The following is a 57,671-nucleotide window of genomic DNA, read 5'->3' on the forward strand; positions in this document are numbered from 1 at the left end:
TTCTACACTGCCAAACTCAACCTAAAAATAAACAAGAAAATACATGCCACCATCTCCCGAACCAAAGCACAGATGTATTGCACCATATCCAAGGCCTCATCTAACCATAAAACAAGATTTATTTTGTTTCACAGCAATACACCTACAGCTTAAAATCAAAAAAAGCACCAAAGGCCAAACGAGGTAATATTGATGCAGTTCATAAAAATAACCTTGTTATATTATGAATCTTTAAATACAGTCCTTGTTTCATCTATAACTTCACATTACGAAACTTTAACTTAAACTTTTATTAAAATTAGTTTGGTTTATTAACACATTATTATGACTTTTGCGAATAGCTAATTCAAATAACTTTAAAAATGAGAACAAAATTAAATGGATTGTTAACGCTATTTTTGGCGTTAATTGTGCAGATTACCTTTGCACAAGAGAAAACGGTATCCGGGACGGTTACCGACCAAGATGGGCTGCCTTTGCCCGGGGTAAACATTGTTGTTGAAGGAACAACCAATGGTACCCAAACTGATTTTGATGGTAATTACGCCATCACTGCAGCAACAGGGCAAACACTTCTATTTACCTACATTGGCCAAAAAGCTGTAAGACAAACGGTCGGAGCAGGCAACACGGTAAATGTGCAAATGGAAGAGGATGCACAAGCATTGGAAGAGGTGGTTGTCACCGCACAAGGTATCAAGCGAGAGAAAAAAGCGCTTGGATATGCCACCACATCAGTTGGAGCAGATCAACTTGAAGGCAGAACCGAGGGTGATGTCGCAAGGGTTTTATCCGGTAAAGCTGCTGGGGTACAAATTGTTGCCGCTGGTGGATCTTCCGGTTCGGCTACCAATATTACCGTAAGGGGTCTAAGTTCCTTTAGTGGTACAAACCAAGCGTTGTTCATAGTGGATGGTATTCCATTCTCTAACGACACGAACAATCCTGGGGATTTCATTGGTGGTAACCCAAGTTCTTCTAGATTCTTGGATTTAGATCCGAACAACATCGAAAACATTGAAGTATTGAAAGGTCTTGCCGCTGCCACACTTTATGGTAGCCAAGGGCGTAACGGTGTTATTTTGATTACTACCAAAGCCGGGGCAGCAAACACTGGCCCTAAGAAAACAGAGATTACGGTAAGTCAATCGTACAACACCATTGAAATGGCATCGATACCTGACTACCAAGACTCATTTGGTAACGGTTTTGACCAGAACTTTGGATGGTTCTTTAGTAACTGGGGTCCAAGTTTTGACGAAGGTGGTGTAGCCGGTTGGGGCAGACAGCCATTAATCGATGCTAACGGAACATTGGAACATCCTTATTCAACAACGGCAGTAGCTTCAACGAGAAACGCCTTTCCAGAGTTACAGGGAGCACGTTACGATTGGAAGCCTTATAATTCTATGGAAGAGTTGTTTAAGCCAGGTAATGCTCAGAATACCTCTGTAAACATATCTGGAGGTTCCGCAGACGGCAGTACTAGTTTCAACGCCAACTTAGGATATCTGAATGAAGATAACTTTATACCAGGTAACGGATTGAATAGAACAACAGTTTCTGTTGGTGGTGTTTCTAAATTAACCAACAAGTTTACTGTTCGTGGAACCATGAACTTTGCTAGAACGGATTTTACAAGTCCACCGGTAGCGGCAAGTAGAGGTAATGGTACAGATGGTCTTTCTGTATTTGGTAATGTATTCTTTACCCCAAGGAGTGTTGATTTAATGGGCTTGCCTTTCGAGAACCCAATCGATGGTTCCAGTGTATACTACCGTAACGGTAACGACATTATTAACCCACGATGGACTGCGAAAAACGTAACGTACAGACAATTGACCAACAGGTTCAACTGGAATCTTTCTTTGGACTATGCAATAAATGACAACCTTAACGTTACTTGGAGATCAGGTTTGGATTTTTACAATGAACGTAACATTAACGGTTCTAACAAAGGAGGGGTAGAATTCTCGGATGCAATATTTGGTTTCTATGATACCTTTGATAACAACAACACAATCTGGGATCACTTCCTATCCTTGAATGGCAATTACGACCTATCGGAGAAATTGGGAATGACTTTTACAGTAGGTGCAAACTCACGACAGGATAACTTTGACCGTTCTGGTGTAGCCAGTACAGGCCAGCTTGTTTTCGGTGTGAAAAGACACTTCAACTACGAAAACCAATTACCGATCCAATTTTCTAGAAATAGAAACATCGTAGGTCTATTGGGCCAGGCTACTTTGGATTATGACAACATGTTATTCTTAACTGTTTCGGCAAGATCTGACTGGGTTTCCAACTTCGCACGTGCGAACCGGAACCAGACCTATCCTGGGGCTAGTTTATCCTTCTTACCGACAGCTGCGTGGAGCGGTATAAAATCGGAGAACGGTTTGAACTTCCTAAAACTGAGAGCTAGTTACGGTACTTCTGCAAACTTTGATACGCAGTTTTCCTACCCTACCGTAAACGTAGTGGAGCAAAATCCTCAGCGATTCGTGGATCCATTTGATGGTGCTTCGTTAACTACCAATCAGGTAGATAACTTTAGAGCGAATCCAAACCTACGTCCTGAGCTTTTAGAGGAATATGAAATTGGTTTAGAGTCTAAATTCTGGAAAAACAGAGTATCCTTAGATTTAACGTACTATGATCGTAGAACCAACGATCTTATCGTTACGGAGCCGTTATCACCGTCTACAGGTTTTAGCTTTACGCAAAGTAACATTGGAGAAATCAGCAATAAAGGAGTCGAGGCCGTACTAGGCATTGATGTCATTAGAAGCGATAATTTCTCTTGGAACTCAAGTGTTAACTTCTTTGCCAACGACGAAGTTGTTGTTGAACAGGAACAGGATTTTATTGCCTATGCAGGTTCGCTTGCCGTAGGTGGCGGTCTGTTTAGAGGATCTAATGCAGCAATCGAAGGTGAATCCTTACGTACCATCGTAGGTACACAAATTGCAAGGGATGCTGACGGTAACTTCTTGATTAACGATGCTGGTAACTATGTGGTAGCAGAACAAGATCTTAATGGTGATGTTCCTATTATAGGAGATGCTGTTCCAGATTATCAAATGAACTTTATAAACAACATCCGATATAAGAACTGGAACCTTAATTTTCAAGTGAACCACACGAAAGGTGGTGATATACTTTCCAGTACGACAGCTACCTTATTAGGTAGGGGACTTATAACGGAGACAGAGAATAGATTAGACACGTACATCCTACCAGGCGTACGCCAGAGTACAGGACAACCAAATGATCTACAGATCAATAACTCAACGTATTACTTTTCGAACGTATTATTCGGCCCTACTGAAATGCGTATTTATGATGCATCTGTTATTCGTTTACAGGAAGTATCCTTGAGCTACAATTTCCCTGCTAAATACTTGGATAGGACACCTTTTGGAAGTCTTTCTATAACAGCACAGGGTTTCAACCTTTGGTACGATGCCTACAACACTCCTGAAGGAGCTAATTTTGACCCTAACGTAGCAGGTGTTGGTATTGGTAACGGATTCGGGTTTGACTTTATCAACGGACCTTCTGCAAGAAGATACGGTATAACACTTAAAGCAAGTTTCTAATAAAATTGTTAATGAATCATACAATGAAAAAAATAATTAAAAACGTAACGATAGCGCTCCTTGTAGGTGGATTTATTACCTCATGTGAGACGACGGATTTAGATCAGCGCGTAAGTCCAAACGACTTATCTACCGATCAAGCAGATCCAAATTTGCTGCTGAACAGTATACAATTGGCCTTTGCCACAAATCAGCAAACATTTAGCGATAACGCCGCTAACTTAACTAGGATAGATGTTTTTGGAAATCGCGACTATTTCAATGGACTTCCCGGTACCGTTCTTAACGGTAACTGGTCCAGAACGTATAGTTCGGGTGGAAACGGCGTTGGTGATGCTGTTTCTATAGGTATCTTAACCAACTTGCAAGCGCTGGAAGAAATTGATGCCAATACGGATGTAGACTATTCCTTCCATGTAGGTGTTACAAAGACACTCTATGCATATTCCCTATTTCAACTAGTGGATTTTCTTGGTGCCGCCGCTTTTAGCGAAGCAGGCCAACCCTTGGAGTTTCCAGCCCCTAATCTAGATAGTGGTGAAGCTGTATATGCGGCTGCCTTCCAATTATTGGATGAAGCGGAAGCATTGCTTGCGGCTGGTCCTGAATCACAAGGCGCTGTGGATTTATATTACAACGAAGACACCACAAAATGGGTGAAGTTAATTAATTCCATACGCCTGCGTTCCTACAAGAATACGGGCAACGTTTCTGCCTTTAACGCTGTAATAGCGGCAGACAACTACATATCTGACAGTGACGATGATTTTCAACTACAATATGGCACAAGTGAACTGCAGCCAGATTCTAGACATCCGGACTATGCTACAGATTATACGCCTTCTGGAAATAATATTTACCATTCCAACTATTTGATGGAGTTAATGCTGGAGAACAATGATCCAAGGATACGGTATTATTTCTATCGTCAATCCAACGGTACTCCAGGGGCATTGGATGTAAATGGCGTTCCCGTACCACCAAACGAAGAGGATTTGGCTTGTTCTTTGGTAGTTCCGCCACAGCATTATCTTGATGGAGGCTTTACCTACTGTAGTGTAAATAACGGCTACTGGGGTAGATCTCATGGTAATGACGAAGGTGCTCCGCCAGATAACTTCAAGAAAACAGCCGCAGGGGTTTACCCAGCAGGTGGTTTATTTGACAGTAGCGACTTTGATCCTGACAGTGGTCTTACAGATGGTGTAGGTCTTGGAAAAGGTGGTGGAGGTGCCGGTATTGAACCGATACTATTATCTTCGTACGTAGATTTCTGGAGAGGCGAAATGGGTTCCGATGCCGACAAAGCAACATTCCTACGTTCTGGATTGGAAAAATCTATTGCCAAAGTACAGAGTTTTGGTTCCTTGGACGGATCGGCGGATTTATCGCTTGCGCCAACTGACGCAGAGGTTACTGCCTACATCGATGGTATTGTTGCAGAATTTAATGCCGCAACTGGGGATGAGAAGCAAAACGTATTTGCAGAGCAGTACTTCACCACGCTATTTGGTGGTGCAACGGAAGCCTATAACTTCTACAGGAAAACAGGTTACCCAACTACGTTGACTCCAAATTGGGAGCTAAACCCTGGGCCATTCCCTAGAACTTTCTTGCTTCCTCAGAACGAAGTAATTACCAATCCTAATCTAACGCAAAGGACAGATCTGACAACACAGGTATTCTGGGATACCAACCCTGCAGGTCCTGCCTTCCCACCCGCTAACTAATTTAAAACTAAAGAAAAATGAAAAAATCATTATATAATTCTTTTAAAATTGCTTTTGCAACTAGCGCGTTGGTCTTGGCGTCCTGTGCAGAAGCAGACAAACCCATTGATGGCATCTTTACAGGTGTGGAACGTGGTGCAGTTTTACGAACTGTTGACATACTGGAAAGTGAAATTCTGTTCAATGTTGCAACAAGCACATTAGCAGGAGGTAACTTTACGGTTATCCTAGAAGCACAGGATGAAGAGGGCGGTGCCCTGTTATCAGAAGTAGAAGTTTACTTTGGCTTTAGAGATAATACGGATGAAGCCGGAGCGGACAACGACCGTGACGAAGTATTGGTTGAGACTATACCAGCATCCGCATTCGCACCAGGTCCTTTTGACTTACCAAGATATCAATACACTACAAGTGCAGATGCCATTCAGGCGGCATTAAGTCTACCTGGTAGTGAAATCTTTGGTGGAGATCAATTTACCATTCGTTTTGAAATGGTACTTACTGATGGTAGAAGGTATTCCTTTGCCAACAATACAGGTACTCTAACTGGAGCTTTCTTCAATGCTCGTTTTTTGCACACTGCTGATATCGTTTGTGCGCCATCCGTTCCTACGGCTGGTACGTGGACTGTAAACACTACAGATACATTTGGTGATGGCTGGAACGGGGCAAGTTTAGACGTAAGTATAGACGGCGGTCCTGTAAACTCTATCGCTAATGTAGATGATGGAACTAGACCATTTGCATCGAACGACCAAGATTTCACCTTTGAAGTTCCTGCTGGTGCACAAGAAATTTCTATTGTTTTTGTCTCTGGAGACTTCGACGAAGAAATTTTATTCACAATCACTTCAGCTAATGGCAATGTGGTTGCAGAAGGAGATGATCCTAGTGCTGGTCAAACTTTAAATTTCTGTCCTAACAATCTTTAAAGTAAACCCATTTAAATAGTTAATAAAACGGCCCTTATTAAAGGGTCGTTTTTTGTTTTAATAACTTGTTCCTATTTTTGTTTAGTATTATCACTGCATACTTCTTACTTAAAGAAATGAAACCCATGCGATTATCCATTACAATGTTAGGTTTAGCACTATTACTACTAGTAGCCTGTAAAACCGACAACAAGAAAGATAAGTCACAAACATCCACCCCAGACTCAACTGCCTCTCAAAAAACTAGTACTACTATTTTCGAAAAGATCGACCCAAGCTCTAGTGGTGTTACTTTCGCAAATCATATTAAAGAAGATCTAAGCACCTTAAGTAATCTCTTCGACTTTGATTATTTCTATAATGGAGCCGGTGTGGGCCTTGAAGATATAAACAACGATGGTCTACTTGATATCTTTTTTTGCGGCAATCAAGTAGAGAACCGCCTTTACTTAAATAAAGGAAATCTTATTTTTGAAGATATCACTGCTTCATCTGGTATCAATCAAGGAAAAATCTGGTCCAACGGTATTACCTTCGCCGACATTAATAATGACGGTTGGATGGATATGTATATATCGCAAGGTGGGCCCAATACGAGATATTCCAGAAAAAATTTATTATACATCAACCAACAAGACAACACCTTCCTGGAGCAAGCTGAACTATATGGTCTAGACGACATGGGAATAAGTACGCAATCCGTATTTTTTGATTATGATAAAGACGGTGATCTTGACTGCTTGGTGATGAATGAAAATGAATACTATGGTCTAGACCCTGCCAGCTTATCAGCGCTTGTAGCGAAGAATGAAGAGTCAAAATTTTTTAATTCTTCCCACTTATATCAGAACGAGAAGGGCAAATTCAATGATATCACAAAAGAAGCCGGTTTAGAACGCCCTATTTTTGGGTTAGGTATAGCCATTAGCGATATAAACAATGATGACTGGCCAGATATTTACATCGCGAGTGACTATTATATTCCAGACGCCCTATTCATTAATAAGAAAGACGGAACTTTCGAAGATCAGATTAAAGAACGTACCAACCAAGTATCCTTCTATGGAATGGGCATAGACATTGCAGATATGAACAATGACAGTCATGAAGATATTTTTGTTCTCGATATGTCGTCCAATGACCATAAACGATCCAAAACACTTATGGCATCTATGGATACAAAACGGTTTGACTATTTAACCAAGACCCAAGGATATCAACACCAATATATGTACAACAGTTTGCAACTAAATACTGGAGACGGTTATTATAACAATATTGCGCAGCTAACCCATACCGCGAGTACAGATTGGAGCTGGTCCGTTCTTATGTCGGACCTGGATCTGGACACGGACAAAGATATCTACGTAACAAACGGGTATCGTAGATATGCCTTAGACAATGACTCACAAAATAATGTTACTAAAGCTAAACAACAATATGGAAAATCTGTTCCTTTAAAAGTTAAACAAGAACTTTATTACAACCTGCCCACAGAGAAACTTCCTAACTTGTTATTTGAGCAAACAGCAAACTTAACTTTCGAAAGCAATGCTAAAAACTGGGGACTTGCAGACTTTACTTTTAGCAACGGAGCTAGCTTAGGAGATTTGGATAATGACGGAGATTTAGATCTTGTGATTAACAATATGGATGAAACCGCAATGTTGTATAAAAATAGTTCGGTTGAACTCAAAAAAGGGAATTATTTAAAAGTTAAATTACAAGGTATACATTCAGAGCAGACCGCTAAAGTGCAAATAGTCTATAATGATGAAAGCCAATTAATTGTACCAAGGCGCGTGCGGGGTTATCGTTCAGCTCAAGAGAATACAGCTCTTTTTGGTCTTGGAAAACATACTTTTATTGATACACTGCGAGTTACGTGGGATAATGGAACCATAGAAGAACGATATCGTGTTGCAGCGAATAGCACCGAATTATTTGTTGTCTCTGACGCTAAACCTAAATCCAAACAACCAAGCACCTTAACCTATTTTACTCCCACTTCCAACAGGCTAATTGACTATCGGCATGTAGAAAATGACTATGACGACTTTGCAACGGAAATCCTATTACCTTATAAACAATCAACTTTAGGCCCATTTATGAGCACTGGCGATGTGAACAAGGATGGGTTCGACGATTTATTTATAGGAGCAAGTTCTGGCTCTGCCAGTCAACTGTTCCTATCAAACGGTAATCGCTTTATCAAAACAAAGCAACCGGCTTTTGAATTGGACAAAATCCATGAAGATATGGAGTCCGTTTTCTTTGACCTGGATGGTGACAACGATCTGGATTTATATGTTGTAAGCGGAGGGAACGAGTACGAAGAGAACCATCCTTTCTATTTAGATAGGATTTACATTAACGACGGAGCTGGCAATTTCGTCAAAAAAGACATAACAGCCCTACAGCCTTTTCCTAAAAATGGTAAAACGGTCGCTGCAATAGATTTCGATAATGATGGTGACCAAGATTTATTGGTTGGTAATAGAGTGGTACCGAAGAACTACCCAAAACATCATAAATCTAGTCTTTACGAAAACAGAAATGGCGAGTTAATCGATGTTACAGACGAAAAAGCAAAAGAGCTACAATCGTTTGGAATCATCAATGCAATAAAAGTGATTGATTTTGACAATGATGGTTGGGAAGATTTCATTGCCGTAGGAGAATGGACCACCATAGGTATGTTCAAAAATGAGAAAGGGTCGTTTAAAAATGCATCGTCGAGCATGTTCGACTCCAAGGTTTCAAATAAAGGTTGGTGGTATGAGATTGGCGAAACTGATGTAAATAATGATGGCTTGAAGGATTATTTAATAGGTAACGTTGGTCGAAACCTAAAATTCAGTGCAAGCGAGGAAAAACCCTTTAAAATATACGCCAGAGATTTCGATGGTAATGGTAGCAACGATATTGTATTGAGTAAAAAATACGAAGGCGAATATGTTCCAGTCCGTGGAAAAGAGTGCTCATCACAACAAATGCCCTTTATTAATTCTAAATTTGGAACTTATGCAGAATTTGCTAACGCAAGTCTACAGGATATTTATGGGGAAAATCTTAAAGACGCTTATTATCGTGAGGTAACCGAATTTAATTCCATACTGCTATTGAATAAAGGTAACGGAAAATTTGAGCAACACAATTTACCGATTGAAACACAATCAATTCCTAACTTATCCTATTCATTTTTTGATCTTAATCAAGATGGGTTCGAAGATGTTATCGTAGGGGGTAATATATATAACACGGAAGTAGAAACTCCTCGCTTAGATTCATTTTCTGGCATCGTACTGGTATCTAATAAAAAAGATGGATATGATGTTGTTTCTACGACTAAAACCGGTCTTAGAATTAATGGAAACATCAAAGATTTGAAACTCATAAAAAATAAAAATACTAATACGCTATTTGCCACAGAAAACAACGGACTATTACAATCCTTTTATCTGAACAAATGAACATATTAAGACTCAAATTGCGCTACAGTACATAATGTTAAATAATTGTTAATCCGGTATTAAAAGCAAATATTAACAGATAGAATTTCGAATTTCGGGAATTGTAATGTATACTAGTTACTTAACGGTTTAATTTGATAAAATGAAAAGAATTATATTTGGTTTAATAACCCTAGTCCATTTTGGAATGCAGTCCCAATATACGGGACAAGTACTAAGTTCAAGTTCTGCAGGCGGTAACGCTAACAGTCTTGGACAGTTAGAAACACTTATGGGGCCAATTTCAGAAAGATCGTCTCGCGATGGAGACCTTATCCCAAACATGTCGGGTTCACCGTACACGACAAACAAATTCCAACAAGGAAGTGTTTATTACGATAAAGAAAACACCGGAAAAGTATACTACAGATATAATTCTTACAACCAAGAGATAGAAATCAAGCAAAGCAACCTCGAAAACGAACCTATTAGAGGATTAGGTCGGGACAAGAAAATATCCCTGGTTAGTAACGACGGTAAGGTACTACGTTTTAGTACGTTCATTGATAAAAAAGGACTAACTCAAAATGGATATTTAACTCTTTTAGTAGAGGGCGATTATACCCTTTATCTAAGAAACACCGCGAAATTTACAGAAGGACAAAAATCGCCTAATTCATTTGTTAAGGCTACCCCTCCAAAATTCACCCAGTTCTCTGAATATTATTTAGAAGTTAAGGGACGAGACCGGGTAGACGAAGTAGAATTTAAGAACAAAAAGTTCTTAAAACTGTTACCAGATAATGTTCGTGCTAGTACTGAAGCTTATTTAAAGAAAGAAAAAATTAAAATTAAAGAATTAGATGATTTAAAAGAGGTTTTACAACATCTAAATGCTGAATAGTAGTACCTTAAAAATTAAAAATAACCCGCTAGCAGTCCTAGCGGGTTTTTTATTTACTTTTGCGCTATGGAAAAAATTACCCAAATCTATGGTATACGCGCCATTATAGAAGCCGTTCACGCAAACAAGGAAATAGATAAGGTCTTTATACAGAAAGGGCTAAAAGGAGATTTAATAAAGGATTTGGAACGACTATTGCGCCAAAACGATATCACTGCGGCTTATGTACCTATTGAAAAGCTAAACAGACTTACCAAGAATAACCACCAAGGAGCAGTGGCCAATATCTCCCCTATTTCATTTATGTCGTTAGAAGCGTTGGTTGAGAGTACTATCGCCAAAACAACGCCCGCTTTGTTTTTATTGTTGGATCAGCTTTCGGACGTTCGCAACTTTGGCGCGATTATTAGAACAGCAGAATGTACGGGCGTAGATGGCATTATTATTCAAAAAAAAGGAGCTGCTCCCGTAACTGCGGATACAATCAAGACATCGGCCGGTGCAGCATTTAAAGTACCTATTGCCAAAGTGGACCATTTAAAGGATGCCGTTTTTTACCTGCAAGCCTCGGGAATTAAAATTGTATCTGCAACAGAAAAAACGAATCAATCTGTTTATGACATCTCCTTTACCCAACCTATAGCAATCGTCATGGGCTCTGAGGACCGTGGTATTACGCCTTCGATTATTAAAGCTTCCGATTATAGCGCCAAAATACCGTTGCAGGGAGAAATTGCTTCTTTAAATGTTTCGGTTGCATGTGCTGTTTTCCTTTATGAGGCTGTTAGACAACGTTTAGGAAACTAAGAATTGTTACTTCTTATCTTTTTTATACTCGTAATTGACTTGAATAGAATTTACCTCCGTATCTTCTTCCTGTAATTCAATAAAATTACCATCGGCATCAAATTGTCTCAGAAAACTATCTGCTTCTTCATCATAATCCTCCCTTTCCCAATCAAATTTACTTGGTAGTGGAATCTTTGCCCGAACAACGGTAGCTAAGAACAAGCCTGTTACAAAACCGCCCAAATGGCCTTCCCATGAAATCCCATCCTTAACTGGGAAAATATACCATAACAAGCTTCCATAAATAAAAACAACTACTAAGGACAGAGCAATTAATCGATAATGTTTTACGAAGACCCCCTTAAAGAAAGTGAAACTAACCAATACATAAATTAAGCCACTTGCTCCAATATGGTAGGATGGCCTACCGATACACCAAGTCAAAAAACCAGATATTAAAATACCCCAAAAGACAATCTTCCAAGCAATTTTATAATAGAAATAGAAAAGCGCCGCCAAAAGCACCGCCAAGGGTATCGTGTTATTATATAGATGTTCTAAAGACCCATGAATAAATGGACTGAAAACAACCCCCTTTAATCCAGTTAGCGTTTGCGGGTAAATCCCATAACTATTAAAGTTTAGTCCTTGCGTCAATTCCACCCAATATACACTCCAAATAGCAATAACCGCCAGAAGGGGAACTACTAAGACGGAATTAGAAAATTTAAAATAGGTAGGATTAGACATTTAATAAAACTTTACTGCTATATGGCAAATTTTTGGCCAAAGTGAAAAACCAGAACTTTTGTCATCTCTATTTTAAACAGAACATTTAAGCTGTTATTGTGTTTTTGATCAATTCCCGTTGAATAACTTTAGTTATTTTTATACTATGAACGAACCTTTAGCCGAACGTGTACGCCCGAAATCATTAGAAGACTATATAAGTCAACATCATCTAGTGGGCGAAAAAGGATCATTGACAAATCAGATTAAAAAAGGAATTATTCCTTCTTTAATTCTTTGGGGGCCACCAGGAACGGGTAAAACAACCTTGGCAACCATAATTGCAGAAGAGAGTGAACGCCCTTTCTATATGCTTAGCGCCATCAACAGTGGCGTGAAGGACATTAGGGAGGTCATAGACAAGGCAAAACAGTCCGGAGGACTATTTACGACCAAAAACCCCATTCTGTTTATTGACGAAATTCATCGTTTTAGCAAGTCGCAACAGGACAGCTTACTAGGTGCCGTTGAGAAAGGCTGGGTAACACTAATTGGTGCTACTACTGAAAATCCTAGTTTCGAGGTAATACCAGCATTATTATCACGATGCCAGGTGTACATATTACATGCATTTGGTAAAGAAGATTTAATTACGATATTAAAAAGAGCTCTGAAATTGGACAAATATTTAAAGTCCAAAACAATTCACCTAAAAGAGACAGAAGCACTGCTCCGCTTGTCTGGTGGAGATGGTAGGAAGCTACTTAATATTTTTGAATTGATTATTAATTCAGAAGATTCGGAGACGGTAGAAATTACGGATGACCTTGTTCTTCAAAAAATACAAAAGAATACAGTTTTATATGACAAGACCGGCGAGCAGCATTATGATATTGTGTCCGCTTTCATAAAGTCTATTAGGGGTAGTGACCCCAATGGCGCGGTATACTGGCTGGCACGGATGATAGAAGGCGGCGAGGACGTTAAATTTATTGCCCGCAGAATGTTAATTGCCGCATCGGAGGATATCGGTCTAGCCAACCCCACGGCCTTAGTGATAGCAAATACTACCTTCCAAGCCGTAACTACCATAGGGTACCCTGAGTCTCGAATTATACTAAGTCAGTGTGCCATATATTTGGCTACATCGGCAAAAAGTAACGCAAGTTATATGGCGATAAGGAAAGCGCAGCAGACGGTTAAGCAAACCGGCAACTTATCAGTACCATTAGCACTTAGAAACGCACCCACCAAATTAATGAAAGATTTGGGCTATGGGGAAGATTATAAATATGCACACGATTATGAAAATAATTTTGTAATCTCAGAATTCCTTCCAGATGATATTTCCGGAAGCACATTCTACAAACCGGGCAAAAATCCAAGAGAAAAAAACTTAAGTGATTTTTTAAAGCACCGGTGGAAGGACAAATATGATTTTTAGAATTTAATTTTAAGTTCTTCTTGCACCAGGTCGGCTCCCAAGTAATACTCAAAAATCCAAATACCTTCTTTTAGAAACACCATACCACTTTTATCATTGGCTTGACCAATGAACATATTCTCCGTTGAACTATTCAATAGTTTCATGGTTACATTTGAGCTACTGTCCAAAAGTTCGTAACCATTTGCAATAGGCTGTGCGTACAAGATCATCTCTCTAGTACCAACGGGGCTAGAAGCGGATTCCACTGCCCTATTAGGAGGGGCCTGTTTAATATTGGAAGCTACAGGTTCCATACTTTTAAAGCTTTGATCTTCCAGGGTACTTGTTTGCTTTATTACTTTACTTTTGTTTTCAGATTTTAAGTCGTTTACTTCGTTTGATACCTCTGAATCAAGATTTTTTATGTCATTCTTAAAACTGATGGTAATTGGTTCCTGGTCTATCTTCTTTTCTCGATAGCTATAGTTCAAGTCTTTATAGGAAGACATTGCTTTAATTATGGCCTTTTTGTAAGCTTCCTTATATTCTTTTATCTTATTTGTTCCCTCTATAGAACTGAACACTTCTTGCTTTCTACAATTCTGAAGGGCTATCTTAACCTTGGTTCCGAACATCGAAGAATTGTCCTTTAGTATAGCGGTTAGTCCTAAACAACGATCCATATATAAATCTTCTGGCAATGCATCGTCATATACCGCTACAAATCCATTTTTAATAAATTCATGCTTAAGCAAAGTACTTGTTAGGTATTGATTTTGTTCTTTAAAATCACCTAGTGTTTTAGGGACTATAATGTACTTATAATCGTTTAAATCAACTTGACCAATACCTGTATATCCGATAAGGACCAAAACAATAAATAGTATATTTTTCAAAATAGCGGGTTTATGTATTTGTAGTTATAAATGAAATAAGCGTGCCAAACTGAGGTAAATTCGCTTCTTATTTTATTTATCGCTTACCGCCCCAAGATATGATATTTAATCCTAACTGAAAAGATGCGTAATTACTGTCGGCAATATTTTGGTAAGACAGCAAGTTATCTCCGATCACATAGAAATTTAAAGGCCCTGCCTGAAAACTAACTCCCAATCCTAGATTGGTATTTGTGAATTTATCCACCGTATAAGTACCCTTTACTGCCATAAAACGCCCAAAGCGCCTCAAATAGAATCCTGTTAACGCAACTTGTGGGCCTCTAGGCCTATTGATAGCATACAATTGTACCCCTGTGGCATTCCTATATTTCGTGTTCCTACTTAGTGAACCAACGATACTACAGTCACAATCTTCATCTGAACCAATTGGTTTGCCAAAATTATGGCGAATAGACGCGTTTATCTGAGTTGGCCTAAATGTTACATACGCGCTGTTCGTTGTTTCGAAAGGAACAAGTTCCTCTACGTCGTCTACTAATTCTTGCCAAAAATCACGATTGAGATTCGCAAGCTCGCGTAGCACATTAATCTGTATCCCTTCTACAGAAGCACTTCCTTTTAAACTATACTTGTAAACATCGCCACTATGATAGATAAAACCTAAATCCAATACACTACCGGTGATAGCCGTACGTTCGTTTAAACGATATGTAAAGCCAAAGTCTATTCCTAAACCCAAATCCCCTCCAAAAACAGCCCTTTTAATAAATGTACTTGCCAGCGTACCTTGGTTTTCTGCAGTATTTAACTCACCAAAACCTGAATTACGCAATTGCATATCTGTGCTCAAGGTTGTAGCTATGGTATTGTTTTGTCCTTGAGTATTTACCAAGTAACCTGTGTTTTTGGTCGAATTATAATCAGCAATGCCCGAATATAATTTGCCCCTAACGCCCGCAGTAAGCTTCTTGTTTATTGTTTTATTGATTCCAAAATGATAGACAGCGACTAAGGACCCCCTAGTTTTTAAATCTCCTAGATCAAAACGGCGATTTAATTGATCTGCATTGCCTTCAAAGGCGAGAAATGCATAATCCTGGGGCCAATACAGAATATTATCCATTTCTAGGTATGCGCCAAATGAATAGAAAAGACCAGAATAAGCACTACGGTAGCCTCCGCTAAACAAATCTATCTGCAAGCCCTGGTTAAATTGGTCTCTCCTTGTGAGCCCAGAGACCATAAGATTGCGTACCTTATCATTTATGTCCAGCCCGTCATCTGCAAAAATATCATTAACCGTGACCCCGTTTGTACCGGCAAAACCAGAAACACCGGAAAGGAGGGGAATGCCGGCAAACCACTGAAAATCTGTTTCCAGACCTGGATTTAGAAGTAAAGATTGTGGAATTTCATCAAAATCATACAATACTTGTTTGTTTTGTCCGCTTAAAAGAGCTGAAACCAAAACTATAAAAAGAGAAACATGAGTTCGTATTCTCATTTTATCCTAAGCATAAATTGAGCACTGGATTGCAGCACTATTGATGCCCCGGGAATACCCGAAGTACTTACATTATCACCAAAATTAGATGCATTAAGTCTTATGTTGGTTGTATTTCGAAGAATATCCAGACTTTTTCCAGTAGTACCGTAAGCGACCTCGCGAATTAAGGTTGCCGTAGGTGCCGCGGGCATTATAAATAACTCTGAATCTAAGAGCATATTATCTGCATCCAAAAATTCCAATTCAATCTCAATAGGCTTGTCCGTTGTATTCTCCAACTCATAGGTAATTACACCTTCTAATACCCGTTCCGAGAAAAACGCTTCTTCAAAAGCATCAAAATTAAAATCTTGGGTAAAAAAACTAACGTTGGCTACTCTATTAATAAGACTCTCCTGTACTTTGACGAAAAAGATACTAGTCTCCAAGGTCGGAGTAATACTCAAATCATCATACTGTGTAAAATCCTGCTTTTCCGTACAGGAAAAAAGCAGAAATATCAGAGCTGTTATTAAAAGATGATTTCGCATACGGTTTATATTGGTTCTACTGGTATACCATAACCCAATTCCAATAGTTAGGCTATACTAGTAGTAACTCTATAAATATGTTTTTATTTCCCGTAACTCTGTAATCATTGGACTATGCTTATGTTCAGCTTCTCCGTGTGCATTGAAATGCAAGGCATGAAGACCTACTGCTCTAGCCCCGAGAATATCAGCTTCTAGGCTGTCTCCTATCATCAAAGACGATTCTGGTCTAACCTTGGCCTTTTCTAAAGCCAAATTAAAAATTAACGGGTCTGGTTTCTTTACCCCGGCCATCTCAGAATCTATTATTTGTTCAAAATAAAGGTGAATTCCTGAGTTTCGTAATTTTTTCTCTTGTATTTCCTGAAATCCGTTAGTAATAATATGTAGCCGATAGTTTGGTTTTAAATATTCCAACACGTCTATTGCATTTGGAAATAAAAAAGTATGGGAGGATAGCTGTTTAATATAGTCCTCTGCAATACTATGAATAGTAGTATCGGATACGGAATACTCCAAGGTATCAAAAACAGATTTCAGTCTTTGGTAGCGTAGTTGCGCTTTCGTAATTCTTTCTTCCCGATACATTTTCCAAAACACCAAGTTTGCCGGCACATACACCTCTAAAAAAGTAGCTAAGGGTATGGCTATACCATGTACCGGCAATATACTCTCAAAGGTTAGTGCCGAATTTTTTTCAAAATCCCAAAGGGTGTGATCAAGGTCAAAAAAAATATCTGTTATTATATCTTTAAACATTGTAGGTACTTATAACGTTCTTATATATTTTTTTCCAATCAAATTTCTCATCGCCTCCAAGCAGCTCATTTGAAAAGACAGTTACAAAAGATCCTTCTACCTTTTTAACTTCATTGTGGATAGCTTTTATTTTTTCTACTATCTGTTCCTCGCTTTTAGCGTTTAACAAAGAGTAATCATGCAGGGCAAAGGGTTGAATCTTAATGGGTTGCTTAACTTCTAACGGAATATCATAAAATTGAAACGGTGTACATGTACCGGCTCTAAAACCCATTTCATGGGTATACCCCATGGTAAAATCATTGGTAAACTCGGCCGTCACCAAATTTCTATAGGATTCCGGAACATCTACCCTATTGTAGCGCATTCTAGAATAATTAACCGGTCTGTTGATTACATTTTCCAAATTATTCTTTTCTTTTTTAGCAGCTCTATATCCCTAAAGGAACTATAAGAGGCGCCAAGTGCAACTTTTGCATAATCGGCTATATATTTAATAAGCGATTTAAAACGATTACTATTTGTTGATACATTCTTATCGTACTTGGAATAATCCGCAAACTGAAAAAAGAAGATACTTTTTACATCATAGCTTTGATGCCATGCAATCAATTGTTCAAAATTATCATAAGGATCTTTTCTCCGTTTGATCCCCACCATTATGCGCTCCCATACCCGTTTGAACTTCAACGTACCCAGATCCAATAAAAATCCCGCCAATCCCCTAAAAAGTCCTCTATTGGCGTAGGAGTGGGATGTGGTAACATCCAAGACAGAAAGATAGGTATACCTTCGTTCCTTATATTTCAGTTTAGGAAATTTATCCCTTAGGAGTTCCAACAGCTTTAGTGCCCATATATCCACAATTGGCTGTTTTAAAAAATCGTGTTGGTAAGCTATGCTGTCCTTTGGAGAAAATCTACCGTGTATATCCTTAACATGTGGTAAGTACTCCTCGTACCTGCTCAACAAATAAAAGCTAGCAGCGAAAATATCAAAAGGGACATTGCTTCGTTCTCCAGCGGAAAAAAAACTAGGCGTTCCATCCCATTCATGAATCTGTATTTGAATGTCGTTGATGCCTTGCTCAAAGAGAAGATCGTTGCTACGGATAAAGAATTCGTTCTGTAGCGGCTGTTTGGTGTAGGTTATTTTTTCATCGGTATGTTTTATAAAATCCTCTATCTTGGTAGTAAAACCAATTTCTATACCCAAAATCCTGGTAAAGACCTGTTTCATGGTATAGGTAAACCTTGGGGTAATCTTATGGGTATATATGAGTAACATTTATAATACTTGATTGTCAGCGAAACTAAAATAGTCTTTCTGCGTGATGATGAGATGGTCTAATACCTTTATATCCAAAGATTCTGACGCTTTCTTAATTTTTTGGGTTATTTGCTTATCTGCAGCACTGGGTTTCAAGGTGCCACTCGGATGATTGTGTGCTAAAATGAGCCCTACGGCACCTAGCTCCAATGATTGTTTCATAAGAATACGTACATCTACCAATGTACCTGTAATACCGCCTTTACTCAACTGGGTCTTATGCAGGATTTTGTTGGAATTATTAAGATATAGTACCCAAAATTCCTCATGTTCCAATTCTCCTATGATGGGCTGTAATACTTCAAAAGCATCTTTACTACTTCCAATCATTGTCAACTGTAATGCTTCCTCCCCCCTTCTTCGCCTCCCAATTTCCAATGCTGCCGCAATGGTTACGGCCTTTGCTTCTCCTATACCCTTAAAAGCCGTGAGTTGTTTAATAGATAACCTCCCCAACTCGTTAAGGTTATTATCTGCGGAGGCAAGGATGCGTTTAGACAGTTCCACGGCGCTTTCGAACCTACTACCAGAACCTATAAGTATGGCTATAAGCTCGGCATCCGACAGGGCAGACCTCCCTTTAGTAAGAAGTTTTTCCCTTGGCTTATCGTCGTCAGACCAGTGCTTTATTGAAAAAGAGGTGGGCTTTTCTTGCATTGGCTAAAGATAGCGAACTAATTATTTTATTGTAAATTTCGCTATCAATTTAAAGTTGAATACTATGAAATCTTTACTTACCTCAGAAACTCATAAAGAAATTACCGACCGTTTATCAAAACTTACAGAAAACTCCGAGGGAAAATGGGGAAAGATGACAGTAGGCCAAATGGCATGGCATTGCCAGTATCCATTAAAACTTGCCATAGAGAACAAAGAGAATTCCTCCAAAGGTAACTGGTTCATTAAAACCTTTTTTAAAAAGTCGCTTTATAATGACAAACCTTGGCGGAAAAACCTACCTACAGCGCCGCAACTAAAGGCAACCGTACCAAAGGATTTTGTGCATGAAGTAGCTATTCTTAAAACATTGATAAATGAATTTTCAACACTTCGCAATAGGGACAAGTGGTATCCTCATCCTGCTTTTGGACCTTTTACCAAGGAACAATGGGGGCAATTGCAATACAAACATTTAGACCATCATCTAAAGCAGTTTGGAGTGTAATGCAAGGTTAATCCATCAAATGCTGAACACTGTTTAAATTTAATCCTCCATAATTACCCGAGCTCATTAATAGTAAGGTTGTATTCGTGTAGTCGACCCCTTTCACATAGGCATGAAAGGCACTGGCGTCGGTAAATATTTTCAAATCTTTTCTTTGAAAAGCTTCTGTAATCTGATCTGGTGTTACCGCATCCAATTTTTTTATGGCTACGGATTCCGGAAGAAAGAAAATTACAGGCTCATCGGCCGCATCCAATGCTCCCTTATACTCTTTTAGAAACTCCGGGTTAAAACTACTGTAGGTATGTAGTTCCAAACAAGCTACCAATTTGCGATTTGGATATTGCTCCTTTACGGCTATGGTAGTTGCGGCTACTTTGCTCGGCGAATGCGCGAAATCCTTATACGCTACGCTAGTTTTTCCTTCTGCTATTTTCTCCAAGCGTTTAGATGCTCCTTTAAAAGTTGCAATTGCCTCGTAAAAATCATCTTCATCAATTCCCATATTCTGGCAAATCCATTTAGCACCGGCAAGATTACTAAGATTATGTTTGCCGAAAATTTCAATGGGCATAGGACCTTCTGGTGTAGTTAACAAGGTTTGACCTTCAACCACTTCATAATCAGGTGTTTTGTACCCTAATTTTCGAATGGCATTATCAGAAGCTTCTACCACCTTTTTAACTTCCAAATCTTCTATGTTATATGTAATACTTCCTCCATTAACGATACTATCCACAAAAATCTGAAATTGTTCTACGTAATTCTTAAAGGTTGGAAATACATTAATATGATCCCAAGCAATACCACTTAATAATGCAATATTGGGTTTATATAAATGGAATTTTGGTCTGCGGTCTATAGGTGAGGAAAGATACTCGTCTCCCTCTAGCACTATAAAATCATTATCGTCTGTTAAATGTACCATACGGTCAAAACCGTCTAATTGGGCACCTACCATATAATCTACTTCACGGCCGTGGAAATCAAGCACATGAAGAATCATGGAAGTAATAGTTGTTTTACCATGACTACCTCCTATGACCACTCGGGTTTTGTTCTTGGACTGCTCATAAAGGAACTCAGGATACGAATAAATCGTTAATCCCAATTTCTGGGCTTTTTGCAGCTCTGGATTGTCCTCTTTTGCGTGCATCCCTAAAACAATAGCATCTAATCCTGAGTGTATTTTCTCTGGAAACCATCCAAACGTTTCCGGTAAAAGTCCCACTTTTTCTAATCTACTTTTTGAAGGTTCAAAAATTACATCGTCGCTCCCTGATATTTGATATCCTTTATGTTCCAGTGCCAAAGCAAGGTTGTGCATGGCACTACCACCAATAGCAATAAAATGAATTTGCATGAAGTTGATTTAGTTGACAAAGATAGGAATTGCATTTAGCATCAAAACTGCTACTTTATAATTATCTTAGACTTTAAAATCTGTTTTATGTCATTAAACCTTTCTACAATACCTTCAAAAGAAATTATGTCAGGTTACCACGGTAAACTGGTACATACGGAAAAGATGTCCCTCGTTTTTTGGGATGTTGAAAAAAATGCAGTCGTACCAGAGCACCACCACGTTCACGAGCAAATTATGCATGTCATGGAAGGGGAATTCGAGTTTACATTAAACGGCAAAACCAAGGTCTACCGTGCTGGTGATATTGTACCCATAGCCTCAGGTATTCCCCATAGCGGAAAAGCAATAACAGCCTGTAAATTGATGGATGTTTTCAGTCCTGCTAGGGAGGAGTATAAATAAGCCTGTTAGTTCCCAAAGGGGAACCAAAAAATAAAGTATGGAAATAAATCTTATAGGAAAAAATGCATTGGTTGGTGGTAGTAGCAGCGGCATAGGTAGAGCGATCGCAGAGCAATTGGCAAAAAGTGGCGCAAGCGTTACGATAATGGCAAGAAATGAAGAAAAGCTAAATACCACCTTAAAAAGCTTATCCATATCAGAAGGTCAACAACACCAATATTTAGTGGTCGATTTTTCTAATTATAAAGCGTATAGCAAAGTCATCACAAAGTATTTTGAATCGAACAGTGTTGATATTTTAGTTAACAATACCCAAGGCCCATCTGCCGGAAATACCCTAGAAAAAAAAGTAAACGACTACCAAGTAGCTTTTGACCTCCTATTTAAAACCGTTATTTTCACTACCGAACTGGCCTTACCGAAGATGATACAAAACCAATGGGGACGCATCATTAATGTAGCCTCTGTATCAGTGAAAGAACCTTTGTCCTACCTCGCGTTGTCCAATTCTATTCGCGCAAGTTTGGTCACTTGGGCAAAGTCTTTAGCTACCGACGTAGGTGACAAACAAATTACGGTAAACAGTATTCTTACCGGCTATTTTGATACGGAGCGTATTGCACAGCTGAATGCAACCAAGGCACGTCAATTGGGGATTTCAGAAGATACAGTTTTAGCGGACATGAAATCCAAAGTACCGTTAAAACGTATTGGTGACCCAAAAGAGTATGGCTATTTAGCTGCTTTTTTAGCTTCAGAAAAGGCCGCTTATATTACGGGAACCCAAATTCCGATTGATGGAGGATTGCTAAAATCCTTATAAGCCCAGTTTACGAACCCAAAATACCCATTCCATAATTTTTCATTGTTTACAGAGGTTTTTGGAGACATCTTTGTACGTAACTTTGAAATGATATACGCTACTAAACGCTAAGCCGTTCTAGTTAAAGCGCATAGCCTAATCACACCATAATGAAACATATTATAACTCTTATAACGATACTCCTCTTCTCTCAAATGGCATCATCGCAAAAAAATAATGAATCTTTTGTAGCACTCTGGCAACAGGTCGAAAAGCTGGAAAGGGATGCATTAACAAAGTCTGCCTTAAAGGTGGTAACCATAATTTCTGAAAAAGCTAAGAAGGAAAAGAATTCACCACAACGTACAAAAGCTTTACTGTATGCATCTAAATACGCCATGACCTTAGAGGAAGATGCCCAGCTCAAAATCGTAAATGATTTTAAATTAGAGATACAGAACGCGGAATCTCCTACCAAAAATATTTTAGAAAGCTATTTAGGCACCCTATATTGGCAATACTATCAACAAAATAGATATCAGTTCTATAACCGAACAAAAACGGAAGAAAAAGTAGATTCTGTTGATTTTAGGACTTGGGATTTGACTACCCTTTTTAAGGAAATTACAGTCCATTTTGAGGCATCGCTAAAAAACGAGACCAAATTGCAACAAACAGCAGTTTCGGATTTTGAGCCTATTCTAAACCAGCAGAAGGGCTCTGAGGAATACCGGCCTACCCTGTTTGACATTCTTGCACAAAATGCGTTGGTGTTTTACAGTACGAATGAAAACAGTATTACAAGGCCTGTGGATAAATTTGAAATTGATAATCCTGAACTCCTATGTGATGGCTATGCGTTCACACAAGTAAACATTACAACAACGGATGACACCTCTTTACAAGCTAGGGCATTATGTATTTATCAAAAACTTTTAACGCTCCATTTACCATCAAAAAAGCCTTATGCATTTGCAGAAGTTGATATACAGAGACTCCAGTTCGTTTACCAAAATGCCGTTTTTGAGAATAAAGATCAGTACTATTTAGATGTACTTAGAAACACAGCAGCAATTAAACCTAAAAGTATAGCATCTGGGTTATACAATTATGAGATTGCCGCTCTTTTAAATCAACAAGGAAATACCTACCAGCCCGCCAAAAATGAAGAACATCGTTGGAAAATCAAGGAAGCACTTGAGCTATGTGAGAAGGTCACCAAAGAAATTTCTGGAAGTCGTGGAGCGGAAAAATGTACGGCTCTAAAGACACAGATTCTTTCCCATAGTTTACAATTGACAACGGAAAGACACATACCGGTCAATAAAGTATCTAGAGTATTGGTTACTTACAAAAACTACGAAGGCCTACAACTAACCGCCCGCAGTATAACCGCTAAACAATGGAATACCCTGGAGGATTTATATCCGAAGGAAAAGAAAATTGCCTTCATAAAAGAATTAGCTGTTTCCCAATCATGGGATATTGCGATTAAAAACGAAAACGACTACCAATCGCATCGTACCGAAATAGCGATACCTCCCCTAACTAACGGTCAATACCTCATCCTTGCCGAACCTAAAGACAAAACAGATAAGACTTTTGCATACGCACAGGTGCAAGCCACAGATTTGGCCTTAGTAGAAACGCAAACCGAAACCCATCAATATTTTCAAGTGGTGGATCGAAATAACGGAAAACCAATTGTTGGAGCAAAATTGACGCTTAAATATCGCCTGGATTATGACGGAAAGCGATTGAGGAAAACCTTAGTTTCCAATAAAACAGGAATGATTTCTATCCAAAGAACTAAAAAAGAATGGAGTGAAGTTAGTATTGCAATAGTACATAAAAAAGATACTGCCTTTTATAACGACTATTACATTTACAGGGGGTATGACCAAACAACTGCCGGAATTTCTTACTCTTGTTTTCTATTTACAGATAGAAGTATCTATAGACCGGGACAGCCCTTATATTTTAAAGGAATAGCCCTAAAACGTACAAAAGAAAATTCTTCACTACTAGCAAACGCAAAAGTATCCGTTGAATTGAAGGACGTGAACGGACAAGTGGTTAATACAGCAGAATTTGTCACGAACGATTTTGGTTCTTTATCCGGTGAATTCATCTTGCCAAGTAACGGGCTTACCGGTCAGTTTTCGTTGCAAGTTCGTTCAAACGAACACAATTTAAGTGGATATGCAAGCTTTTCCGTTGAAGAATATAAACGTCCAAAATTCGAAACTTCCTTTGCCCCCATTAAAGAAAGCTACAAGGTAAACGATAGTGTAACCGTCACTGGTACAGCCACTGCATATGCCGGAAGCACTATTACAGATGCTAAAGTTACCTACCGTGTAAAACGTTCTGTATACTATCCAAGATGGTATTATTGGAACTACTCCTATAGAAATACTGCACCACAAGAATTAGTGCACGGAGCAACCAAAACAGATGCTTCGGGCAATTATTCTATAGAATTTAAAGCCTTACCAGATACTGGTACAGACAAAAAGAACCTACCCACTTTCAATTACGAAGTAACAGCAGATGTTACCGACCTCAATGGTGAAACGCATAGCGCAACAACTTTCGTTACCGTAGGGTATCATACCTTAACCGCTAACATGATATTGGCGAACCCGTTGAACAAGGATTCGAAAGAACAAAATTTAACCATATCCACTACCAACCTTAATGGACAGTTTGTACCCGCCACGGGATCGGTTAAGATGTATAAGTTAAAAGCACCAGATCAGGTATTACGACCGCGTATGTGGTCCGCACCGGATTACCAAGGTTTTACCAAGGAGGAATTCAAAAAGCTATTTCCTCATGACGCCTTTACTAATGAGCATGATTCCTCCACATGGGAAAAAGGAGCCTTAGTTTGGCAAGAAAACTTCGATACCGGTAAATCCACAGAGCTCGCCTTGGGTGATATCAAAAAATGGATTTCAGGGAAGTACATTTTAGAATTGGAAACCGAGGACAAATTTGGTCGGGATGTAAAGGACGTTTTGGAAACCACCGTATTTAGTCCAAACGACAAGAAATTAGCAGACAACCAGCTATTCCATATTACCACAGATAAAAACAGCTATACTCCGGGCGATAATGCAAAAGTAACCCTCTTTTCAAATGCCGAAAATATAGAGGTAACGGTTACCATTGAGAAAAATCATGAAGTAATAGCTACCAAAATCATCCGTTTAAACAAAAACTCGGAACACTTTACGGTGCCTGTAAAAAAAGAAGATGTTGGCGGGTTCGCTATTTCCTACAGCTTCGCGGCATACAATTCCTTTACGGCCGGCACTTTAAACCTGCAAGTACCCTACCCAAGTACAGATTTACAAATAGAAACGGTAACATTTAGAGACAAGTTGCAACCTGGAACAGATGAAACTTGGTCTTTTAGAATTAAAGGACCCAAAGGTGATAAAGTCACGGCAGAGTTGTTAGCAAGTATGTATGATGCGTCCTTAGACACCTTTAGATCGCATTACTGGGGATTTTACCCCTTAGACAAACCTACTTATTATTCACAAAGACGTGTAAATGCCAGACGTTGTTTTACCACCAATTCATTTACCATTTATCAAGATAATGAATCATATAGCTACGCTAACCCAAGCTTTGATTCCTTTAATTGGTTTGGATTTTATTTTGGTCATGGAGGTTACAATCGCTCAGGCATATCTAGAATGATGAAGCGATCCAGTGCTCCGGTTGGTGAAATAATGATGATGGATGACATGGAACTTGAAGAATCTGTAGCCGGAGCTCCTATGGAAGCGGACAACGGATTCGGTAACGAGTCTAAAGATAAAGTACCTAGTCCTGAAAGACCAAAGGCACAAAACGCTAAACAAGCAAAAGAAGAAGTTCAAATCCGTAAGAACCTTCAAGAAACAGCATTCTTCTTTCCCAAGCTAAAAACAGACGAAGAAGGCAATGTATCGTTCGGTTTTACAACTCCGGAAGCGCTTACACAATGGAACCTGCAATTGTTGGCACACACCAAAAATTTAGAAAGCTCCAATAGAACGTTGCGTACCGTAACACAAAAAGAGCTCATGGTAATTCCTAATGCCCCTCGGTTTTTACGGGAAGACGATGAAATTGTAATCAGCTCAAAAATTGCAAACCTTACCAACAAATCGCTTGTTGGTAAAGCAAAATTGCAATTGGTAGATGCGGTCACCGGCTATGATATTACGACCCAGTTGGCAAGCCCTTCCCCTTTAGGAGAGTTAGAGGGGGCTTCTTTCAAGGTTGACTCCTTAGGCAACACCCAAGTATCATGGCGCTTGAAAATTCCAGAATACATACAAGCCGTCCAATATACCGTAACAGCAACAGCAGACGATTTTAGTGACGGAGAGCAAAATCTGTTACCTGTATTGACAAATCGTATGTTGGTGACCGAAACGCTACCCATGTGGGTTCGGAGCAATGAAACCAAGACCTTTACCTTGGATAAGTTAAAGTATACGACCTCAACTACGCTCAAACATCATAAGTTGACTCTAGAAATGACCAGCAACCCAGCTTGGTACGCCGTGCAGGCACTCCCATATTTAATGGAATATCCTTATGAATGTAATGAGCAAACTTTCTCTAGATACTATGCGAATACCTTGGCAAGCCATATTGCGAACAATAATTCTAGAGTCCAAGAGGTATTTCAACAATGGGCTAACTCCGATGCCTTAGCAAGCAATTTGGAGAAAAACCAAGAATTGAAATCACTTTTAATTCAAGAAACACCATGGCTTCGCGATGCACAGTCCGAAACCGTGCAGAAAAAACGAATTGCCCTTTTGTTCAATTTGGATAAAATGAAAAATGAGCAAGCCATCTCATTGAATAAATTACAGCAAAACCAAAAGAGTTCAGGTGCATGGCCTTGGTTCAATGGTGGCCCTGATAGCAGGTTTGTAACGCAACATATTATTGCTGGAATTGGGCATTTAAAGCAACTTTCTGTCTTTTCAAGCGAAGTTGAGATGCAATCCATGCTTCAAGACGCCATTCAATACCTAGACAATGAGTTCGTTAAAGAATACGATCAAATGAAGAAATATGCTGCCAATATTAATGATGACCATTTGAGCCGTATCCAGGTCCATTACCTATACATGCGAAGCTTTTTTAAAGATATCAAAGCCTCAAAGAAAGTAATTGAGATACAGGACTATTATAAAGGACAAGCAAAAATGTATTGGAAAAATAAAGGTTTGTACTCTCGTGGTATGTTGGCCTTGATTATGCATAGAAATAACGGTGCTGCAACGTCGGAAAAAATCATGAAGGCTTTGGAAGAAAATAGTATTACCTCGGACGAATTAGGAATGTACTGGAAAGAAAATACAAATTCTTGGTACTGGTATCAAGCACCAATCGAGACTCAGGCGTTGTTGATCGAGGCCTTCTCCGAAATTCATCCAGAAGATATAGAAACCATTGACAACCTTAAAATTTGGTTGTTGAAAAACAAACAGACCAACCAGTGGAAAACTACAAAAGCGACTACGGAAGCAGTGTATGCACTACTGTTGCAAGGTAGTGATTGGCTATCCGTAACCGATGCGGTTGATGTGTTGGTTGGCGGGGATAAAATAGCACCTTCCAAACTTGAAAACGTAAAAGTAGAAGCGGGAACCGGATACTACAAAACAGCCTGGAACGGCTCCGAAGTCCGGCCCAAAATGGCTGACGTACAAATTAGCAAAAAAGGAGCTGGCATTGCATGGGGTGCCCTATACTGGCAATATTTTGAGGATTTAGATAAAATTACATCGGCAGAAACACCGTTACAATTAAAAAAGAAGCTCTTCGTAAAAAAGAATACGGATACGGGCGAAGAAATCTCTGAAATTACTACCAAAACCAAGTTGCAAGTGGGCGATTTAGTCCGCGTACGCATCGAATTACGCGCAGACCGCCCTATGGAATTCGTGCATATGAAAGATATGCGCGCCGCTGGTTTTGAGCCTTTAAACGTGATTTCTAGATACAAATGGCAGGACGGACTGGGTTACTACGAAGCCACAAAAGACGCCAGCACCAATTTCTTTTTTGACTATTTACCCAAGGGTGTCTACGTATTTGAATATGATGTTCGGGTAAACAATGCAGGTGATTTCAGTAATGGTATCACCACCATACAAAGCATGTACGCTCCGGAATTCAGTAGTCGTTCCGAAGGGGTTCGGGTTAAGGTCAAAGCCCACTAACCACCCAAAGATGGAACGTCCCATCTTGCAGAAGAGTTAAGGAAACTAACTGAAACATACCGTTTACGTACGCTATGCATCCGTACACTAGCTTATTATTTTATAACGGCTACTGAACATATAGTTTAGCCTTATAATCATAAAACCAAAGCAGAATGAAAAATGCATTTCAACTTTCAATTAAAGAACCTTGTACTCAAAAATTCGATTCGTTTACCAAAACGGCACATGGAGGCTATTGCGGTTCGTGCGCAAAAGAGGTCATCGATTTTACCACCATGTCCCAAAAAGAATTAATTTCCTATTTTAGTACAACTAAGAAAAATACCTGTGGCCGCTTAAACAAGACACAACTTAGCGGTAATAAACCAAAAACAGTTAAAAACATGGACACGAACTTTGTATCTAGAGGAATAGCGGTTTTTGGATTTTCCCTGTTAGCACTTTGTACGGTTCCAGAAGCAGCTGCACAAATGGCTACAGATACAAATCCCCTTCTTAAACCGCCCACAAGTATGGTCATGGGAAGAATTGGCGTTGCTACTATACATCAAGAAACATATACCGTGAAAGGTATTGTGGTTGATGAAGATAATTTACCCCTTGCAGGCGTTAACGTTGTTTTGAAAGGAAGTACTGCTGGCGTTCAAACCGATTTTGATGGTAAATTTGAATTTCCGAATACTTTGGATATCAATGACAGGTTGGTTTTTAGTTATATAGGCTATGAAACCAAAGAATATGTAGTTGAGGCAAATGAATCTAGTACGCTTGATATCACCATCACGTTTGGTGCAACGGATATATTTTTAATGGGTGAAGTGGTCGTAGACGGTATTTACGAATCCAAACCAACTATATTCCAAAAGTTCATTTCCATATTCAAAAAATGAAATGGTCTACGGCATTACTACTGTTTATAAGCTTCCATGTAGCTGGCCAGCGTTCAGATTTTATACATATAGACTTTAAAAAAGCGGATAGTATAGCTTATGTCTATCAAGAAGAAACCCTCAATAATTTACCTATATTGACCCATAAGTTAACGGCCAATTTAACTACGGATGTAGAGAAATTTAGAGCTATCTACACATGGGTCGGTATAAGTATTGAAAACGATTATGGTTCTTATCTAACTACAAAGAAGAAACGAAAAAAACTTAATGGAAACCAAGAAGCTTTATCCGCCTGGAACAACAGTTTTACACCCAAAGTATTTGAAACTCTTCTAAAACATAAGAAAACAGCATGTACTGGTTACGCTTATTTAATTCGTGAACTAGCTGCTTTAGCGGGCATTGATAGTAAAATAGTAGATGGGTATGGCAGAACGCCTACCCTACTACTTAACATTAACAGTATTCCAAACCATTCATGGAATATAGTTGAGCTCAACGGTAAACAGTACTTGTGCGATGCTACTTGGTCTGCCGGTAAAATTATTATGGACGAACAAGGAACAAGATTTGAGCAGGATTATTTTGATGGCTACTTTTTAGCTAAACCGGAACTCTTTATAAAGAACCACTATCCATTGGATATGCGTATGTCGTTGGTAAGTGCACCGCCCATTTACGAGCAATTTGTTGCCGGACCTATAATTTATAGGGAAGCTTTTAACCTTAACATTGTCCCGAACTTTCCAAAAAAAATGAAAAACACCATTGTAAAAAATGAAGGTATATCATTCAAATTTAGTTCACAGGATGTTTATGACAGCGAAGACTTCATGTTAGTTTTACGTAAAAATGGTGTCAATAAAACCGTTCAGCCAACTATGACGCGAACCAATACGGAATATTTACTTGATTATGTCTTTAACACTACTGGGAGGTATGACGTACATGTGAACATCAAAGATAAGAGCATAGCAACCTATGTAGTTTATGTTAAACGCAAATAATTACAGACTCATTTTATCTTTAAAAAGATAGGATTGCCTGCGGGACACCTCTACCTCAGCTCCATTCTGCATGGTTAGCTTTAGTTTGCCATTAAACCACGGTACTACACCAGCAATAAAATTTGTATTAATAATCTGTTGTCTGTTAGCCCTAAAAAAATAGTGTTCTGGTAGTTTTTCCTCTACTTGGTTTAAGGATTTATAAAGCATAGGGTTTTCGTCTTTAAAGAATACCCGCGTATAATTACCTACGATTTCAAAATGAGATATATCTCCTATTTTTACCAACCAGCACTTTTCACCATCCTTAATGAAAATTTGGCTAGTACCCGTTAGTCTTTCTTGAGGAGCCAAAGCGGGTTCACTTTTATCCTCCAGTCTAGCTTCGACCTTTTCCATGGCCTGGGCAAAACGCTTCTCGTTAATGGGCTTTAACAAATAATCCAATGCATTGTATTCAAAGGATTTGATGGCATACTCATCAAAGGCTGTTGTAAAAATCGTAATTGGGACCTCATCTAACATTTCCAGTAATTCGAATCCATCTTTTTCTGGCATATTGATATCTAAAAAGAGTAAATCAGGTCTACTTTTAAGAATTAAGGCATACCCATCGTCCACGTTTTCTGCCTCTCCAACAATTGTTATCTGGGTATGTGCTTTAATGAGTTCCTTTAATTCGTTCCGCGCTAAACGAGAATCCTCTACTATCACAGTCTTTATTATGGTATTCATGTTAAGGGAATATTTATGGTAGCCACAACTTCCTCATTTAGTTCCTGTAGCAAGAAAGAGGCTTTTGTACCGTATAATAAACGTAAACGTTGCTTAATATTCTTTAGCCCTAAATGTGTAGAATTTTCGGAAATTATTAATTTTCCTGTGTTTATTACGCGTATACAAAGACTATTTTCCGTTTTTTCCGTGGTCAATTTAATGGTACCGCCAGACTTTAGATTAGATATGCCATGTTTTGTAGCATTTTCTACAAGTAATTGTATAATCATCGGTGGAATCTGAAATGCTAGCGTTTCGGTATCCACTTCTTTTATAAAAACAAGTCGGTCTTCAAACTGAATTTTGGACAAGGCTATATAATTATCTACCATCTCCAGCTCCTCTTCCAATGCAATAGCGTTGATATTATTTTTAGTTAAGGAATACCGAAGCATCTCGGACAGCTTCGTTAGCATATCCCGGGATTTTTCCACATCCTCCAGCATTAATCCTCTAATATTGTTAAGGCTATTGAACATAAAATGCGGATTAATCTGTCCCTTTAACGTATTCAATTGAGCCTGTTTTAACGTGCTTGTAAGTTCTGCGCGCTCCAAGCGATTTGAATTTAATTTTGCAGCAATTTTTACGGACATAAAAAAAACCGTCCAACCCAAAATGATAATGAAAGAATTAACCAACATTAGACCAATCCCCAAATTTCTATACATTTCAGGAATCTTTAAATTTTCATCGGTATACTTACCTACAAGGTATCCAAAGCCATAGGAAAGCCCGAAATAGATAAACGAGGCAATCCCAATACCTATTACTATTTTTATAAGTTGTTTGGAATCGAAATCGTCCAAATTTAAGATTCTGTTCAAAAAAGAACGAAGGAAACTTGTGGCTGAAATGCCGATGACGAAGGTAGCGATCAATCCATAATAAAATAGTTTACTCCCCTTATAGCCGTCCATATCGGGCGTAAAGGCATAAGCAATAAACACCAAGCCTCCCCAACCTAGAAGTTGCACCGCCCAAAAGTAAAAGTGCCATCGATGTCTTTTAATAAAAGAAGCCATTAGTCTTGTTGTTAAGGGTCAAATATAGGATAATAATCAAATGTTTAATGGTTATGCCCTAACCTATAGAAATATGAGAAGGAGTATGGATAAAAGTAGTTTTACAATGGTTATCATAGAATTCATCTTTTTAGATTGGTTAATAAATAGTTTCTGGTGAGCAGTCAAACGACTTAAAAGTTGCTCTCAATTGTATTTCGTGATATTATTTTCCGAAGATTACCTCTGGGATGGAATACTTCTCGATCCGCAACTAAGAAATAGGTACTATAGTTGATAGGGTTCAATATCTATTTCCAAATTTAAGAGATGGCCTTAAACCTAAAATAATATTTATGGCCAGTGGTAAAATTTGCGTCCTATACGGTTATGAATTAGCCGATTACCCCCGTTTTGTTCTCAAATGTTGTTTCTTGCTCTTTATGCAATACGGATACTCCAACTAGGGTAAGTCCAACATACAGTGGAAAAACGTAACTCATAAGACTAAGACTTGTTATGGCTCCTACTAAAGATCCAACTACTGTTAGTACTCCAATACTTAATACTACTGCTTTTGTTCTGTCGATTGTTTTCATGATTATTTGATTTTAAATAGTTAATTGATTTTTGTTTCAAACCGTGTGCTATACTTAAAAAGCCACTAGGTTTGTTCGATGGTGTAAATCTAAAGGAGAAGTAGGTGATATTACAGTAAATTATGACGAACGGTAGAATGAAACTACCGAACGGGCATTTTGCTTAACCGAAACATAAAATATTGAATGTCAAATACTTATAAAAATATAATTTTATATAAATTCCTTAAAACACCTATAAAATGGGGATTTATAGCGTTTTTAGGGTATTAAAATTATAAGAAGATTTAGTTCTAGTTGCACTTTCTAATTACGGGATTTAGGAGGATATTTCTCAAATATCTTTACCACCAACTCCTCTATTTTTTTCTCTTTAATCATTGGTGAATCACCTTCTTTATATGGAGATTCACTTATGGCTTGCCAAATCAATAGATCCTTTTTAGCATCTACAAGGTCAATTTTGATCTCTCTAGCAACGTTGGGGCCACCTACGGGAATACCAACCGAAATTCCACCGCCTACAGCACCGCCGCCGCCGCCAAGTCCCACGCCAACCGCATTAGTAGCTTGGCCCCTTAGTACGGTACTTTGAATATTGATGAGCATATCCGGTTCCTCCGAAAACAATAAACCCTTCGATTGCAGGATAGCGTCCATAGCATTCATTAGCCGTCTTTCATCCAACTGACTGAGTCCGGTTTCTATATCTGCAAAATAACCATACGTAGTATAGGCAGAAAAGTCTGTCGTCTTATCGTAATCATAATTTACACGTGTAGCACCGCATGAAACCATTAGAATTAACAGGACTAAAAGACTTAGATGTTTCATAATTATGAATTTGAACCAAGTTACGTAAAAATCAAACTTCCTCTTTGTTGTCTACAGATTTTGTAAGCGCAGATGATATAATGCCCGTAGGAATAGCGACAATACCTAAACCTATCATCAATATAAAAAATGTAAATACTCTGCCTCCTACCGTAATAGGGTATACATCTCCATAGCCTACTGTCGTTAACGTAATAATTGCCCACCAAAGACTATCGAAGATAGATGAGAAATGCTCGGGCTGTGCCGCGCTTTCAAAATAATAAATACCTACGGCAGAAAAATAAATGAGTATGAGGGTAACAAAAAGAAATAATAGAATTTCTTCTTTTGCCCTATTGATAGCTCTAGAAAAATGTGCCAACGCACGGTTGTATCGCATAAGTTTAAAAATTCGGAACAAGCGCAAAAACCGTAGGGCACGTAAGGACCGTAAATCTACTCCCAAGGCCAAATAAAAAGGCAATATGGCCAAGAAGTCGATAATACCATAAAAACTAAAAATAAAGTCACTCTTTTTATCCGAACAATAGATACGAAGAATGTATTCTATCGTAAAAACGACTACACAGAACACTTCGATAATACGCAGCACTATTCTGGTAGTTGGCTCCAAATCTGGAACGGTCTCAAATGAAAATGAGATAATGGAAACTAGAATTAATACCTGAATAAAATAAGCAAATCCCCTGCTCTTGGGCGTATCATTTAGCTCAACAATACTTTTAATATACTGTCTCATTTTATCGCTTTAAATTTAAACACTGAGCATGGCCCAAAGTTTATCCTTAAGCTCGGTAATACCTAATTGAGCAACTGAGGATATAAACATAAAGGGCACACCGTTAAGATCTTTATCCAATTCCGTGCGCATTTCGTCCATGAGTTCATTATCGAGCATATCGCTTTTGGAGATGGCTATCAATCTTTCTTTATCCAGTAACTCGGGATTATACCTACGGAGTTCATCCAATAAAATTTCATATTCCTTGCTGATATCTTTACTGTCCGCAGGAATAAGAAACAACAAGGTAGAATTTCGTTCTATATGCCTTAAAAAATAGTGTCCGAGCCCTTTGCCTTCGGCAGCACCCTCAATGATACCGGGAATATCGGCCATGACGAAACTCTTAAAATCTCTGTATTCTACAATACCTAAATTTGGTTTTAGCGTTGTAAATTCATAATCGGCGATTTTAGGTTTTGCGGATGTGATTACAGATAGCAAGGTAGACTTACCCGCGTTTGGAAAACCTACGAGGCCCACGTCTGCCAATACTTTAAGCTCTAGAATAAAATCCTTTTCCTGACCATCTACACCAGGTTGGGCATATCTTGGCGTTTGATTGGTAGCTGTCCTAAAATGCCAGTTACCACGACCGCCCATACCACCTTCCAAAAGTACTTTCTCTTCCCCGTGCTCGGTTATTTCTGCAACAACTTCTTGGGTTTCCCCATCCTTAACTATGGTTCCCAAAGGCACATCTAAGTAGACATCTTCTCCATCGGCGCCAGAACTTCTATTCTTGCTGCCATGCGCACCATGCCCTGCTTTAAAATGTTTTTTGAACTTGAAATTAATGAGTGTCCATAGGTTTTGATTGCCTCGTAGAATAATATGACCTCCACGCCCTCCGTCACCACCATCAGGGCCTCCTTTGGTAATAAATTTTTCTCGGTGTAGATGCACAGACCCTTTGCCTCCTTTACCGGAATTTAAAAACACCTTTACGTAGTCTACAAAATTACCTTCAGTCATGAAGTTTACTTTAGGTTATGGGAAAACGCCCAATACGAATACAAAAATAAAGAAAACGAAAGGGGGAGAACCTATTAATAGTCAAATAAGGCTTTTAATACTTTTAAGGTAAAGAATCATCTAAATAGAAAACGTAAATCAAATAGCCAATAGAAACAAGAATAAAAACTAGCAGTACAAAACCACCCACTGTCAAACATCCTCTTAGGGCAACTTTGGGTCCTATAACTTCTTCGGCCATTGAACTATGATTTATCTATCCTTATTTTAACAATGTTTACAGGCCATCTACCACTTTGGTCAATCGCTCTGTAATCTCTTTTATAGTCCCTATACCATTGACACTGTGAAATTTATGCTGCTCCTTATAGTAATCCTTTAAAGGTGCCGTTTTTTGATTGTACTCGTCAAAACGATTTCTAATCTTACTTACATCTTGATCGTCCGAACGGCCGCTTACTTTTCCACGCTCCAATAAGCGTTCTATCAAAATCTCATCATTGGCATCAAGTGCTACCGTAGCATTAATTTTCATATCCTTGGATTCCAAAAAATTATCCAAGGCTTCCGCTTGCGCAACAGTTCTTGGAAAACCATCAAAAATAAATCCGTCTGCCTCTGGATTTTTATTCACCTCGTCTTCCAACATTTTAATAGTTACTTCATCTGGCACCAAATCGCCCTTATCCATGTAAGATTTGGCCAATGTACCTAATTCCGTATTGTTTTTAATATTATATCTAAAAACATCTCCGGTAGAAATATGTTTTAAGTTGTACTTTTCTTTCAAAAATTCCGCTTGTGTACCTTTACCGGCACCTGGTTTTCCGAACAAAACGAGGTTAATCATGTGTTTATAGTTTAATTGGTATACTTCTTTTAAATTTCTGCCCAGCTCCTTATAATCTAAACCGTAACCTACAATAAAGCGGTCTGGTATTTCAAGTCCAAAATAATCTATGGCGTACTCCCCATTATACACTTCAGACTTATAGAAAAGACTGGCAATCTTGAATTCCTTTACATTCGTATTTGAAAATAAATGTACTAGCTCCTTTAAGGTACGACCGGTATCTATAATATCTTCCAAAATAATTACGCTCCTACCCTCAATATTATCTGGCAAGTCTAAAAGTGTCTCAACAATACCAGTGGAAGTTAAGCCTTGATAAGAACTTAATTTAACGAAGGAGACTTCGCAAGGATGTTGATAGGCTTTCAAAAAATCCGACACAAACATAAATGAGCCATTCAAAACACCAACAAATATGGGTGTTTGCTCTTTATAATCCTCAGCAACCTTATCTGCAATGCGTTTTACCGCCTGCTGAATTTCCTTTTCACTTAGGTAATGTTTAAAAAACTTGTCGTGGAGCTGTATCAATTTTACACCATTATTTAAGTTGGTAAATATAGCATTTTGACCTGTGTTTTTGGAGCTTAGGGAAACGGATTCTGAGATTTAACCGTATTTTTGTAACTAACAAAGAAGATTTCTATTCAAAAAAGTCGATTACCATATGGACTATTTTTCGTCAGATTTTAAATTGGGTATTTTAGGAGGTGGACAATTGGGCAAAATGATGCTCTATGAAACACGAAAATTTGACATCCACACCAAAGTGTTGGAGAACTCAACCGAAGCGCCATGTAAAATTTCTTGCGATGAATTTGTATTGGGAGATTTAATGGATTACGATGCTGTATACAATTTTGGGAAACAGGTAGATGTGCTAACCATTGAAATAGAGAATGTAAATCTAGATGCACTGGAGAAACTAGAAGATGAGGGTACAAAAGTATATCCGCCCACCAAGGCATTGCGAATTATACAGAATAAAGCAAAACAGAAATTATTCTATGTAGACCATAATGTTCCCACAGCAGATTTTTCAAGGTTTGCCTATGCCAGCGAAATAGAGGATAGTATTGATAACGGAGGATTGGAATTCCCCTTTGTTTGGAAAGCAACAAAATTTGGATATGACGGTCAGGGTGTAAAAGTGGTACGTTCCATGAAAGATGTAAAGGGTTTACCACCTGGAGAATGTATTGCAGAGGAAATGATCCCATTTAAAAATGAGCTTGCCGTTATCGTGGTTCGAAGCCCAAGCGGCGAAGTAGTTACCTACCCTGTTGTAGAAATGGAATTTCACCCAGAAGCGAATCAAGTAGAGTACGTAATTTGTCCGGCCAGAATTGATGGTACTGTAGCCAAAAAAGCTCGGGAAGTAGCCCTACATGTTTCGGAGAAAATTGGTCATATTGGAGTTTTGGCCGTAGAGATGTTTCAAACGAAAGAGGATAAGATTCTAGTTAACGAAGTAGCCCCAAGACCTCATAATAGCGGACATTATAGCATAGAAGCCAGTTACACCAATCAATTTGAGCAACATATAAGGGCTATTTTAGATTTACCCTTAGGTAAGACGGACAGCAAAGTAGCGGGTATTATGGTAAACTTGGTTGGTGCAGAAGGACATACCGGTGACGTAGTTTACGAAAATATTGAAGAAATAATGGCTATGGAAGGTGTTACACCGCACATCTATGGCAAAAAGCAAACCCGCCCATTTCGAAAAATGGGACATGTTACCATTGTGAACGAAGACATAAATGAAGCACGGCGGGTTGCTCAGAAGGTTAAGGAGACTATAAAAGTAATCAACAAATAATTATGAGTAAAGTAGCCGTAGTAATGGGAAGCACAAGCGACCTACCTATAATGCAGGATGCAATTGATATCTTAAAGGGGTTTGACATTGAATTAGATGTGGACATCGTTTCCGCGCACCGTACCCCCGAAAAATTATTTGATTTCAGTAAAAATGCCCATTCGAACGGTTATGCCGTGATTATTGCCGGAGCTGGCGGTGCAGCACACCTACCCGGTATGGTAGCTTCCTTATCTCCCTTACCTGTAATCGGTGTTCCTATAAAAAGTAGTAACAGCATTGACGGTTGGGATTCCGTGCTCTCTATTCTTCAAATGCCTGGTGGGGTACCTGTCGCTACCGTAGCCCTCAACGGTGCTAAGAACGCGGGTATTCTTGCAGCTCAAATCATCGGTTCTTCCGATACCTGCGTTTTGGATAAAATCATTCTTTATAAAGAAGGCTTGAAGCAAAAAGTAATTGAAGGCGCGAAAGCAGTAAACGGTCAAAAGTAAGCAGACCTCAGTAGCAGTTGGCAGTGAATCAGCAAAAGATTCACATGCGCATCAACTTAAAATAGCCATAGTTTAATCTAATCATCAAATAAGCTCATCAACATTTTATGAACCCATTATTGTCCCCTTTCGATACAGCTCCTTTTTCAGCGATAAAAAACGAATATTTTAAACCTGCTTTTGAGAAAGCAATGAGCGATGCTAGAGCTGAGATAGACGCAATCACATCAAATTCAGAGGCACCAAGTTTTGAAAATACCATTGAAGCCTTGGAGTTTTCCGGGCAGCAATTAGATAGAATATCAAGTGTTTTCTTCAACCTCAACTCCGCAGAAACCAATGAGGAAATCCAAAAGATAGCACAAGAAATTTCTCCATTGCTTTCTGAATTTGGGAACGATATCACCTTGAATGAAGCCTTGTTCAAACGGATTAAATCGGTTTACGAACAAAAGGATAGTTTACAGCTCTCCGTAGAACAACTTACATTGTTGGATAAACGTTACAAAAGTTTTAGTCGAAACGGTGCTAATTTATCCGAAGACAAAAAGAAACGCCTCCGCGAAATCGATGCGGAATCCTCCAAACTTAAATTACAGTTCGGTGAGAACATACTGGCAGAAACCAACAAATATGAGCTATACCTAACGAATGAGGCTGATTTGGACGGATTGCCCGAAGGCGAGAAAGAAGCCGCAGAACAGCTCGCCCGAACTAAGGGAAAAGAAACCGGATGGATGATTACGCTGGACTATCCCAGCTATATTCCATTCATGAAATATGCGAAAAACCGAGAACTTCGGAAACAATTATCACTGGCTTTTGGCAGTAAAGGATTCCATAAAGACGAATTGGACAACCAAGAAATTGTATTGAAAATTGCGAATTTGAGACATGAGAGAGCAAACCTTTTAGGGTATAAAACACACGCTCACTTTGTATTAGAAGAGCGTATGGCAAAAACCCCTGAGAATGTTGATTCATTTTTATATGAAATCTTAGAAAAAGCAAAATCTGCGGCAGAACGCGAATTTAAGCAACTAGAAGATTTTGCGAAAGAATTGGATAATATAGACCAATTACAGAAATGGGACGGTAATTACTACTCCGAAAAACTGAAACAAAAATTGTTCAGTCTAGATGATGAGCAATTGAAACCCTATTTTAAGTTAGAAAACGTAATCGATGGGGTTTTTCAAGTGGCCGAAAAATTATTCGACCTACATTTTGAAGAAGTTACCGATATTGATACCTATCATAATGAGGTAAAGACCTATCGCGTTTTTGATGCCTATAAAAATCTCATCTCTCTATTTTATGCCGATTTTCATCCTAGATCAGGAAAACGAGGTGGTGCATGGATGACTTCCTTCAAATCGCAATGGAAAAAAGATGGTGAAAATGTGCGTCCGCACGTTAGCAATGTCTGTAATTTTACCCCATCTACAAAAAGCAAACCTTCCTTATTAACCTTCAATGAGGTGACCACGCTCTTTCATGAGTTTGGTCATGGCCTACATGGTATGTTGGCAAACACCACCTACCCTAGCCTATCGGGAACCTCGGTGTATTGGGACTTTGTGGAATTACCGAGTCAGGTCATGGAAAACTGGTGTTATGAAAAAGAAGCGCTGGAACTTTTCGCAAAACATTATGAGACAGGAGAAGTAATTCCAATGGAACTAGTCCACAAAATAAAAGAATCAGCAACCTTTCAAGAAGGTATGCAAACCCTACGGCAATTGAGTTTCGGGTTATTGGACATGTCGTGGCACGGTGCAGATCCATCCGAAATAACAGATGTAAAAGCACATGAAACAAAAGCTTTTGCTGGTACGAAACTATATCCAGACACTCCAGAAACGTGTATGAGCACCTCATTTGCACATATTTTCCAAGGTGGTTATTCCTCGGGGTATTACAGCTACAAATGGGCAGAAGTATTGGATGCCGATGCTTTCGCGTATTTTAAGGAAAAAGGCATCTTTAACAAAGAAGTCGCTGAGAAATTCAAGGAACATGTGCTCTCAAAAGGCGGCACCGAAGACCCTATGATTTTGTACAAAAGATTCCGTGGTGCTGAACCTAAGGTAGAAGCCTTGCTTGAAAGAGCAGGACTATTATAAAAATGGAGCTTTCACCACATAATCCCAGGCCTACACAACAACAAATTTTGAGTTAGCGACTTGTCGTCTAATTTAGTCATCTAAATCGTTGCTTTAACTGTTTAAAACAACAAGTAATTAAAAAATAGATGAAAAAGTTTATCCTACCCCTATTAACCTTTTTGGTATTCGCCTGCAGTACGGATTCTGAAGACGTATCTTATCTCACGAACGAAGAGTTGGTAAACGGTGCTCCAAGTATTGTTAGTCAGTCTTTTGAAGTTGACGAACACGCAGTAGCCGGAACCGTAATTGGTAACGTTCAGGCCTCTGATAATGAAGGTGATATACTTACGTATTCCATAGATTCATCAGAAAACATTATAATCAACGAAACAACAGGGATTTTAAGCATTGGTGAAGGTCTCAAACTAGATTTTGAGTCTACAAGTAGTTTAAATTTTACGGTGTCTGTTTTTGACGGTACCTCGATATCCGATGCTGATATTACTTTGAACATAGCAGATATCAATGAATATGACGCCCTAAATGAAAGTCAAAAGGAGCTTGTTTCACATTTTAAGCACTTAACTCTATTTCAAGACCCTACATCGCCTACGCAGACCATTATGCGAAAGTGGGACGAACCTATGAAATTATATCTATTAGGTAACGTTCCAGAAGCGACACGTACTATGGTACAAGAAGTAATAGCGAATTATAACATGCTTTTGGCGTCGGGTAGTTTTACCATTTCATTGGTTGACATTGCCTCTGAATCTACCGCACAATTGTTCTATGGAACTAAACAAGAAACAGAAAGTGTTTTCCCAAACATGTACGAACAAATAAAAGATCTGACCTTAGACGGGTATGCCATTAGTTCCTTTACCGGAAACTCTTACAGGAGTGCAGATATATGGATTTCATCCCAAACTGCTGCACTTTTTACACATGAATTGGGTCATGCATTAGGATTGGGACATTCCAACCTTTGCGATGGCGACAGCCCAAGCGCCATGTGTTCTACCATTTCTCCCAACAATGAGCTTTTGGATATAGAAAACGATGTGATTAAATTCTTTTATAGCGAAGATATGCCAACAGGCTTAAATGAACAGGAAATAGAGGATACCCTTTCCAACCTGCTATTGTTGGAAGACTAATTCCTCCCTCTTCAAAAAACTAAAAACATCCAATTATGTATTATAATTGGATGTTTTTAGTTTCATCAGCACGTAAAGCATTATAAGAACTTTGAATTAATACAAACGATTTGGTCCTAAGTAATCCATATAAATATCCAAACTTTGCATGAATACGCTAGCGGTACCAAAAGCAAGATTCTCTTCTGCGGCGAATAAAACCTTATTATTTTCGCCCATCAACTTTACGTTTAGTGTATCAGGTTTTCTATTTAAAATAATGTACGATGGATTACCCCTAACATTACCTCCGGTGAGCATTACGGTACCATCCTTTAGTTTCCCATTATCAAATACTGCCTCGTATTGCACATCTCCGTTCATGTCATAACTAATCACCGTACCATCTAAGTTACTGCCGTTCACAGTATAGCTTAGCCTCTTTTTATCCGAATCGCCGTAATATGCAATAGTTTCTTTTTCCTTACCTCCTACATAATTTGAAATTCTTTTACCGTTATCATCATAACTGATGCGCTTTACCAACATTCCCGCCTCATAAGTTTCTTTAATTGGGTTTTTGGCAGAAAAAACGGTCGTTACCCTTGTGCCAGAAATTGGAGCCCCATTTTTATAAACCAGCTCTCCAATTAGCTTTTTGTTTTTATCATAAAAGGCAGCTAAACCGTCCAATAGACCGTTGTTGAAATTCTCTGTCTTTACCAACCCTCCGTTATAGTTGTAATACTTAAAAAGTCCATCTTCCTTGCCATTTAGAAAATTACCGTCTTCCATAATACTCCCGTCATAATTATATTTTCTATAGCTACCATTTCGGTCACCTTCCTTTATCGTATAGCTGGTGCGCTGTTTTCCATCATAATACGTTCCTTCCCAAGGTTGGCCATCCTTAAAAGTGACTTTTCCCAAACGTTCACCTTCACGTGAATAAAATGATGCACAACAACTGACATCAATATCCTCTACTAAAACAGGATTAATTTGCCCAAAAGAAGTATTTGGACCATACTCGTAACGCTGTAATCTAAGTTGTTCCCCATTTTTTAGGGTTTCCATTCGTTTAATTTTATCGGAGTCAGCAAAAAACTCATAGACCGTTCCTTCTTTTCTCCCATAGTCGTATTGCCCTATCTCTTTTTCCTGCTCGTCATAAAACACGCCAGTAGTTTCCTTATAATCCTTAAATCCTACTTCACTTTGTTTATTTCCGTTACTATAACATCGAATCTCGTTGATTCGTTTATACCCATTGGGCTCAAAAAATTCTACTTTTTTAAAAGTCGCTGTTTCGTTCTCCGCAATTTGGCGTTTTCTATAGCTGGTACGTTGGGTTACGTAACCGTTTGAATACCTTTCAATTGCATTTACGTCCCCTTCATAATCTATAGTATATCGGTCTCCGTTCATTGGTTTGGGATACCCGTTATCATCTAATAAATTAATACTGCCCAACAACGATCCATCTTTAGCGTAAAAGGTTTCCTTAACCAATGTTTTTTTGCTGAACATAACCTCGGTATTATAGTAATTATTGATCTCCGCTATCAATTTACCTTCCCTATAGGTGGTTATGCGATCGCCAATAATCTCTGTTCCAGTTATTGGAGCCCAGTTCTCGTACACCATTCTGGCAATTTCTTCGCCCTCAGTATTATAACTTATTTGCAACTCTTTTTGACCATTATTATAACTAGTACTGCTCATAGGTTTCTGGTTTTCGTAGAACTGTTCTTCTTTTACCAATTTTCCTCCAATATAAGTTCTAGCACTACGTACGAGTTCTGCTTTGTACTCCTTATAACTGGAATAGAATGTATACTCCGTACCGTCTATAGGTTTCAAATAATTGTTTTCATAGTCATAGTTGATTTTTCCAATGACTTTTCCATCGGGACTGTAGTACGTTTTCGAAAGTTCGTTTTCCAACGTAAGTTCTTCCCGCAGCTGATCTTTACAATAGTAGAAAGTGGTCCCCATTCTTTTTCCATTTGGATAGTATTGAATTTCCATAGGCCGCATAGGCGTTTTATAATAGGAGACCTCCACTCCTTTAATTTCACCGTTGGGCAAAGATTCTCGCTTTCCAATAAGTTTTCCGTCAACATCAAAATACTTTATCAATACATCATACTGTTTACCAACGCTATACCTTTCGTAACGTACGCCTTTTATGTCCTTAGCATAAATTATGTTTACCGTGGTATCTCCTCTCATTTCTGAATAGTAGCGTCTGCCGTTGTTCAACTTGCCGTTTGTCTTTCCCGAAACCATTCTCCCGTTCTCGAATATCGCTTTTATCTTTTTATCTTGAAGCCTTGATATATATTCCCCGTCCAATCTATTGTTTTTGTATGTGCCTTGTTGTAAAATACTACCGTCCTCGTTATACCAGGTTACTGTTCCTTCCCAAAAATCTTTTTCGGCATTGTTAGAAAGTCCGCTCATTTGCACGGCACCAGAACTATAGAAGTCTTCTATCCGATAAAAACTACCTTCCTTTTTTACTGGCGGACGAAAAAAAGCGGCACTATCTTTTACCGTGGTTTTCCAATTGGCGTCATAGTACAATGTGTCTTGCTGTGCCATTATTATTGTTGACAAAAAAAGCATTGCAAACATTACTAATCTGCCCCTATTAATTAAACTAGCCTTCATTATCTTCCTGTTTACTATGTTATTTATCAAAATCTCTGCTTTTAAAGTTCTTCATTGGATTACAAAGCTATAGTATCCATATTAGGGATACACCCCTGTTTTCCGTTAAATTTATTTCATAGTTGCTAAGGCGAAATTATCTTTTGCCCAATTCCCTAAGATAGCCCATAAGTGTTGGGGTATCTGTATGGTTTGGTTTTATAGCATATACCTTGTCACGTTCCAGATATGGATTTACATTCGGCATATGTTCATCAAAGAGGTAGAGACTATACTGCCCTTTGCCCCAAATGACCAGCTCGTTATACTTTTCTATAGGCAAAGGCACACTATGATCTAATTTACGTTCTGTTGTGGAGGCCAAATAACAACCTAAATCATTTAGCTGATAATACGGATTATTATTCTCGATACTTCTAAAACTTCGTCCCACTCCATTTTTAAGGATAAATTTTCTCAATTTTCGAAAGTCCTTTACCGAAAAATCATCGGTTACATCTATATACTTTGAGGCGGTTATGGATTTCCAATCATCCAACAAACTATAGGTTCCTTCGGGGAAGGACTGTTTTCCCTGCATCTTGAATTTTACGTCCGTCCCTTGCCCAAAGCGCACATATCGTTCGTCTATCCGACCAGTTTGTAGGTTATATTCAAAAGAATCCATATACGGGTAACTCAAATTGCCTTTATCATCCGCATAAAAAGACATCTTGCGCAACTCTTTTTCATCATCATATTGCAAGAACAAGGTAGCGTTCAGGTTTCCCTCTTCTTCATAAAAGTTCGTGTGGGTCAAACGTAAGGGAGCCATATCCGGAACCAAACTTTTTGCACACATCAAGGAATCCAATCCGGCTTTGGCAATATCCTTATATGGTTCTACACTAATTAAATCATGCTGCTGTATCCTGATTTGTCGGTTTTGCCTATCGATATGAATTTCTGCTGATTTGGCGGCAATGGGAAGGTTCTCCTGAGATAAAAAAGAAACCAAGGCTACGAGTACTATTTTTACTTCTTCCATATATTCTGTTTGTCCGTATTTTTTAACTTTTAAAAATTTTACTATTTTGGGATAGATTTTATGGCGAGGCAACTTTCTAGTAGGTTTGGTCTTGACTCCCTTTTTTTACCAAATCGCAACCATAACCATATCTTTTTAAATTATTGCAGAACAAATGGTAGTTTTGCTTAACCTCCTATTGGTCGTCCATATGCTAACGAGATTATGTATTCATTATTTTAAAAATCACTAGCTGTAACTGTTGCCCTAGCAACATACCGAACAAAAAGGATATTGCTCAAAAATACGAGGAGAAGAGCAGGCAAGCAACCCTGTATACAGGGGGTCCTTAGACAAAGGTGTTTTTAAGGCCGACAACTGTCATTAAGCTAAATAAGTAAAATCAATAGACCGAAGCCCAATGACCAAGTCTCTATTGAACGAAAAAGGTACTTTTGAAAACGTAAAACAAGCTAAAAGATGTCCACGACATACGATAAAATTACTGCGTTCCATTATGCGGCCTATAGACCAGGACTTCACCAAACCATTTTGCACAATTGCCTAGGAAATAAAAAATTTGAGCGTGGCTTAGATATTGGTTGTGGTACAGGCGTTTCTACCATTGCCCTAAGAAATTTCTGCAATGATGTAATTGGCGTAGACCCCAATGAAAAAATGCTGTCACAAGCGGTGCCAAAAGATAACCTGAACTACCAATTAATGGTGGGTAACAAACTACCTTTTGCCAATAACTCTTTTGATATTTGTACATACGCAGGTGTTTGGTGGTATGGTAAAAGTCAGGCGCTATTGGACGAGACCCTGCGGGTCAGCACCAAAAACGGAGCTATTTTACTTTACGATTTCGAAGTGGACCTCAGCACTTTTTATAATCGTATGGACCTTGTTCCAGCAGACTTAAAAGGTTATGATCACAGTTCAAATTTTGAAGGTTTAGCTACGGCCAAAGTTACAGCTACGTCTAAAAAAACAGATAGAAAACAGTTGTTACTCTCACCTTCTGAACTAGCCCATTTGTTATGTTCCGAACAACAAATTTACAATCAACTAGCGCAGAGGTTTTCCAATGATGATGCTTTTAATCATCTAGTGCAGTACATAATTAAATATTTTGGACAATCTAATATACCTATCACGGCAGTGACTTATTACACCCATTATAAATTATAGGATACAATGGCGACTTTCTCTTGGGACTAGAACAAAAGGCTTCTAGTTTATTCGATAATTGTAAGGACTTCCACTATTCTATTAGTTGTTTAGCACTCCATTTGGATAAGAACCCAAATAAAAATTTTGGCTTTGTGTAAATAACTGTAGCATTTCATGCTTTACGGGCAAGTAAAAAACCATAGACGCATGCCAGTAATTATTATTCCCAACATATCCACGGCCTACGAATCGGATTCTAGCTATTCCGCTTTCAAAATCTTCCAAGCAAAAACTTGAAGGACTATACTGAATGTTAGTTCCAAGTTTATCCTTAGGAAAATTAAGAATATCTTGAAAGTTCTTAATTTCTTCAATATCTATTTGGTAGTTTTCTATCATTTCTCTTACCCAAGCGTCTTTCTTAAAAGCCTGAACTACATCTTCCTCTTCAAAAAGGCTTAACAAACTTATAGGTTCCCCTGTTTCTATGGAAATAGTTTGTACACCTAAGGATGTACCCATCTTAATACAACGTTTCTCTATACTTTCAAAAGATTCATAACTGTAAAAACTACCTACTAGCGACAATGGATTATAGTAGGATGCATATTTTGATTTGCATTTTGATTTGTACACATCCTCCTGTTCTTCAAATAAGTTCTGATCCGTTTGGGTGTTGTACAATTCCGTACCATTGTACATCGCTTTGTTTTGGTAAATTAAAAAATCCTTCCTTTTGTACAACAGATGATCAGACAAAGGATTCGCTTTCCATTTACGTAATTTCTTTTCCAGTGCTTTCGCCTCTTTTTTATCCAAACCGTTCATGGAAAACATACCGCCAGTTATTCCCATCAACATATGAACGCTGTGCATAATTTTGTTATCCAAAACCAATGCTACTCTAGTTGGCACTTGCTCTTGACTAAACTTTGTTATAGTTTGAGTTCCCTTTTCGCTCAGCTTAAATGTTATGGAATAAGTATCATCTGTGCCTAACATTTCCGAACGAACACGCACAACCTCTCTCATTGAAAGAATGGCTGGCAGTTTAATAAAAAACTCTGTACTACTATTTTCTTTCTTTAACAAGATTCCATTAAAAGTATCGTCAATCTCATAAAAACCTGCTACCAAGTCTCGCGAAAAGCCAATGATTGTGTTAAAAAAAACTATAAAAACAAAAGCTGTTCGCATAAAAAAGTAGTTTATTTGACTTACTATATCCTACAATTTAAAATGGACTTACAGAAGTAGACATTAAGACCAACAGAAGTTATTGATCAATTTTTTAGCGCTAGAACCGCATCGTAACCCCCTTCTAGATTAACTACGTTTTTGTAGCCTAAGGATAGTAGTTTTTCTTGGGCTTGGCCACTTCTACCGCCTACTTTACAATATAGATAAATAGTCTTTTCCTTATCTATCCCATCAAATTGTTGCACAAAATTAGTATCGAACCAATTAATATTCTGAGCATTTTTTAGATGTCCAGCCTTAAACTCTTGTGGTGTTCTCACATCTATCAAAACAACATCTGCAGGGATGTCATTTAAAAACTCGTTGATAGGTTTGGATTTAGATTGCGAGCAACCAAGATTCACAACTAAAACAAAAAAAACTAGGAAGTATACCGTTTTCATAAAGGTGCTCTTTGTTCAAAAATAATCAAAAGTCACAGATGACTGTAACTATATTACGATAAAACATTGCGGATTTTAACCTTAATCGTCTATTTTTGACGGGTACAAAACTTATGACGCAACATCAACTACAACCCGATCTTTGGGTAGACTCCTACGCAGATTACTTGTTTAACTTTGCGGTTGGCAGGGTCAGTGATGCCGAAGTGGCGAAAGACTTGGTATCCGAAACTTTTTTGGCCGGACTAAAATCTGCAAAGAACTACAAGGGAGATGCCGCAGAACGCACTTGGTTGATTGCCATTCTTAAACGAAAAGTCATTGATCATTATCGTAAATCAAATTCCAAAAAAGGAAAAGCCGAGGTTCGTATAAATTACAGCAACGCTAGCGATTCAGAAGGCGATTGGATGGAAGAACAAGTAGCTGACCCATTTAGTACTTTAGAAAATAGTGCGATGGAAAACGAGGAATTAGGGTTGGCCATACAGGAATGCATCTCTAAATTACCACAAAAACAGGCTCGCGTTTTTATACTGAAAACAATTAATGGTGTAAGTACCGAAGATATTTGTAAAGAACTAGGCATTAATCCGTCTAACCTTTGGGTTATGATACACAGGGCAAGAACAGCCTTGATGGATTGCCTGAATAAAAACTGGTTTTAACTATGATTTCTTGTGATAAAGCTGCAACTATTTGCAATAAGACCCAATATAGGGAAGCTACTTTTTTGGAAGTACTGAAACTGCGCTTTCACCTGTTCATGTGCAAGACGTGCTCCAAGGCTACGGAGCAGAATACTAAGCTTACTATACTTTGTGAAAAGGCAAAACTACAAAGCCTATCGGTCGCAGAAAAGGTAGAAATGAAAGAACGGCTTAAGAATCAACCTTAAAACTGCGCAAACAGCAGTACCATTATATACCACACTATAGGTATGGATTCTACAACAAAGGAAGAAAAATAGGTAAACTGCTTTCGCTTTGTGGCGTACATTAAACCTCCCAATAGTAAGAATAACAACCCCTCTACAACCGTATAGAATACCTGTAGCTCATCCTTTAAATAGCTAACAAAAAAGAATATTACGGCCAAAAAGGAGCCAACTATTTTTGTGTTTGCCACACCATAGCGTTGTGGGAGTGTTTTTAATTCTGGACTATCATAAGGCAAATCCCTAATTTCAAAAGGAATCAAGAGAATCAAAACAAAAATAAACCGCTGAAAAGCAATTACCTTAACATCCCAGGAAAAGGTATTGCCGCTAACTAAAACCGGAAGCAAAACCGTAGCTCCCGTCCAGACCAAGGCCACAATAAAAATCTTAAAACCGCCCAGACTTCTGAGATTTCTTGCACGAGGCAATACCGGGATCGCATACAATGCAGAAACTAGTGCCAAAATAGTTATCCCCAACCAAACTTGTAAGGTTAAAAAGTTAGCATGATACAGCATGCATAGTGCAGAAATAATACTAAGAAACTGAATTTTTTTCTGATAGCGATTGGCCACCATTAGGTACTTTTTCGCCTCTACACCATATTTAACAAAATTATAGCATACAATGGTTCCAAAAAAAAGAAACCAAGAAAGGTGCAAATCTAAAGAAATGTTTAAGGTAAGCGCCGTAACGCCTACTAAGGCCAATACTGAGAAGGCAACGTGTATACTAGCATCTAGATAAAAATCAAAAACACCTTTTAGCCTCTTCATTAAACAAAAATAGCCAAACTGTTTATAACCTCTGCCTTTGGTTAAGAACTTTAGACCTAAGCCCTTAAAAAAGGGGCATTTAGCACAAAATTAATTCTTAATTTTGTTGGACTAAAATCAAAAAACATGAAGACAGACGTGTTCGCATCCCGCCATATTGGTATACGTGAAGGAGACCTGCACCATATGCTTAAAACTGTGGCTGTAGAAAATTTGGAACAACTCATTTCTGAGACCATTCCGTCGGAAATACGGTTAAAAAAACCATTAGAATTAGCTGCTCCTTTGAGCGAGCATCAATTCCTTGGTCATATTGAGGAATTATCCAAAAAGAATAAAGTTTTCAAATCCTATATCGGGTTAGGATATCATGAGAGTTTAACACCGTCGGTCATCAAAAGAAATATTTTAGAAAATCCAGGATGGTATACGGCGTATACGCCATACCAAGCGGAAATAGCGCAAGGCAGATTGGAAGCTCTTTTGAACTTCCAGACCGTAGTGACCGACCTTACCGGTATGGAACTCGCTAATGCATCATTGTTAGACGAAAGCACTGCTGCAGCAGAAGCGATGACCATGTTGTACGATGTGCGTTCTAGAGATCAGAAGAAAAATGGGGTATTAAAATTCTTTGTATCCGAAGAAATATTACCCCAAACATTATCCTTGTTACAAACCCGTTCCACGCCTTTAGGCATAGAACTGGTTATTGGAAATCACGAGGAATTCCAATTCGGAACCGATTACTACGGTGCGCTGCTACAATATCCCGGAAAACAAGGCCAAGTAAACGATTACAGCAATTTTGTAGTAAAAGCAAAAGAAAGTGATATCAAAGTAGCGGTTTCTGCCGATATTTTAAGCCTCGTCTTACTGGCACCTCCGGGCGAACTTGGGGTCGATGTTGTTGTGGGTACCACGCAACGTTTTGGAATTCCATTAGGTTACGGCGGACCCCATGCTGCTTTTTTTGCTACAAAAGAAGCCTATAAAAGAAACATTCCAGGACGCATCATTGGCGTAACCAAGGATACCGATGGTAAGCCTGCGATGCGTATGGCGTTACAGACGCGCGAACAGCATATTAAACGCGATAAGGCAACGTCCAACATTTGCACGGCACAAGTTTTATTGGCCGTAATGGCGGGTATGTATGCGGTATTCCATGGTCCAAAAGGGCTAAAATATATAGCGGACAAGGTACACGCCTCTGCTGTTACCCTTGCAGATGCCCTGGAGCGATTGGGACTTTATCAGACCAATTCTTCGTATTTTGATACGATTACGGTAAAAACAGATGTGGCCAAGTTAAAACCCATTGCAGAACAACACGAAATCAATTTTCTATATAGCGATGCGCAAACCGTTTCCATATCGGTAAACGAGGCTACCAGTATCACCGATTTGAATGCTATTGTTTCCGTATTCGCCAAGGCATTGGAAAAAGATAGTATTGAAATAAGTGAGCTATCCTCTGAATCGGCTATTTTGAAAAGCGTTCAGCGTACCGCGCCTTTCATGGAAAACCAGGTATTTAATTCCTATCACTCCGAAACGGAACTGATGCGTTATATCAAAAAGTTAGAGCGTAAGGATTTAGCTTTGAACCATAGCATGATTTCCTTGGGAAGCTGCACTATGAAGCTAAACGCAGCCAGCGAAATGCTTCCATTGAGCCATAGTAACTGGGGAAATATCCACCCATTTGTTCCTGTAGACCAAGCCGAAGGTTACCAAATAATGCTGAAAGAACTGGCAAAAGACCTAACAACGATAACCGGATTTGCAGATACTTCGTTACAACCCAACTCTGGAGCACAAGGGGAATATGCCGGACTTATGGTCATACGGGCCTATCATGAATCTCGTGGGGATACCAATAGAAATATCTGCATCATTCCTGCCTCCGCACATGGCACTAATCCCGCATCTGCTGTAATGGCCGGCATGAAAGTAGTGGTAACCAAAACAGATGAAAAAGGAAATATAGATGTAGCAGACCTTGAGGAAAAAGTACAACAGCATTCGGAGAACCTAGCCGCTTTAATGGTTACCTATCCGTCTACGCACGGGGTTTTTGAGTCTTCCATTAAACACATCACAAAGTTGATACATGATAATGGCGGCCAGGTATATATGGACGGGGCCAATATGAACGCCCAGGTGGGATTAACACATCCTGGCAATATCGGAGCAGATGTTTGCCACCTAAACCTGCATAAAACCTTTGCTATTCCTCATGGAGGTGGTGGCCCAGGGGTAGGTCCTATTTGCGTTGCCAAGCAGTTGGTTCCATTTCTTCCTACAAACCCATTAATTAAAACAGGAGGTAAAGAAGGAATTACAGCGATATCAGGAGCGCCTTGGGGAAGCGCATTGGCTTGTCTTATTTCTTATGGATATATAAAAATGCTTGGGGAATTTGGATTGCGGCACTCTACAGAAATTGCAATTCTAAACGCCAATTATATCAAACATAGATTAGATGGCAAATATGATGTATTGTATACAGGCGAAAAGGGAAGAGCTGCTCATGAAATGATTATAGATTGCAGACCCTTTAAAGCGAATGGTATTGAAGTTACCGATATTGCCAAACGTTTGATGGATTATGGCTTTCATGCCCCTACCGTATCCTTTCCGGTAGCAGGAACCATGATGATCGAACCTACTGAAAGCGAGTCGCTTTCCGAACTAGATCGTTTTTGTGACGCCATGATCTCTATTAAGGCTGAAATAGATAGCGCGAACCAAGATGATACGAGCAATATCCTGAAAAATTCACCGCACACCTTGGATATGGTTACCAATGACACGTGGGACTTTCCATACACCAGGGAAAGAGCGGCATTTCCATTACCTTATGTGAGGGATAATAAATTCTGGCCCTCTGTTAGAAGAGTTGACGATGCGTATGGAGACCGTAATTTAATTTGTACTTGCGAACCGATAGAAACTTACGCAGAAGCTTAAGCATAGCAAAAAATCAGTGAGTAAAGGGTCTTCAATGTATTTGAAGGCCTTTTTTAGTATTGTAAAACCCAAATTAGAGATGTTGAACATCGTAATTATTCCTATGCACGCATAGGAATAGGCACTTCTTTAAAGTATCTTTTGCGATACTAACTAAAAAGTAATCAAATGCCTATCGGAATAACGGGAACTGGAAGCTACGTGCCGGCCCAAATTATAAAAAATGAGGACTTTGAAAAACATGAATTTCTAAATACGGACGGCACCTCCTTTACGCTGGAAAACCCAATTATAATTGAAAAATTCAAAGCAATTACAGGTATTTCCGAAAGACGCTATGCAGAAAAAAACCTGAACACTTCAGACCTTGCTTTTCTAGCTTCGGAGAAAGCTTTATTGGATGCCGGCATAGATAAGGAGGAGCTGGACTATATTATTTTCGCACATAACTTTGGTGATGTTGCCCACGGCCAATCGCAAAGCGATATGCTGCCAAGCCTTGCCTCGCGGGTAAAGCACTTGCTGCGCATAAAAAATCCCAAGTGTGTCGCTTACGACATGCTTTTTGGCTGCCCTGGCTGGATTGAAGGTGTAATACAGGCAAACGCATTCATCAAAAGTGGCATTGCCAAGAAGTGCCTTGTCATAGGTGCGGAAACCCTCTCCAGAATAACAGATCCTTATGATCGTGATTCCATGATCTACTCTGATGGTGCCGGGGCTACTATTGTGGAAAAGAAAGAAAATGGAGGCGAGATTATTGCACATGCCAGTGCCACTTACACCTACGAAGAGGCCTATTTTCTTTTTTACGGAAAATCCTACGAATCATCTGCACCGGAAACCAAATACATAAAAATGCACGGGAGAAAAATATATGAGTTCGCCGTGAGCAATGTACCCAATGCAATGAAGAGTTGTTTGGACGAAAGTGGAATTCCAATTGGTGAGGTAAAAAAAATACTCATCCATCAAGCGAATGAAAAAATGGATGAAGCCATTGTAAAACGTTTCTATAAAAGTTACGGCCTAGAAATGCCAAAAGGTATTATGCCCATGAACATTGGCAAATTAGGCAACAGTTCTGTAGCCACAATCCCAACTCTTTTGGACATGTTGCTAAAAGGAAAACTTTCCGATCATACCCTTTCGAAAGGAGATGTTGTTATCTTTGCAAGTGTTGGTGCAGGAATGAACATCAACGCCATTGTTTATAGGGTTTAAAATAGTTTCAAGTTTCTTTAGTTTTAGGCCAACAACCTGTCAAACATAAAACAGCCTGAAACTTGAAACCCAAAACTTGAAACCCAAAATATGTACGAGAAAACTTATCCTAACAAACGTTTTACCAAAACCATGGTATTTCTAGAAAAATATGTTAGTAAGGAGGAATCCATTTTAGATTTGGGCGTACCCAATCCGCTTTCTAAAATTATGATAGATAGAGGTTTCTTGGTAAAAAATACAAGTGGGGAAGATCTGGATATCGATTTTGGTTCAGTAAACGATTTTGAAGGGGATGTAGTTACGGCCTTTGAAATCTTTGAACATCTACTGGCACCGCTCAATGTTCTATCAGAAATTAAGGCGAATAAACTTGTAACCAGCATTCCCTTACGGCTCTGGTTTTCCCCGGCATATCGCAGCAAGACCGACCCATGGGACAGGCATTACCATGAATTTGAAGACTGGCAGTTTGATTGGCTCTTGGAAAAAGCAGGCTGGGAAATAAAAGACCGTTTAAAATGGACCCATCCAGTTAAAAAAATCGGTATCCGACCTATACTTCGCCTTTTCACTCCGCGGTACTATCTCGTTTACGCCGAACGAAAAAATTCTAACACTTAAATCCGATACCATAATGAACATCATCGCAACTTTGTATTGGATTATCACATATACCATTAGGCACTTTTAACATGAACTACTATGTTATCATACCTGCCCATAACGAAGCTGCATTTATTCGCAACACCTTGGACTCTTTAGTCAAGCAAAGCCTGAAACCAAAAAAGGTAGTGGTAGTCAATGACCATTCTACCGATGAGACAGCTTCAATTATAGCAGACTATTTAACCAAAGATTCCTTTTTTCTTCAACTTGATACTAACTCAGTTGCCGAACACATGCCGGGTGGTAAAGTAATAGCAGCTTTTAACAAGGGCCTAGCTTTGTTAGACGAAAATTACGATTTTATGGTTAAGCTAGATGCGGATATCATACTGCCAGAAAACTATTTTAAAACTATAGCGGAAGTATTCCGTAAAGACCAAAAAATAGGTGTGGCTGGAGGATTTATTTACGAACAGGATGCAAAAGAAATCTGGCAACTAAACCACCCTATGAACAAAGCACATGTTAGAGGTGCTTTTAAAGCCTATTCCAAAGCTTGTTTTAAAGCCATAGGCGGACTCCAATGTGCTATGGGATGGGATACGGTTGATGAGCTCCTGGCACAGTACCATGGATTTAAAATCCATACAGATGACTCACTAAAAGTGAAACATCTAAGACCCACGGGAAAAGCATACAACAAAAAGGCCAAAGGCTTACAAGGTAGCGCCATGTACACCATGCGCTATGGCTTTTGGATTACATGTATCGCATCTTTAAAAATGGCACTGCGACAGAAAAAATGGACTGTTCTTAGCGATAACCTGAGGGGTTATTTTAAGGCCAAAAAAAGCAAAACACCATTTTTGATATCCGAAAAGGAAGGCGCTTTCATAAGAAAATTACGTTGGGCGAACATCAGAAAAAAAATAATCGCATAAAAAAACCGCCTCTTGGGGCGGTTTTTGACTTTATAAATTCGGACTATATTAGAAGCCCAATTCCTTTTTAACATCGGCCAAAAGATCTTTGCCTCTTGCTACGATTAGCCCAGCGCCTTGCTGTGCGTCTATCACATAATCAAAGCCTTGGGCAGCGGCAACTTTTTCAATGGCTGCCTTCGCCTTTTCAGAAATTGGAGCGAACAACTCCGCTTGCTTTTTCTGAAACTCTTGTTGCACTTTTTGCTGCGCTTCCCCTATATTCTTTTCAAAACCTTGAAGCTCGATTGCTCTTTTTTCGTTCTCCTCTTTTGTTTTGCTCGCAGCTTCGTTTTGATATTGTGTTACCTTATTTCTAAGTTCCGTCATAGAACCCTGAATATCTGCATTGTACGTCTCCTGTAATTTCATTAGCTCTGCTTCGGCCGCTTTCATTTCTGGCATAGCCCCTAACAACTGTGTTACATCTATGTGTGCAACTTTACTCTGAGCATTTACAAAACTAGTGGTTGCTACGAACAACATTAATGCTACTGCTACTTTTTTTACCTGTTTCATGAGTTAAAATTTAATTCTTCTTTGAGTGTTAATTAATGGTTTCTAAATTTAAAATCTACTACCGTTATACTTTTAATTGTCGGTATTTTTTACGGTTCCTTCTTCCTTTTCTTTTTTCTTTGCTTCTCTTTCTTCTAACAATTTCTTTCTACGAGCTTCATATGCCTTTTTGCGCTCTTCCCTTAGCTTCAGCTGTTCCGCACGCTTTTCATCAGCTGTTTTGGCTCTTGCTTCGGTGGCCTCCTTTGCTTGATCTAAACGTTCTTGTAAGGCATCGGTAATCACCTCTTCTTCATCCCCAACATCTTCAAAATCTGCAACGCTGTTTCTACTATTAGACTTTTTAGCAGGGGCACTAATCTTTCTAGTTCTAGAAATGCCTCTTAAAATAAGGTCGCTAATATCGTGTCTTTTTTGCGAATACAACATTACAACATCCGCAGATTTATCAAAAATAAAATCATACTTTTTATTGACCCCCAACTTCTGGACTTCGTTAAATACTTGATCTTGTATGGGCTGTATAAGCCTTCTTTTCTGCAAAATCAAATCCCCTTGGGGTCCAAACCTGTCTTGTTGATATTCTATCATCTCCTTTTCAAGTATCTGAATATCTTCTTCTCGTTCGGCAATGAGCTCTGGAGTAAGTAACACTTTCTCCGCCATTAAGTCTTTTTTCATTTGCATTACAACGCTCTGCTTTTGTTCAATTTCCACTTTCCATTTCTGAGCTTTTGTATTCAGTTGCTCCGTAGCTTCTCTGTATTCCTCTACATTTTCCAAAATATACTCCATATCTACGTAAGCAATACGGATGCCTCTTTGCGCAGTTACATAAAAGCTGGTGACCAGCAAACCAAGAAATAAAAGAACTTTTGTTTTTGACTTCATTATTGATATCGTTTAATCCAATAGAAAATATCGTGCCAAATTTACTAAAACTTTTAAAATGAAGCTTTTAGCTAATAACACAATCCTTAAAATTTAAAATTGCTGACCAATAATGAAGTGCGTTTGCCATCCGCTAGGACCGTTACCTATAGATTGTGGTCTTAAATCCTCATCGAACCCGTAACCAAAGTCTATACCCAATAATCCAAACGCTGGCATAAAGATACGCAGCCCCACACCGGCCGACCGTCGTAATTGAAACGGATTAAACTCCTGAAAATTGTTGAACGAATTACCTGCTTCTAAAAAAGCGAGCCCAAAGATAGATGCAGATGGCTTTAGTGTAAGTGGATATCGTAGTTCCATAGAAAACTTATTATAGATCAAGG

Annotated in this window: 46 protein-coding genes and 1 pseudogene (1 of these 47 cut by a window edge); 24 read left to right on the plus strand and 23 right to left on the minus strand. The window is 38.8% G+C overall.

Translation table 11 applies throughout. The features are described from left to right. The first annotated feature begins 362 nt into the window (after window positions 1-362). From MS6x_RS05535 to rlmB, 6 genes are all read left to right on the plus strand, one after another. Window positions 363-3,605, plus strand: a complete 3,243-nt coding sequence (locus MS6x_RS05535) for a SusC/RagA family TonB-linked outer membrane protein (protein ID WP_482605917.1) — start codon at window positions 363-365, stop codon at window positions 3,603-3,605. 23 nt (window positions 3,606-3,628) lie between these two features. Next, window positions 3,629-5,335: a SusD/RagB family nutrient-binding outer membrane lipoprotein gene (locus tag MS6x_RS05540; RefSeq protein WP_482605919.1), complete on the plus strand. Its 1,707-nt coding sequence runs from the start codon at window positions 3,629-3,631 to the stop codon at window positions 5,333-5,335. Window positions 5,336-5,352: 17 nt separating this feature from the next. After that, entirely contained in the window at window positions 5,353-6,267 is a 915-nt protein-coding gene (locus tag MS6x_RS05545; RefSeq protein WP_482605921.1) for a hypothetical protein, read from the plus strand. 116 nt (window positions 6,268-6,383) lie between these two features. Beyond that, entirely contained in the window at window positions 6,384-9,740 is a 3,357-nt protein-coding gene (locus tag MS6x_RS05550; RefSeq protein ID WP_482605923.1) for a VCBS repeat-containing protein, read from the plus strand. A gap of 142 nt (window positions 9,741-9,882) precedes the next feature. Continuing rightward, window positions 9,883-10,623 carry a hypothetical protein gene (locus MS6x_RS05555; RefSeq protein ID WP_482605924.1) on the plus strand — a complete coding sequence of 247 codons (741 nt, stop codon included), beginning with the start codon at window positions 9,883-9,885 and terminating at the stop codon, window positions 10,621-10,623. 66 nt (window positions 10,624-10,689) lie between these two features. Beyond that, window positions 10,690-11,430 (plus strand): 23S rRNA (guanosine(2251)-2'-O)-methyltransferase RlmB, encoded by a 741-nt coding sequence (gene rlmB, locus MS6x_RS05560; RefSeq protein ID WP_482605925.1) that lies wholly within the window; start codon window positions 10,690-10,692, stop codon window positions 11,428-11,430. Between the two features lie 6 nt (window positions 11,431-11,436). On the opposite strand, the gene MS6x_RS05565 is transcribed toward rlmB, so the two are convergent. Beyond that, window positions 11,437-12,162, minus strand: coding sequence for a rhomboid family intramembrane serine protease (locus tag MS6x_RS05565; RefSeq protein WP_482605926.1), 726 nt, complete (start codon window positions 12,160-12,162; stop codon window positions 11,437-11,439). Between the two features lie 145 nt (window positions 12,163-12,307). Here MS6x_RS05565 and MS6x_RS05570 point away from each other — a divergent pair, with 145 nt between their 5' ends. Next, a complete protein-coding gene (locus MS6x_RS05570) occupies window positions 12,308-13,585 on the plus strand; it encodes a replication-associated recombination protein A (RefSeq protein WP_482605928.1) in 1,278 nt (425 codons plus the stop codon). On the opposite strand, the gene MS6x_RS05575 is transcribed toward MS6x_RS05570, so the two are convergent. The 6 genes and pseudogenes from MS6x_RS05575 to radC all read right to left on the minus strand — a co-directional run bounded on the left by MS6x_RS05575 (window position 13,582) and on the right by radC (window position 19,248). Further along, a complete protein-coding gene (locus tag MS6x_RS05575) occupies window positions 13,582-14,463 on the minus strand; it encodes a hypothetical protein (protein WP_482605929.1) in 882 nt (293 codons plus the stop codon). The genes MS6x_RS05570 and MS6x_RS05575 overlap by 4 nt on opposite strands. 76 nt (window positions 14,464-14,539) lie before the next feature. Beyond that, window positions 14,540-15,970 carry a DUF5723 family protein gene (locus MS6x_RS05580; protein WP_482605931.1) on the minus strand — a complete coding sequence of 477 codons (1,431 nt, stop codon included), beginning with the start codon at window positions 15,968-15,970 and terminating at the stop codon, window positions 14,540-14,542. After that, window positions 15,967-16,503, minus strand: a complete 537-nt coding sequence (locus MS6x_RS05585) for a hypothetical protein (RefSeq protein ID WP_482605932.1) — start codon at window positions 16,501-16,503, stop codon at window positions 15,967-15,969. Before MS6x_RS05585 ends, MS6x_RS05580 begins: the two co-directional genes overlap by 4 nt. 69 nt (window positions 16,504-16,572) lie before the next feature. After that, window positions 16,573-17,262 carry a YjjG family noncanonical pyrimidine nucleotidase gene (locus MS6x_RS05590; RefSeq protein WP_482605934.1) on the minus strand — a complete coding sequence of 230 codons (690 nt, stop codon included), beginning with the start codon at window positions 17,260-17,262 and terminating at the stop codon, window positions 16,573-16,575. Further along, window positions 17,255-18,549 (minus strand): annotated as a pseudogene (locus tag MS6x_RS05595) (polysaccharide deacetylase family protein). Before MS6x_RS05595 ends, MS6x_RS05590 begins: the two are co-directional and overlap by 8 nt. Further along, window positions 18,550-19,248, minus strand: a complete 699-nt coding sequence (gene radC / locus MS6x_RS05600; RefSeq protein ID WP_482605936.1) for a RadC family protein — start codon at window positions 19,246-19,248, stop codon at window positions 18,550-18,552. It abuts the pseudogene before it with no gap. Between the two features lie 64 nt (window positions 19,249-19,312). On the opposite strand from radC, the gene MS6x_RS05605 reads away from it, so the two are divergent. Further along, window positions 19,313-19,756, plus strand: a complete 444-nt coding sequence (locus MS6x_RS05605; protein ID WP_482605938.1) for a DUF1569 domain-containing protein — start codon at window positions 19,313-19,315, stop codon at window positions 19,754-19,756. Window positions 19,757-19,763: 7 nt separating this feature from the next. Here the strand turns inward: MS6x_RS05605 and MS6x_RS05610 are convergent, their stop codons facing one another. After that, window positions 19,764-21,119 (minus strand): UDP-N-acetylmuramate--L-alanine ligase, encoded by a 1,356-nt coding sequence (locus MS6x_RS05610; protein ID WP_482605939.1) that lies wholly within the window; start codon window positions 21,117-21,119, stop codon window positions 19,764-19,766. Window positions 21,120-21,206: 87 nt separating this feature from the next. Between MS6x_RS05610 and MS6x_RS05615 the strand changes: the two genes are divergently transcribed. The 5 genes from MS6x_RS05615 to MS6x_RS05635 all read left to right on the plus strand — a co-directional run bounded on the left by MS6x_RS05615 (window position 21,207) and on the right by MS6x_RS05635 (window position 30,474). Next, a complete protein-coding gene (locus MS6x_RS05615; protein ID WP_482605941.1) occupies window positions 21,207-21,524 on the plus strand; it encodes a cupin domain-containing protein in 318 nt (105 codons plus the stop codon). Window positions 21,525-21,561: 37 nt separating this feature from the next. Continuing rightward, on the plus strand, window positions 21,562-22,347 hold the full coding sequence (locus MS6x_RS05620) for an SDR family oxidoreductase (RefSeq protein WP_482605942.1): 786 nt from the start codon (window positions 21,562-21,564) through the stop codon (window positions 22,345-22,347). A gap of 149 nt (window positions 22,348-22,496) precedes the next feature. After that, window positions 22,497-28,571, plus strand: coding sequence for an alpha-2-macroglobulin family protein (locus tag MS6x_RS05625; RefSeq protein ID WP_482605944.1), 6,075 nt, complete (start codon window positions 22,497-22,499; stop codon window positions 28,569-28,571). A gap of 155 nt (window positions 28,572-28,726) precedes the next feature. Continuing rightward, entirely contained in the window at window positions 28,727-29,464 is a 738-nt protein-coding gene (locus MS6x_RS05630; protein ID WP_482605946.1) for a carboxypeptidase-like regulatory domain-containing protein, read from the plus strand. Further along, complete coding sequence (locus tag MS6x_RS05635; protein ID WP_482605948.1) at window positions 29,461-30,474, plus strand: transglutaminase domain-containing protein; 1,014 nt, start codon at window positions 29,461-29,463, stop codon at window positions 30,472-30,474. The genes MS6x_RS05630 and MS6x_RS05635 overlap by 4 nt, the downstream gene beginning before the upstream one ends. On the opposite strand, the gene MS6x_RS05640 is transcribed toward MS6x_RS05635, so the two are convergent. From MS6x_RS05640 to MS6x_RS05670, 7 genes are all read right to left on the minus strand, one after another. Then, window positions 30,475-31,209, minus strand: a complete 735-nt coding sequence (locus MS6x_RS05640) for a LytR/AlgR family response regulator transcription factor (protein WP_482605949.1) — start codon at window positions 31,207-31,209, stop codon at window positions 30,475-30,477. Then, window positions 31,206-32,276: a sensor histidine kinase gene (locus tag MS6x_RS05645; RefSeq protein ID WP_482605951.1), complete on the minus strand. Its 1,071-nt coding sequence runs from the start codon at window positions 32,274-32,276 to the stop codon at window positions 31,206-31,208. The genes MS6x_RS05640 and MS6x_RS05645 overlap by 4 nt, the downstream gene beginning before the upstream one ends. 374 nt (window positions 32,277-32,650) lie before the next feature. Further along, the gene (locus MS6x_RS05650) at window positions 32,651-32,854 is read right to left on the minus strand and encodes a hypothetical protein (protein WP_482605953.1); all 204 of its coding nucleotides are present in this window, start codon (window positions 32,852-32,854) and stop codon (window positions 32,651-32,653) included. Between the two features lie 306 nt (window positions 32,855-33,160). Further along, entirely contained in the window at window positions 33,161-33,688 is a 528-nt protein-coding gene (locus tag MS6x_RS05655) for a DUF4136 domain-containing protein (protein ID WP_482605955.1), read from the minus strand. A gap of 31 nt (window positions 33,689-33,719) precedes the next feature. Continuing rightward, window positions 33,720-34,430 carry an ion transporter gene (locus MS6x_RS05660; protein WP_482605957.1) on the minus strand — a complete coding sequence of 237 codons (711 nt, stop codon included), beginning with the start codon at window positions 34,428-34,430 and terminating at the stop codon, window positions 33,720-33,722. Window positions 34,431-34,445: 15 nt separating this feature from the next. Next, complete coding sequence (gene obgE / locus MS6x_RS05665) at window positions 34,446-35,447, minus strand: GTPase ObgE (protein WP_482605958.1); 1,002 nt, start codon at window positions 35,445-35,447, stop codon at window positions 34,446-34,448. Between the two features lie 277 nt (window positions 35,448-35,724). After that, on the minus strand, window positions 35,725-36,831 hold the full coding sequence (locus tag MS6x_RS05670) for an adenylate kinase (RefSeq protein ID WP_482605959.1): 1,107 nt from the start codon (window positions 36,829-36,831) through the stop codon (window positions 35,725-35,727). Window positions 36,832-36,967: 136 nt separating this feature from the next. Here MS6x_RS05670 and MS6x_RS05675 point away from each other — a divergent pair, with 136 nt between their 5' ends. The 4 genes from MS6x_RS05675 (at window position 36,968) to MS6x_RS05690 (ending at window position 41,887) form a co-directional block, all read left to right on the plus strand. After that, the gene (locus MS6x_RS05675) at window positions 36,968-38,122 is read left to right on the plus strand and encodes a 5-(carboxyamino)imidazole ribonucleotide synthase (protein ID WP_482605961.1); all 1,155 of its coding nucleotides are present in this window, start codon (window positions 36,968-36,970) and stop codon (window positions 38,120-38,122) included. Between the two features lie 2 nt (window positions 38,123-38,124). After that, window positions 38,125-38,616: a 5-(carboxyamino)imidazole ribonucleotide mutase gene (gene purE, locus MS6x_RS05680; RefSeq protein WP_482605962.1), complete on the plus strand. Its 492-nt coding sequence runs from the start codon at window positions 38,125-38,127 to the stop codon at window positions 38,614-38,616. Window positions 38,617-38,723: 107 nt separating this feature from the next. Further along, complete coding sequence (locus tag MS6x_RS05685; RefSeq protein ID WP_482605964.1) at window positions 38,724-40,742, plus strand: M3 family metallopeptidase; 2,019 nt, start codon at window positions 38,724-38,726, stop codon at window positions 40,740-40,742. Window positions 40,743-40,870: 128 nt separating this feature from the next. Next, window positions 40,871-41,887: a hypothetical protein gene (locus tag MS6x_RS05690; RefSeq protein ID WP_482605965.1), complete on the plus strand. Its 1,017-nt coding sequence runs from the start codon at window positions 40,871-40,873 to the stop codon at window positions 41,885-41,887. 96 nt (window positions 41,888-41,983) lie between these two features. Here MS6x_RS05690 and MS6x_RS05695 read toward each other — a convergent pair whose 3' ends face one another. Continuing rightward, window positions 41,984-44,473, minus strand: coding sequence for a toxin-antitoxin system YwqK family antitoxin (locus MS6x_RS05695; protein ID WP_482605966.1), 2,490 nt, complete (start codon window positions 44,471-44,473; stop codon window positions 41,984-41,986). A 205-nt stretch (window positions 44,474-44,678) separates the two neighbouring features. Further along, entirely contained in the window at window positions 44,679-45,569 is an 891-nt protein-coding gene (locus tag MS6x_RS05700; RefSeq protein ID WP_482605967.1) for a hypothetical protein, read from the minus strand. A gap of 459 nt (window positions 45,570-46,028) precedes the next feature. Between MS6x_RS05700 and MS6x_RS05705 the strand changes: the two genes are divergently transcribed. Next, window positions 46,029-46,742, plus strand: coding sequence for a class I SAM-dependent methyltransferase (locus MS6x_RS05705; protein WP_482605968.1), 714 nt, complete (start codon window positions 46,029-46,031; stop codon window positions 46,740-46,742). A gap of 81 nt (window positions 46,743-46,823) precedes the next feature. On the opposite strand, the gene MS6x_RS05710 is transcribed toward MS6x_RS05705, so the two are convergent. Together MS6x_RS05710 and MS6x_RS05715 are read right to left on the minus strand one after the other, a co-directional pair. Beyond that, window positions 46,824-47,921, minus strand: coding sequence for a SecDF P1 head subdomain-containing protein (locus MS6x_RS05710; protein ID WP_482605969.1), 1,098 nt, complete (start codon window positions 47,919-47,921; stop codon window positions 46,824-46,826). Between the two features lie 86 nt (window positions 47,922-48,007). Then, window positions 48,008-48,367, minus strand: a complete 360-nt coding sequence (locus MS6x_RS05715; protein WP_482605971.1) for a rhodanese-like domain-containing protein — start codon at window positions 48,365-48,367, stop codon at window positions 48,008-48,010. Between the two features lie 113 nt (window positions 48,368-48,480). On the opposite strand from MS6x_RS05715, the gene MS6x_RS05720 reads away from it, so the two are divergent. Next, the gene (locus tag MS6x_RS05720; protein ID WP_482605973.1) at window positions 48,481-49,035 is read left to right on the plus strand and encodes a sigma-70 family RNA polymerase sigma factor; all 555 of its coding nucleotides are present in this window, start codon (window positions 48,481-48,483) and stop codon (window positions 49,033-49,035) included. Between the two features lie 2 nt (window positions 49,036-49,037). Then, on the plus strand, window positions 49,038-49,265 hold the full coding sequence (locus tag MS6x_RS05725) for a hypothetical protein (RefSeq protein WP_482605975.1): 228 nt from the start codon (window positions 49,038-49,040) through the stop codon (window positions 49,263-49,265). Here MS6x_RS05725 and MS6x_RS05730 read toward each other — a convergent pair. Beyond that, window positions 49,262-50,083, minus strand: coding sequence for a UbiA prenyltransferase family protein (locus MS6x_RS05730; protein WP_482605977.1), 822 nt, complete (start codon window positions 50,081-50,083; stop codon window positions 49,262-49,264). The genes MS6x_RS05725 and MS6x_RS05730 overlap by 4 nt on opposite strands. 126 nt (window positions 50,084-50,209) lie before the next feature. Here MS6x_RS05730 and gcvP point away from each other — a divergent pair, with 126 nt between their 5' ends. The 4 genes from gcvP to MS6x_RS05750 all read left to right on the plus strand — a co-directional run bounded on the left by gcvP (window position 50,210) and on the right by MS6x_RS05750 (window position 55,833). Continuing rightward, entirely contained in the window at window positions 50,210-53,059 is a 2,850-nt protein-coding gene (gene gcvP, locus MS6x_RS05735) for an aminomethyl-transferring glycine dehydrogenase (RefSeq protein ID WP_482605979.1), read from the plus strand. A 168-nt stretch (window positions 53,060-53,227) separates the two neighbouring features. Further along, window positions 53,228-54,283: a 3-oxoacyl-ACP synthase III family protein gene (locus tag MS6x_RS05740; protein ID WP_482605981.1), complete on the plus strand. Its 1,056-nt coding sequence runs from the start codon at window positions 53,228-53,230 to the stop codon at window positions 54,281-54,283. A gap of 90 nt (window positions 54,284-54,373) precedes the next feature. After that, window positions 54,374-54,907: a class I SAM-dependent methyltransferase gene (locus MS6x_RS05745; protein WP_482605982.1), complete on the plus strand. Its 534-nt coding sequence runs from the start codon at window positions 54,374-54,376 to the stop codon at window positions 54,905-54,907. Between the two features lie 71 nt (window positions 54,908-54,978). Continuing rightward, on the plus strand, window positions 54,979-55,833 hold the full coding sequence (locus MS6x_RS05750) for a glycosyltransferase family 2 protein (protein ID WP_482605984.1): 855 nt from the start codon (window positions 54,979-54,981) through the stop codon (window positions 55,831-55,833). A 48-nt stretch (window positions 55,834-55,881) separates the two neighbouring features. Here the strand turns inward: MS6x_RS05750 and MS6x_RS05755 are convergent, their stop codons facing one another. The 3 genes from MS6x_RS05755 to bamA form a co-directional block, all read right to left on the minus strand. Then, a complete protein-coding gene (locus tag MS6x_RS05755; RefSeq protein ID WP_482605985.1) occupies window positions 55,882-56,391 on the minus strand; it encodes an OmpH/Skp family outer membrane protein in 510 nt (169 codons plus the stop codon). A 72-nt stretch (window positions 56,392-56,463) separates the two neighbouring features. Beyond that, window positions 56,464-57,282, minus strand: coding sequence for an OmpH/Skp family outer membrane protein (locus MS6x_RS05760; protein ID WP_482605986.1), 819 nt, complete (start codon window positions 57,280-57,282; stop codon window positions 56,464-56,466). Window positions 57,283-57,375: 93 nt separating this feature from the next. Continuing rightward, window positions 57,376-57,671, minus strand: the 3' portion of a protein-coding gene (gene bamA / locus MS6x_RS05765; protein WP_482605988.1) for an outer membrane protein assembly factor BamA. The gene runs 2,356 nt beyond the window's last position; 296 of the gene's 2,652 nt are visible here — the last part of the coding sequence; its start codon lies beyond the right edge, outside the window; it ends in the stop codon at window positions 57,376-57,378.

Source organism: Maribacter sp. MS6 (genome assembly GCF_056839185.1).

Excerpts from the sequence above, each read along its gene's own strand:
- MS6x_RS05535 (WP_482605917.1), top strand. The coding sequence starts at position 363 with ATGAGAACAAAATTAAATGGATTGTTAACGCTATTTTTGGCGTTAATT.
- MS6x_RS05540 (WP_482605919.1), top strand. The coding sequence starts at position 3,629 with ATGAAAAAAATAATTAAAAACGTAACGATAGCGCTCCTTGTAGGTGGA.
- MS6x_RS05545 (WP_482605921.1), top strand. The coding sequence starts at position 5,353 with ATGAAAAAATCATTATATAATTCTTTTAAAATTGCTTTTGCAACTAGC.
- MS6x_RS05550 (WP_482605923.1), top strand. The coding sequence starts at position 6,384 with ATGAAACCCATGCGATTATCCATTACAATGTTAGGTTTAGCACTATTA.
- MS6x_RS05555 (WP_482605924.1), top strand. The coding sequence starts at position 9,883 with ATGAAAAGAATTATATTTGGTTTAATAACCCTAGTCCATTTTGGAATG.
- rlmB (WP_482605925.1), top strand. The coding sequence starts at position 10,690 with ATGGAAAAAATTACCCAAATCTATGGTATACGCGCCATTATAGAAGCC.
- MS6x_RS05565 (WP_482605926.1), bottom strand. The coding sequence starts at position 12,162 with ATGTCTAATCCTACCTATTTTAAATTTTCTAATTCCGTCTTAGTAGTT.
- MS6x_RS05570 (WP_482605928.1), top strand. The coding sequence starts at position 12,308 with ATGAACGAACCTTTAGCCGAACGTGTACGCCCGAAATCATTAGAAGAC.
- MS6x_RS05580 (WP_482605931.1), bottom strand. The coding sequence starts at position 15,970 with ATGAGAATACGAACTCATGTTTCTCTTTTTATAGTTTTGGTTTCAGCT.
- MS6x_RS05585 (WP_482605932.1), bottom strand. The coding sequence starts at position 16,503 with ATGCGAAATCATCTTTTAATAACAGCTCTGATATTTCTGCTTTTTTCC.
- MS6x_RS05590 (WP_482605934.1), bottom strand. The coding sequence starts at position 17,262 with ATGTTTAAAGATATAATAACAGATATTTTTTTTGACCTTGATCACACC.
- radC (WP_482605936.1), bottom strand. The coding sequence starts at position 19,248 with ATGCAAGAAAAGCCCACCTCTTTTTCAATAAAGCACTGGTCTGACGAC.
- MS6x_RS05605 (WP_482605938.1), top strand. The coding sequence starts at position 19,313 with ATGAAATCTTTACTTACCTCAGAAACTCATAAAGAAATTACCGACCGT.
- MS6x_RS05610 (WP_482605939.1), bottom strand. The coding sequence starts at position 21,119 with ATGCAAATTCATTTTATTGCTATTGGTGGTAGTGCCATGCACAACCTT.
- MS6x_RS05615 (WP_482605941.1), top strand. The coding sequence starts at position 21,207 with ATGTCATTAAACCTTTCTACAATACCTTCAAAAGAAATTATGTCAGGT.
- MS6x_RS05620 (WP_482605942.1), top strand. The coding sequence starts at position 21,562 with ATGGAAATAAATCTTATAGGAAAAAATGCATTGGTTGGTGGTAGTAGC.
- MS6x_RS05625 (WP_482605944.1), top strand. The coding sequence starts at position 22,497 with ATGAAACATATTATAACTCTTATAACGATACTCCTCTTCTCTCAAATG.
- MS6x_RS05630 (WP_482605946.1), top strand. The coding sequence starts at position 28,727 with ATGAAAAATGCATTTCAACTTTCAATTAAAGAACCTTGTACTCAAAAA.
- MS6x_RS05635 (WP_482605948.1), top strand. The coding sequence starts at position 29,461 with ATGAAATGGTCTACGGCATTACTACTGTTTATAAGCTTCCATGTAGCT.
- MS6x_RS05640 (WP_482605949.1), bottom strand. The coding sequence starts at position 31,209 with ATGAATACCATAATAAAGACTGTGATAGTAGAGGATTCTCGTTTAGCG.
- MS6x_RS05645 (WP_482605951.1), bottom strand. The coding sequence starts at position 32,276 with ATGGCTTCTTTTATTAAAAGACATCGATGGCACTTTTACTTTTGGGCG.
- MS6x_RS05650 (WP_482605953.1), bottom strand. The coding sequence starts at position 32,854 with ATGAAAACAATCGACAGAACAAAAGCAGTAGTATTAAGTATTGGAGTA.
- MS6x_RS05655 (WP_482605955.1), bottom strand. The coding sequence starts at position 33,688 with ATGAAACATCTAAGTCTTTTAGTCCTGTTAATTCTAATGGTTTCATGC.
- MS6x_RS05660 (WP_482605957.1), bottom strand. The coding sequence starts at position 34,430 with ATGAGACAGTATATTAAAAGTATTGTTGAGCTAAATGATACGCCCAAG.
- obgE (WP_482605958.1), bottom strand. The coding sequence starts at position 35,447 with ATGACTGAAGGTAATTTTGTAGACTACGTAAAGGTGTTTTTAAATTCC.
- MS6x_RS05675 (WP_482605961.1), top strand. The coding sequence starts at position 36,968 with ATGGACTATTTTTCGTCAGATTTTAAATTGGGTATTTTAGGAGGTGGA.
- purE (WP_482605962.1), top strand. The coding sequence starts at position 38,125 with ATGAGTAAAGTAGCCGTAGTAATGGGAAGCACAAGCGACCTACCTATA.
- MS6x_RS05685 (WP_482605964.1), top strand. The coding sequence starts at position 38,724 with ATGAACCCATTATTGTCCCCTTTCGATACAGCTCCTTTTTCAGCGATA.
- MS6x_RS05690 (WP_482605965.1), top strand. The coding sequence starts at position 40,871 with ATGAAAAAGTTTATCCTACCCCTATTAACCTTTTTGGTATTCGCCTGC.
- MS6x_RS05695 (WP_482605966.1), bottom strand. The coding sequence starts at position 44,473 with ATGGCACAGCAAGACACATTGTACTATGACGCCAATTGGAAAACCACG.
- MS6x_RS05700 (WP_482605967.1), bottom strand. The coding sequence starts at position 45,569 with ATGGAAGAAGTAAAAATAGTACTCGTAGCCTTGGTTTCTTTTTTATCT.
- MS6x_RS05705 (WP_482605968.1), top strand. The coding sequence starts at position 46,029 with ATGTCCACGACATACGATAAAATTACTGCGTTCCATTATGCGGCCTAT.
- MS6x_RS05710 (WP_482605969.1), bottom strand. The coding sequence starts at position 47,921 with ATGCGAACAGCTTTTGTTTTTATAGTTTTTTTTAACACAATCATTGGC.
- MS6x_RS05715 (WP_482605971.1), bottom strand. The coding sequence starts at position 48,367 with ATGAAAACGGTATACTTCCTAGTTTTTTTTGTTTTAGTTGTGAATCTT.
- MS6x_RS05720 (WP_482605973.1), top strand. The coding sequence starts at position 48,481 with ATGACGCAACATCAACTACAACCCGATCTTTGGGTAGACTCCTACGCA.
- MS6x_RS05725 (WP_482605975.1), top strand. The coding sequence starts at position 49,038 with ATGATTTCTTGTGATAAAGCTGCAACTATTTGCAATAAGACCCAATAT.
- MS6x_RS05730 (WP_482605977.1), bottom strand. The coding sequence starts at position 50,083 with ATGAAGAGGCTAAAAGGTGTTTTTGATTTTTATCTAGATGCTAGTATA.
- gcvP (WP_482605979.1), top strand. The coding sequence starts at position 50,210 with ATGAAGACAGACGTGTTCGCATCCCGCCATATTGGTATACGTGAAGGA.
- MS6x_RS05740 (WP_482605981.1), top strand. The coding sequence starts at position 53,228 with ATGCCTATCGGAATAACGGGAACTGGAAGCTACGTGCCGGCCCAAATT.
- MS6x_RS05745 (WP_482605982.1), top strand. The coding sequence starts at position 54,374 with ATGTACGAGAAAACTTATCCTAACAAACGTTTTACCAAAACCATGGTA.
- MS6x_RS05750 (WP_482605984.1), top strand. The coding sequence starts at position 54,979 with ATGAACTACTATGTTATCATACCTGCCCATAACGAAGCTGCATTTATT.
- MS6x_RS05755 (WP_482605985.1), bottom strand. The coding sequence starts at position 56,391 with ATGAAACAGGTAAAAAAAGTAGCAGTAGCATTAATGTTGTTCGTAGCA.
- MS6x_RS05760 (WP_482605986.1), bottom strand. The coding sequence starts at position 57,282 with ATGAAGTCAAAAACAAAAGTTCTTTTATTTCTTGGTTTGCTGGTCACC.